This window comes from Pseudovibrio sp. FO-BEG1, assembly GCF_000236645.1.
Lineage (GTDB): Bacteria > Pseudomonadota > Alphaproteobacteria > Rhizobiales > Stappiaceae > Pseudovibrio.
In genome coordinates this window covers 1154281-1211368 of record NC_016642.1, presented here as the reverse complement: position 1 = coordinate 1211368, position 57088 = coordinate 1154281, and the positions used below count along the sequence as shown (strand labels likewise).

The 57088-nt window shown below is 50.5% G+C and carries 56 protein-coding genes; 26 read left to right on the top strand and 30 right to left on the bottom strand.

Going from position 1 to position 57088, the window contains the following annotated elements; genetic code table 11:
- The first annotated feature begins 692 nt into the window (after positions 1-692).
- The 9 genes from PSE_RS05655 to PSE_RS05615 all read left to right on the top strand — a co-directional run bounded on the left by PSE_RS05655 (position 693) and on the right by PSE_RS05615 (position 8796).
- Complete coding sequence (locus tag PSE_RS05655) at positions 693-1232, top strand: transcription termination/antitermination protein NusG (RefSeq protein WP_014283970.1); 540 nt, start codon at positions 693-695, stop codon at positions 1230-1232.
- 1 nt (position 1233) lies between these two features.
- Positions 1234-2229, top strand: coding sequence for a hypothetical protein (locus PSE_RS05650; protein WP_014283969.1), 996 nt, complete (start codon positions 1234-1236; stop codon positions 2227-2229).
- Positions 2216-3286, top strand: coding sequence for a glycosyltransferase family 1 protein (locus tag PSE_RS05645; protein WP_014283968.1), 1071 nt, complete (start codon positions 2216-2218; stop codon positions 3284-3286). The genes PSE_RS05650 and PSE_RS05645 overlap by 14 nt, the downstream gene beginning before the upstream one ends.
- Positions 3276-4172, top strand: a complete 897-nt coding sequence (locus PSE_RS05640) for a glycosyltransferase family 2 protein (protein WP_014283967.1) — start codon at positions 3276-3278, stop codon at positions 4170-4172. The genes PSE_RS05645 and PSE_RS05640 overlap by 11 nt, the downstream gene beginning before the upstream one ends.
- Positions 4172-4780 carry a hypothetical protein gene (locus PSE_RS05635; protein ID WP_014283966.1) on the top strand — a complete coding sequence of 203 codons (609 nt, stop codon included), beginning with the start codon at positions 4172-4174 and terminating at the stop codon, positions 4778-4780. The genes PSE_RS05640 and PSE_RS05635 overlap by 1 nt, the downstream gene beginning before the upstream one ends.
- Positions 4777-5982, top strand: a complete 1206-nt coding sequence (locus PSE_RS05630; protein WP_014283965.1) for a hypothetical protein — start codon at positions 4777-4779, stop codon at positions 5980-5982. The genes PSE_RS05635 and PSE_RS05630 overlap by 4 nt, the downstream gene beginning before the upstream one ends.
- A complete protein-coding gene (locus PSE_RS05625; protein ID WP_014283964.1) occupies positions 5982-6653 on the top strand; it encodes a hypothetical protein in 672 nt (223 codons plus the stop codon). The genes PSE_RS05630 and PSE_RS05625 overlap by 1 nt, the downstream gene beginning before the upstream one ends.
- A gap of 149 nt (positions 6654-6802) precedes the next feature.
- Positions 6803-8011: a hypothetical protein gene (locus PSE_RS05620; RefSeq protein ID WP_041768019.1), complete on the top strand. Its 1209-nt coding sequence runs from the start codon at positions 6803-6805 to the stop codon at positions 8009-8011.
- Positions 8008-8796, top strand: coding sequence for a glycosyltransferase family 2 protein (locus PSE_RS05615; protein WP_014283961.1), 789 nt, complete (start codon positions 8008-8010; stop codon positions 8794-8796). Before PSE_RS05620 ends, PSE_RS05615 begins: the two co-directional genes overlap by 4 nt.
- A gap of 227 nt (positions 8797-9023) precedes the next feature.
- Here the strand turns inward: PSE_RS05615 and PSE_RS05610 are convergent, their stop codons facing one another.
- Complete coding sequence (locus PSE_RS05610) at positions 9024-10013, bottom strand: AraC family transcriptional regulator (protein ID WP_158309180.1); 990 nt, start codon at positions 10011-10013, stop codon at positions 9024-9026.
- Between the two features lie 572 nt (positions 10014-10585).
- Between PSE_RS05610 and PSE_RS05605 the strand changes: the two genes are divergently transcribed.
- From PSE_RS05605 to PSE_RS05595, 3 genes are all read left to right on the top strand, one after another.
- Entirely contained in the window at positions 10586-12268 is a 1683-nt protein-coding gene (locus PSE_RS05605; RefSeq protein WP_014283959.1) for a sensor histidine kinase, read from the top strand.
- Positions 12265-12975 (top strand): two-component system response regulator BtsR, encoded by a 711-nt coding sequence (gene btsR / locus PSE_RS05600; RefSeq protein ID WP_014283958.1) that lies wholly within the window; start codon positions 12265-12267, stop codon positions 12973-12975. Before PSE_RS05605 ends, btsR begins: the two co-directional genes overlap by 4 nt.
- Positions 12976-13156: 181 nt before the next feature.
- Positions 13157-14602, top strand: coding sequence for a carbon starvation protein A (locus tag PSE_RS05595; RefSeq protein WP_014283957.1), 1446 nt, complete (start codon positions 13157-13159; stop codon positions 14600-14602).
- A 101-nt stretch (positions 14603-14703) separates the two neighbouring features.
- On the opposite strand, the gene PSE_RS05590 is transcribed toward PSE_RS05595, so the two are convergent.
- Complete coding sequence (locus tag PSE_RS05590) at positions 14704-16905, bottom strand: TonB-dependent receptor (protein WP_208998094.1); 2202 nt, start codon at positions 16903-16905, stop codon at positions 14704-14706.
- Between the two features lie 8 nt (positions 16906-16913).
- Complete coding sequence (locus tag PSE_RS05585; protein WP_014283955.1) at positions 16914-18242, bottom strand: MFS transporter; 1329 nt, start codon at positions 18240-18242, stop codon at positions 16914-16916.
- A gap of 260 nt (positions 18243-18502) precedes the next feature.
- On the opposite strand from PSE_RS05585, the gene PSE_RS05580 reads away from it, so the two are divergent.
- Both PSE_RS05580 and feoB read left to right on the top strand, forming a co-directional pair.
- Complete coding sequence (locus PSE_RS05580; protein WP_014283954.1) at positions 18503-18832, top strand: FeoA family protein; 330 nt, start codon at positions 18503-18505, stop codon at positions 18830-18832.
- Positions 18816-20639, top strand: a complete 1824-nt coding sequence (gene feoB / locus PSE_RS05575) for a ferrous iron transport protein B (RefSeq protein WP_014283953.1) — start codon at positions 18816-18818, stop codon at positions 20637-20639. Before PSE_RS05580 ends, feoB begins: the two co-directional genes overlap by 17 nt.
- A 6-nt stretch (positions 20640-20645) precedes the next feature.
- On the opposite strand, the gene PSE_RS05570 is transcribed toward feoB, so the two are convergent.
- From PSE_RS05570 to PSE_RS05545, 6 genes are all read right to left on the bottom strand, one after another.
- On the bottom strand, positions 20646-21704 hold the full coding sequence (locus PSE_RS05570) for a siderophore-interacting protein (protein ID WP_014283952.1): 1059 nt from the start codon (positions 21702-21704) through the stop codon (positions 20646-20648).
- Positions 21705-21742: 38 nt separating this feature from the next.
- Positions 21743-22534 carry an ABC transporter ATP-binding protein gene (locus PSE_RS05565; protein WP_014283951.1) on the bottom strand — a complete coding sequence of 264 codons (792 nt, stop codon included), beginning with the start codon at positions 22532-22534 and terminating at the stop codon, positions 21743-21745.
- Entirely contained in the window at positions 22534-23574 is a 1041-nt protein-coding gene (locus tag PSE_RS05560) for an iron chelate uptake ABC transporter family permease subunit (protein WP_014283950.1), read from the bottom strand. The genes PSE_RS05565 and PSE_RS05560 overlap by 1 nt, the downstream gene beginning before the upstream one ends.
- On the bottom strand, positions 23571-24620 hold the full coding sequence (locus PSE_RS05555; RefSeq protein ID WP_014283949.1) for an iron ABC transporter permease: 1050 nt from the start codon (positions 24618-24620) through the stop codon (positions 23571-23573). The genes PSE_RS05560 and PSE_RS05555 overlap by 4 nt, the downstream gene beginning before the upstream one ends.
- Positions 24620-25660, bottom strand: coding sequence for an iron-siderophore ABC transporter substrate-binding protein (locus PSE_RS05550; RefSeq protein WP_014283948.1), 1041 nt, complete (start codon positions 25658-25660; stop codon positions 24620-24622). The genes PSE_RS05555 and PSE_RS05550 overlap by 1 nt, the downstream gene beginning before the upstream one ends.
- Before the next feature lie 69 nt (positions 25661-25729).
- Positions 25730-28063, bottom strand: coding sequence for a TonB-dependent siderophore receptor (locus PSE_RS05545; RefSeq protein ID WP_014283947.1), 2334 nt, complete (start codon positions 28061-28063; stop codon positions 25730-25732).
- A gap of 299 nt (positions 28064-28362) precedes the next feature.
- On the opposite strand from PSE_RS05545, the gene PSE_RS05540 reads away from it, so the two are divergent.
- Positions 28363-29019: a TetR/AcrR family transcriptional regulator gene (locus PSE_RS05540; protein WP_014283946.1), complete on the top strand. Its 657-nt coding sequence runs from the start codon at positions 28363-28365 to the stop codon at positions 29017-29019.
- Here PSE_RS05540 and PSE_RS05535 read toward each other — a convergent pair.
- Positions 28965-29909: a LysR family transcriptional regulator gene (locus PSE_RS05535; protein WP_041768017.1), complete on the bottom strand. Its 945-nt coding sequence runs from the start codon at positions 29907-29909 to the stop codon at positions 28965-28967. The two genes, PSE_RS05540 and PSE_RS05535, sit on opposite strands and share 55 nt — an antisense overlap.
- 4 nt (positions 29910-29913) lie before the next feature.
- On the opposite strand from PSE_RS05535, the gene PSE_RS05530 reads away from it, so the two are divergent.
- From PSE_RS05530 to PSE_RS05500, 7 genes are all read left to right on the top strand, one after another.
- Positions 29914-30996 (top strand): glutathione S-transferase family protein, encoded by a 1083-nt coding sequence (locus tag PSE_RS05530; RefSeq protein WP_244421357.1) that lies wholly within the window; start codon positions 29914-29916, stop codon positions 30994-30996.
- On the top strand, positions 30996-31937 hold the full coding sequence (locus PSE_RS05525) for a DMT family transporter (protein ID WP_014283944.1): 942 nt from the start codon (positions 30996-30998) through the stop codon (positions 31935-31937). Before PSE_RS05530 ends, PSE_RS05525 begins: the two co-directional genes overlap by 1 nt.
- 39 nt (positions 31938-31976) lie before the next feature.
- Positions 31977-32354 carry a nuclear transport factor 2 family protein gene (locus PSE_RS05520; RefSeq protein ID WP_008552339.1) on the top strand — a complete coding sequence of 126 codons (378 nt, stop codon included), beginning with the start codon at positions 31977-31979 and terminating at the stop codon, positions 32352-32354.
- Positions 32355-32659: 305 nt separating this feature from the next.
- Positions 32660-32995, top strand: coding sequence for an SAF domain-containing protein (locus tag PSE_RS05515; protein WP_008552299.1), 336 nt, complete (start codon positions 32660-32662; stop codon positions 32993-32995).
- Positions 32995-34170, top strand: coding sequence for a UxaA family hydrolase (locus tag PSE_RS05510; RefSeq protein WP_014283943.1), 1176 nt, complete (start codon positions 32995-32997; stop codon positions 34168-34170). Before PSE_RS05515 ends, PSE_RS05510 begins: the two co-directional genes overlap by 1 nt.
- Positions 34171-34224: 54 nt before the next feature.
- Complete coding sequence (locus PSE_RS05505) at positions 34225-35367, top strand: mandelate racemase/muconate lactonizing enzyme family protein (RefSeq protein ID WP_014283942.1); 1143 nt, start codon at positions 34225-34227, stop codon at positions 35365-35367.
- A gap of 17 nt (positions 35368-35384) precedes the next feature.
- Positions 35385-36965, top strand: coding sequence for a BCCT family transporter (locus PSE_RS05500; protein ID WP_008552453.1), 1581 nt, complete (start codon positions 35385-35387; stop codon positions 36963-36965).
- Positions 36966-37043: 78 nt separating this feature from the next.
- On the opposite strand, the gene PSE_RS05495 is transcribed toward PSE_RS05500, so the two are convergent.
- Positions 37044-37718, bottom strand: coding sequence for a GntR family transcriptional regulator (locus PSE_RS05495; protein WP_014283940.1), 675 nt, complete (start codon positions 37716-37718; stop codon positions 37044-37046).
- Positions 37719-38004: 286 nt separating this feature from the next.
- Here PSE_RS05495 and rirA point away from each other — a divergent pair, with 286 nt between their 5' ends.
- Positions 38005-38475, top strand: coding sequence for an iron-responsive transcriptional regulator RirA (gene rirA / locus PSE_RS05490; RefSeq protein ID WP_037038081.1), 471 nt, complete (start codon positions 38005-38007; stop codon positions 38473-38475).
- 53 nt (positions 38476-38528) lie between these two features.
- On the opposite strand, the gene PSE_RS05485 is transcribed toward rirA, so the two are convergent.
- The 5 genes from PSE_RS05485 to PSE_RS05465 are packed head-to-tail and all read right to left on the bottom strand — an operon-like array spanning position 38529 to position 41825.
- Complete coding sequence (locus tag PSE_RS05485) at positions 38529-39815, bottom strand: TonB family protein (protein WP_014283939.1); 1287 nt, start codon at positions 39813-39815, stop codon at positions 38529-38531.
- Positions 39812-40198 (bottom strand): biopolymer transporter ExbD, encoded by a 387-nt coding sequence (locus tag PSE_RS05480; protein ID WP_014283938.1) that lies wholly within the window; start codon positions 40196-40198, stop codon positions 39812-39814. Before PSE_RS05480 ends, PSE_RS05485 begins: the two co-directional genes overlap by 4 nt.
- 33 nt (positions 40199-40231) lie before the next feature.
- Entirely contained in the window at positions 40232-40615 is a 384-nt protein-coding gene (locus PSE_RS05475; protein ID WP_041768014.1) for a biopolymer transporter ExbD, read from the bottom strand.
- Entirely contained in the window at positions 40605-41330 is a 726-nt protein-coding gene (locus PSE_RS05470; protein WP_208982449.1) for a MotA/TolQ/ExbB proton channel family protein, read from the bottom strand. Before PSE_RS05470 ends, PSE_RS05475 begins: the two co-directional genes overlap by 11 nt.
- Before the next feature lie 51 nt (positions 41331-41381).
- The gene (locus PSE_RS05465; RefSeq protein WP_014283936.1) at positions 41382-41825 is read right to left on the bottom strand and encodes a hypothetical protein; all 444 of its coding nucleotides are present in this window, start codon (positions 41823-41825) and stop codon (positions 41382-41384) included.
- 299 nt (positions 41826-42124) lie between these two features.
- Between PSE_RS05465 and hemP the strand changes: the two genes are divergently transcribed.
- Positions 42125-42292 (top strand): hemin uptake protein HemP, encoded by a 168-nt coding sequence (gene hemP / locus PSE_RS27765; protein WP_014283935.1) that lies wholly within the window; start codon positions 42125-42127, stop codon positions 42290-42292.
- Between the two features lie 66 nt (positions 42293-42358).
- On the opposite strand, the gene PSE_RS05460 is transcribed toward hemP, so the two are convergent.
- The 7 genes from PSE_RS05460 to kynU all read right to left on the bottom strand — a co-directional run bounded on the left by PSE_RS05460 (position 42359) and on the right by kynU (position 49462).
- Entirely contained in the window at positions 42359-43558 is a 1200-nt protein-coding gene (locus PSE_RS05460) for an ABC transporter substrate-binding protein (RefSeq protein WP_014283934.1), read from the bottom strand.
- Between the two features lie 82 nt (positions 43559-43640).
- Positions 43641-44621, bottom strand: a complete 981-nt coding sequence (locus PSE_RS05455; RefSeq protein WP_014283933.1) for a branched-chain amino acid ABC transporter permease — start codon at positions 44619-44621, stop codon at positions 43641-43643.
- Positions 44622-44635: 14 nt separating this feature from the next.
- On the bottom strand, positions 44636-45508 hold the full coding sequence (locus PSE_RS05450) for a branched-chain amino acid ABC transporter permease (RefSeq protein WP_008552312.1): 873 nt from the start codon (positions 45506-45508) through the stop codon (positions 44636-44638).
- Between the two features lie 14 nt (positions 45509-45522).
- Positions 45523-46293, bottom strand: a complete 771-nt coding sequence (locus PSE_RS05445; protein ID WP_014283932.1) for an ABC transporter ATP-binding protein — start codon at positions 46291-46293, stop codon at positions 45523-45525.
- The gene (locus tag PSE_RS05440) at positions 46293-47066 is read right to left on the bottom strand and encodes an ABC transporter ATP-binding protein (protein ID WP_014283931.1); all 774 of its coding nucleotides are present in this window, start codon (positions 47064-47066) and stop codon (positions 46293-46295) included. Before PSE_RS05440 ends, PSE_RS05445 begins: the two co-directional genes overlap by 1 nt.
- Before the next feature lie 318 nt (positions 47067-47384).
- Positions 47385-48227, bottom strand: a complete 843-nt coding sequence (gene kynA / locus PSE_RS05435) for a tryptophan 2,3-dioxygenase (protein WP_014283930.1) — start codon at positions 48225-48227, stop codon at positions 47385-47387.
- A 2-nt stretch (positions 48228-48229) separates the two neighbouring features.
- Complete coding sequence (kynU, locus tag PSE_RS05430; RefSeq protein ID WP_014283929.1) at positions 48230-49462, bottom strand: kynureninase; 1233 nt, start codon at positions 49460-49462, stop codon at positions 48230-48232.
- A 374-nt stretch (positions 49463-49836) separates the two neighbouring features.
- Between kynU and PSE_RS05425 the strand changes: the two genes are divergently transcribed.
- A complete protein-coding gene (locus PSE_RS05425; protein WP_014283928.1) occupies positions 49837-50295 on the top strand; it encodes an NUDIX hydrolase in 459 nt (152 codons plus the stop codon).
- Positions 50296-50310: 15 nt separating this feature from the next.
- On the opposite strand, the gene PSE_RS05420 is transcribed toward PSE_RS05425, so the two are convergent.
- Complete coding sequence (locus tag PSE_RS05420; protein ID WP_014283927.1) at positions 50311-51066, bottom strand: amino acid ABC transporter permease; 756 nt, start codon at positions 51064-51066, stop codon at positions 50311-50313.
- A gap of 193 nt (positions 51067-51259) precedes the next feature.
- On the opposite strand from PSE_RS05420, the gene PSE_RS05415 reads away from it, so the two are divergent.
- Entirely contained in the window at positions 51260-52093 is an 834-nt protein-coding gene (locus PSE_RS05415) for a transporter substrate-binding domain-containing protein (protein WP_208609118.1), read from the top strand.
- Between the two features lie 67 nt (positions 52094-52160).
- Here the strand turns inward: PSE_RS05415 and PSE_RS05410 are convergent, their stop codons facing one another.
- From PSE_RS05410 to PSE_RS05390, 6 genes are all read right to left on the bottom strand, one after another.
- A complete protein-coding gene (locus PSE_RS05410) occupies positions 52161-52820 on the bottom strand; it encodes a glutathione S-transferase family protein (RefSeq protein WP_008552400.1) in 660 nt (219 codons plus the stop codon).
- 221 nt (positions 52821-53041) lie between these two features.
- Positions 53042-53812, bottom strand: a complete 771-nt coding sequence (locus PSE_RS05405) for a hypothetical protein (RefSeq protein ID WP_014283925.1) — start codon at positions 53810-53812, stop codon at positions 53042-53044.
- Entirely contained in the window at positions 53812-54879 is a 1068-nt protein-coding gene (locus tag PSE_RS05400) for a Rieske 2Fe-2S domain-containing protein (protein WP_041768012.1), read from the bottom strand. Before PSE_RS05400 ends, PSE_RS05405 begins: the two co-directional genes overlap by 1 nt.
- Positions 54876-55043 (bottom strand): hypothetical protein, encoded by a 168-nt coding sequence (locus PSE_RS27290; RefSeq protein ID WP_014283923.1) that lies wholly within the window; start codon positions 55041-55043, stop codon positions 54876-54878. The genes PSE_RS05400 and PSE_RS27290 overlap by 4 nt, the downstream gene beginning before the upstream one ends.
- Positions 55043-55312 (bottom strand): hypothetical protein, encoded by a 270-nt coding sequence (locus PSE_RS05395; protein WP_014283922.1) that lies wholly within the window; start codon positions 55310-55312, stop codon positions 55043-55045. The genes PSE_RS27290 and PSE_RS05395 overlap by 1 nt, the downstream gene beginning before the upstream one ends.
- 41 nt (positions 55313-55353) lie before the next feature.
- Complete coding sequence (locus PSE_RS05390) at positions 55354-56970, bottom strand: glutamate synthase-related protein (RefSeq protein ID WP_014283921.1); 1617 nt, start codon at positions 56968-56970, stop codon at positions 55354-55356.
- Between the last annotated feature and the right edge of the window lie 118 nt (positions 56971-57088).

Genomic DNA, 57088 nt, shown 5'->3' with positions numbered 1-57088 from the left:
TCAAAGGAGCCGCCCTGATACAAATTGCTTTTTATGTACTCGCTGTTTGCTGAGAATCACTCTTTCGAAAATCAGGAATAAAACAAGAGCATGAAACAAATCGCTCTCTCTTAGCTGTGAGTTGGAACAAATTGCTAGAATAAACCCACCCAACCTGCAGTAGTCGCAAATACACCCCCGAATCACATCACCACTGACGCTCAGATCTACTAGAGCAGAGAAAAAGCACGGCTACGCCATAAATCATGATTGGCATCATTGCTTGTTTTTACTGGAATTTTAATGAGTTCAAGCTTGTATACTTGAAGGTTTGACTGAACAACTGGAACGGAAATGATAGGGTCAAACTAGTAGATTTCTACTTATTCCCTTTATTCCCACCCATATTTCAGTTTATCATTTTAGATACAGTGATTTTTCAACGATTGTCTTGGCATTTATTTTCAGATTACGTTTCTAATCGACTCACCATGCAATTGTGAAAACCCTTGCATGACAATAGTTTATCAGCAAATCACCTAATCAACGCCACACAACATTTGAGTGGTGGTGCGGTAGCCGTTGCTTTTCAGGCTCCAAAATGAAGCTTCCATCAGTTGATGGACACCTACTTATGGTTCCTTCAACTCAACTGATCGACCGACTTCAATGCACCAATTTGCCGAACATCCCTAGTCACTCTTGAGGTAGACATGATTGCTACTGTCGAAAATGATCCCAATCATTGGTTTCTTGTTCAGCTGAAACCCAACGGATTTGACATGGCGCTGCGCAATTTACTTAGGCAAGGTATCGGCTGCTTTATGCCCCTTCAACCGGGTGGAGCTTCGCAGCCTTCCAGAGGCAAAACTGCGCGTCTACGGCCTCTTTTTTCCGGTTACCTGTTCGTCAACTTTGATCCACTCAGTGGCAAATGGCAGTCGGTAAACAACACCAAAGGCGTGACGCGACTGGTCGGGTTCGGGAATGGGCTACCTTCGCCAATTCCTGCAGCACTTATCGAGGGGTTGCAGGCTCGTTGCGACAGCAAAGGCGAGCTGTTGCCGATTGATGATCTGGTCGTCGGAGAGAAGGTTCGTATCGTTGCCGGACCATTTGCAAACTATATCGTTGAAGTAGAAAAACTGCCGGACACAACACGCGTTGGTGTCTTGTTTGATATGCTTGGCAGAACGGCACGCGCCACAGTTCCTGTAAGGGACCTAATCCGTTGCGGGAGTAGAGCTGCCTGAGATGGCATCCCTTCTAGATTTTCACTGCGTTTCAGATAGCCGCTGGCAAGCCTTGTTGGCATTGCGGCAGATCTATCCAACCTACTCGCCAAAACGTAGAGCTTTGTGGTTGTTGAACGCACTTAACCAGATCAGCCTGCGGTTGCGTCCAGTAGGATTTAAGCTTCTTACAGATTTTGAGCTCAACCTGCTTCCAACCTTGAAAAAGAGCCAGACACGAGCATTTCTTCTACACAAGATGTTTCAGAATGAGCGTGTTTATATCTTTGATTTTGAACCCGAAGACCGAATGATTTCAGTTACTAAGCTGGCGCGAAGTAAGCGGTCGTCTCAAGGATTGGAGCGAGAGGCAAAACATCTAAGCGATATTGCCGAGAACACAGCCCTTTCGGTACCTGAAGTCCTCAAATTTTCCAGATGGGATGAGGGTGCCCTCCTTCAAGTAAGCGCAGCTCCAAAAGACTTTCAGATTTATGACAAGACCTTCCCTGTTCCGCAGAACGTGCTAGTGGCCATCAAAAAGCTAGAAACACTATCCGAGTTACCCGCAAAGGAGTTGTCTTTTTGGCAGCGAATGTTTGGCCGGATCACAGAACCATCCCTCAAGGCCCTGGCTGATAACGTTTCTCCTGAGCAGCGATTTGCAGTTGGAGCAGCACATGGAGATCTGGGATCTGAAAACATCTTCACACGCGGCCCTTCCAAAAATCTTGAAGATTTTCTGGTGATCGACTGGGAAGCCTATGACAGCAAAGCCCCAGAACTGACGGATCAGGTTGGATTATGGCTCGGTCAACGGCATCGCAGTTTCAAGTCAATGAAGAAGCTAAACAGAGCTGCACTAGCTCATGCATTTCTAGAGGATTTTAAAGAAAAGAGCGGTGGCATCGAGGCTGCCCTATTAGCCCTCACATACCTCGCTTACAACGGAATCGATTTGGCACAGTCCTTAATTGGAGATACCGGAGCACTGAAGCAAACACATGATCCTGCTTGATAATATCATCTTCGAACTTCAGCGTTTTGGTGGCATTTCTAAGTACTGGGCGAAAACCATCGAGCGTGTTGATGCCTCAGATCTCAACATCTCCTTTCTTGAGAGTGAGAGAGCCTCCCAAAACTTCTTCCGCTCAGGTCTGCGATTGACCCATCCGCAGCAGGCTGAAGATGGCGGACCAACAAAGCGTCGATTGACCCGTTCAAAACAACACTGCGATATCTTCCATTCAAGCTATTACCGCACCTCCCGAAACGCGCGGGCTAATGTTGTTACAATCCATGATTTCATGAATGAGAAGTATCCGACCAGCTTGCGTGATAAGGCCTTAGCCTATCTAAAGAAACAGGCCTGTCATCGCGCAGATGCTATTGTCGTCGTTTCTGAGCAGACCCGTCGGGACTTATTGGAAGCGTATCCATTTGTAGATCCAGGCTGCGCTCACGTGACCTACAATGGTGTTGATGAAGAGTTCTATCCCGAACCACTAATCACCTCTTTTGAAGTTGGCGAGAACACCTTTAATCCACGGGACTACTTTTTGTATGTAGGCACCCGAGGCTTTTGCAAAAACTTCTCGTATGTGCTGCATTTCATGAAGGAAGCCAAAGCTCAAGGGCTGATCGCACCACTCATTCTGGTTGGCGGAGGGCCGCTCTCTCCCAGTGAATGGACAGAAATTGAAGCCAGTGGTCTCTCAATCAAATCAGTTCGACAACTCACCAGCGTCTCAAATGATGTTCTGCGGCGTCTTTATAGCAACTGCCTGGCTCTACTTATCCCATCTATTTATGAGGGGTTTGGCCTCCCTGCTGCTGAAGCTGCCCGCTGCGGTGCGCTGGTTCTATCAGCACGTGGCTCAGCATTGGATGAGATAGTCGGTGAAACAGAATATGCCTTCGAGCTATCTCTGGAAGGTGAGGCATCCCGGGTATTACGGTTAGGTCTTCACAGTTCAAATGCTGAGCAGGAACGGAAACGTTTGCAAGCCCGTTCATTGATGTTCGACTGGGATACTTCAGCCACGAAGTTGATGGAGATCTACAATGACCTCTAGTTGCACCGCATCTGAAAAGCTTCCGATTTCAGTGGTCATTCTGACCAAAAACGAAGAGGACACAGTCGAAGGCGCAATCGCTTCTGCAAAGGCAGACTTTGAGGAGGTCATCGTTCTGGACAGCTACAGCACAGATCAGACTTCAGAGCGTGCAAAATCTGCAGGAGCTGTCTTTGTTCAAAACATATTCGAGGGCTACGCCAGTCAACGCAACTTTGCCCTTAAAATCATGAGGCACCGCTGCAAATGGGTGTTCTTCCTGGATGCAGATGAACGAATTTCTTCAGAGCTCATCGCTGAGCTTCGTGAGAATTTCGCTGAGAAAGCCGCTTCAGTCGGCATGTTCTATCTGAGACGCAAGGATATGTTTGGAGGGCGCTGGATTCGTCGAAGCTCTGGTTACCCAACGTGGTTTGGTCGACTATGTCATGCTGATTTCGTTCATGTAGAACGCGAGATCAACGAGGAGTACCACTGTTCTCGTCCAACCGACCGGCTTGAAGAGCATTTGCTGCATTACCCTTTTGCAAAAGGGCTTTCCCACTGGCTGGAGAGACACAACAGATACTCAAGTGCAGAGGCTTTTACCAAAGCGCCCCCAAACAACAGTAGTGCAAGTAATCCTTTGATGAGATTGATTTTCTCAAGTGATCCGGGACTTCGACGAAAAGGGCTAAAACAGGTCTACATGAGCCTCCCCTTCCGGCCTTTCTTCGGATTTCTATACCTTTACATTCTGCGAGGTGGTTTTTTGGATGGGCTCCCGGGATTACGCTTTGCGTTACTGAGAGCTTTTTATGAACTGATGATCTCAATTAAGCTCGATGAGATCCGTTCCAACACGGTTCCAACTGCTACCAAAACCGCAAAGACCGAGCTCTTATAATGGCACGCACGCGATACATCATTGTTTTAGGACCGGATGGAAGCGGTAAGACAACTGTCGCGGATCAGTTGGCTCATACCCTTGATATTGAGGGCCATTCCGTAAAGCGATTAAACTTCTCGTTTGGTATCCTCCCATCCATCTCCACGATATTGGGCCGAACCTCACGCAGCCAGAAGCCCGAAGGTACAAGAAATGCAGGTATGGTGAAGCCACTTAGTGTGAGCCGAGCCTCGTTATTGGCTTGTTGGTATGGGCTGGATCATATGCTGGGGCATGTCTATCTGAAGTTCTGCCCCAGAAATGAGATCATCATTTTTGCGCGGTCTTATCATGACTTTTTATATCAACGCGCATACATCAATCTGCCACGCATTATTCCTCTCTTATTTATAGCTTTTGGACCAAAGCCAGATTTGCTTACAACTCCTCTGCGTGATCCCAGCGTCATTCACGCACAAAAGCCTGAACTGACGGACGTAGAGATTAAGCAACAATACGCTCGCATATCCAAACGGATGCACCGCTACCGTTACTTTTCAAGTGTCGACGCAACACGCGGGATAAAGCAGACCGTTCTAAGCTTGAGGGCATTGCTAAAGCTATGAATGCCTCTCGTGTTGTTTTGTCACTTACCGAGCAGATCTTTGCTTCTGGCTTCAATTTTCTCCTTTTTCTGTGTGTTGCTCGTTTGTTGAGCGGCGAGGAATTGGGCATCTTCACAGCGATATTCTCCCTCAACCAGAGCTTCTCATTCTTTCTTTTTGGCCTGGTCTTGTTTCCGTTATCCTCAGCTTCTGGAGCTGATACACCCAAGCAAATCGGGATTGCCCTAGTGTTGCTGGTAATCTTGCTTTTAGGATTTGCACTGCTGGCGCCTCTAACTACTTACGCCTTTGATAGTTTGAAAGATCAAGCCAGTCTGCAGCTTTGGGTTTTGTCTGTCAGTTTCTTTGCTGGACAATGTTGCTATGAGGTAGGTCGTTGGCTTTGCATTAGATTGCACAGTGTTCTAGCTGCTTTGCCAGTGACCCTTTTTCGGTTTACATCCTTCTTTACTGCGCTCTATCTACTCTCATATTGGCAACTGAATGCAGGACATGTGATTGTTCTGCAAACATGTATCAGCCTGATTGCAGTTGGATTCTATGTTTGGCTGCTGCGAGGTTTTCGGGACAAAATTGTTTGGGTTCTACCTGATCGAGCAACCTTCAAGCATTTAGCAACCTTCGGAAACTCAGTCGTTTCATTTGTCGCCAACTTCATCGTTGTCTCTCTAGTCGATAGAGGTTTGGGCGGGGGAGGACTTGCTGCTTTTCAAGCCATCCGTTCTGCGACTAATCCAATTGGTTTGGTCAGCCAGGTGCTCGACAATCATTTTTCTGCAGAGTTTTCTCGATCCGGACAGAGAATGAGCTTTCATAGGCACATTCTTCTCGTTGCAGTCTCAGGGGCAATTTTGCTGTTCCTGCTTTCGTTTATTTTTGCGAGAGAAATCACCGAGCTTCTCTTTGCCGGACGTTTTTCTGAGTATTGGATTTTAGTGCCTCTGCTGCTTCTTGCTTCTCTCTGTCACGCGTTAACGAGACCAGTTTTCGTTAGTTGGAGAGTGAGCAACAGCACGAAGTCATTAAACACCTACAGCTTTCTGATTTTGATCGTTGTAATGCCAGTCTTACTCATCACCGGCCTAACAGGGCATAGCTATGTAATGATTGGTGTGTTTGCGCTTTTACCGATGAATGCACTGCTCATCGAGTTTCTTCGGTACCCTGCGGAGAACAGGAGATTAACCCAATCAAAGCCTTGATGTCAGACGCCGAGATACTCGCACCTGCGCTCCTCGCAAAGATTCTTGGTTCCCTTCGCAAGACAGTCGTTTTTGTTGTGCTTCGTAACTATGAGAACTTACCGTCAAGTTGGGGGAACGACATCGATATTCTTGTTGCTCCGGAAGATCTGACACGAGCTCATGCGGTTGTCGTTGAAGAGATGAAAGCGAGTGTATCGTCAGGCATCAAGATAGAGATCATGCAGCGGTTTAACTTTCGGGCAACGCGCGTTGCTTGTCATGATCGTGAGCTTCACATCGATCTCTATTCAGCAATGAGCAAAGCGTGGCTAACATATGCGAGCACAACGGTTATCTTAAGAGAACGCAAAAAAAATCATGGTCTCTTCGATACGCCTGATCCTTTACACGAACAGCTATTGATCGCAGCAAAAGAGCTTTTCTCCTATGGGCAAATACGTTCTCGATATCACTCAGGATTAACTGGTCATGACTTCAACGAAGCCAATTGTGTTGCTCAGGAACTGTTTGGTGATCGGATTACGAAGGATGGGCGCGAGTTAATAGCACGTGCACTCGTGGATCCCTCTGTGGAGGGGCGCCCTCAGCCAAGCGCAAACAGTTGGTTTCAACCTATACAAGCCTTGCAATGGGTCAGACAGCGGCACCAAGGCTGGGTACCAGCTTAACTCAACTGCCTTGAACCTGGCACTATTTTGCTGGTGAATTCAATCACTGGAGTGATCTGTTCCAGAACAATTGTATTGAACTTTAAGTCCACATTCTCAAAGAGATCGCATCAGTAATCATGCAAATAAGACGCCCTAAGGCCATAAGCTTGGCCGTTCTTGTAGTGGTGTTCCTTCCGATCATCAGCATCTCATTAAACAGTCCGCTGATCACTGGAGAGTTGCAAAGCCTAATCTCATCATCGCGCCATCTTTTGATCTGGCTTGCAGCAATCAGCGTGTTGTTTAATGCATCATGTCTCAGAGACACCAGCATATCCAAAATTGTTGGTGTGCTTCTGTTTACCTCGGTGATCTCAGTCGGAATATGGCTCACAAAGTATGTCAGTGGGGCAGACGTAAGATTGTATGGGCTTTACGCCAGCGTGGAGCCTGTTGCTTTTATTCTATCAGCTGCGGTTCTCGCTGAGCGACTGAAGAAAGACAGGCTGATTGCTCTCGGTATCGCTTCCTTGTCTCTCTCTTTGATAGCTTTCTTCCTCTTCCACGTTGCCAATGATCTACCACTACAAACAAACATTTATGGCAGAACGCGTTGGACTTTCGGTTTTTTACATCCGGGCAAACTGGCTCAGGCCCTGTTCTTAGTTATCGTTTTTATTGCACTCTACCCAAGGCAGCTGGCGGCCAGAAGCACAAGGATGGTTTTCTTTGTGATGACGGTGAGCTCCATCATTGGCATTTTACTCACCAACACACGACTCTTTTCACTGGCTTTGCTTATCTTTGCGACATTCAGATTTGCAGAACGAGTCAAAAAAGATCAGGCGATCTATTTGCTTCTCTCCGTCTTTTTTATCTTTGCTTTTATCGGGGCACTCATTGCATCCGTATCTTCTGAGGAACTCCTCAGCTTTCTGACCAGCGGACGTTTCTCCTGGTGGATGCTTGCCGTGCAAACCAATCTCAGTGAAACGCCCATTCGCGATTTCCTTTTTGGAGTTTGGGGCGAGCCGATTGGCAATCTGGAAGTTGTCTATCAAAGATCCGCTGAGGCACGCGGGGCGTTCAGGGTTGATAATGCATTCCTAGAAACGTTTATTCTACAAGGCGGCATTGTTCTCACTCTCCTGATTTACGCCTTCTTTCAGCTTTATGGCCTGCGAAAAACATATGACCTGTTCAACATCGGTCTCTGGACAATCTTGCTGATTTTTCTTCTCTCAGAATCCGGGCTTTTCTCCATCGGTAACTTCTATGCATTCCTCTGCGTTGCACTCATTTTACATCGGATCCAGCATTTCACTCCCACACATAAACTTGCGACAAGCCCAAGATTACAGGTGGTCACACAATGAAGATTTCTATCATCACTGCCGTACTCAACCGTCATGAAACGATTGCTGACGCCATCCTGTCTACGCAAGCTCAAACATGGAGTGATCGGGAGCATGTTATTCAAGATGGAGGTTCAACGGATGGCACACTTAGTATTGTCCGCAGTCTTGCAGACGATCACACATGCTTGCGAAGTGAGAGTGACAAAGGAATATATGATGCCATAAATCGCGGCATTTCCCGCAGCTCTAGCGATGTTGTTGGCTTGATGCACTCTGATGATGTGTTCGCACACAATCGTGTCCTAGAGAAAGTAGCTGATGCGATGTCTGATCTCGAAATCGACGGCGTTTATGGAGACCTGGAGTATGTATCTGCCTCTAACCCACATCAGGTTATCCGATATTGGAAGTCTGGCCACTATGACCAAGCACGGTTGAAATATGGATGGATGCCCCCTCACCCCACCGTTTACTTGAGACGCTCGGTGTTTGAACGCTGGGGTCTCTATGACACGCGATTTCGCATTTCCGCAGATTATGATGCAATGCTGCGCTACCTGGTTCAGGGGGGGATTATACTGGCTTACATCCCTGAGGTTCTAGTCAAAATGAGAGTGGGTGGAGAATCCAACCGTTCGCTGGGACGGATCCTACTCAAAAGCCGCGAAGATATGATTGCTATTCAACGCAACTCTGTTGGAGGCGTCGGGACATTACTTTCCAAGAATTTCTCCAAAGTTGGGCAACTCATGCATAGAAAACGGACAACGTTCCCTCTCCCTCATGAAGAGATATGCGCCTAGATATCGGGCTCAGTTAGTACTCTGATGCATGCTTGTGCTTGCTCGGTGCATGGCAGATTTTTCGTAGATCTCAGCATGATGCAAGAGGCTGGAACAAATGGCTTAGCCTAAGCTGTGAGTTGAAACAAATGGCAAGGTTATCACTCAAATTATGACGGGAAGCTTCTTTAAGAAGTATCGAATCGACAAAAGAAAAAATGGAGTTTCTCGGCTCCAGGACGCAAAAATCAGAAGAAAAATGAGGCGTTAAGCCATTGCGCAAAGATACTCTCGCTATATTGCAAATGATGACCTTTAAGCGCAGATAATCCTCCCATCACCTCGCTGGGAATAGTACCAAAATGCTCTTTGAAAAAGCGGGTAAAGCTGGTGGCATGCGCATAACCACATTCTTCAGCCAGCTCCTGAACTGAGAGTGTTTCCTGGCTGGATGTCCTTATAAGCCGGATTGCATGTCTCATACGCTGTTCACGCACACAATCATTGAAACCGCCCATAGGCTCCAGCAAGCGATAAAGAGAAGTGCGAGACATTTTCAGCTGCTGCGCTAACTCTGTGCTGGAAAAGTCTACCTCGTGAAAACGCTGCCGGATCACATCCAGAGCTTTGAGTTGCCGCGCCGTGTAAAGATCTTTCTGACTAACTTCTCTTGCAGGATTCTGAAAACGGTTCAGCACATTAGCCGTCAAACCAACAAGACAGTTGATCATCAGATCAGCATCCTGCTTAGACATCTGCTCTGCCTGATCCCTAAACAACCGCAGCATGTTCACAACGGCTGCAGCAGTTGGATCAGACGTATCGACGCTGAGAAACGGATACGTGCGGTTCTCTATCAGATACGGAACCAGCAACTGTCGTGGCAAAGCGAGAGTGATTTGTCGGTACTCACCATGCTCGACCGAAAATGAATCAGCCATGTCCTGAATGATCAGTGTATCTGGCTTCAGCTTAAAGTTTTGCTGAGCAGATGTCGTCGTACACCCTGATGTATGCTCGTAAACCTGCACGAACAATACATCCAAACCATCTAATGCAACACGCTGTCGGGACCTGCTAAATGTATGTGCAGTGGCGCTAATCGTAGCAATAAAGACTGGGCCAAAGCGCGTTCCTTTAACGTGGGCACGGAATCTTTCCGCCAAAGCCCCTAAAGAAGGAAGAGCCACATCTCCAGAACCTCCCTGAACACTCTCCTGCCAGTTCTCCCAGTTCATGGACGGAATAACTTTGTGCTCAACCTGTTTTTGCAGAGTCATAAGATACCCATTCACACTTCAAGAGATCTCCCAGCACACGGCGGAGAGCTCAAGATCAATTCTTAGAAAAGCAAGCAACAAGCACACAATTTGAGCGTGTATAGATATGCAAACTCTCTACGACTTGTCGATCATGTATGTATCAGGACTGAATTTTCATGGGCGAGACTGTACTGAGCAGTACTCAGCCTTAGGAAACGAGAGGTTGATTTATTTTTCAGGTTGGTTGCTTTCTGCTCCACCTTGCAAAAGCTTGATTGGACCAACCGTGAGCTTCAAGGGCAAGTAGCAACCACCTCAGATTAGAGTGCTTATCTGCGATAGCATTGCGTTGGTAGCAACTCCCCTCCTCCTCGCGACATTTGCGCGCGTTTGGGTGGGGTTGGTGGGGTGTATGTAAAATACCTCAAATATATCAAAATTTTAGAAAACTCGTGCGTTTAGGGGCTGGGTTTGGTAGATGGATTGAAATCTTAGGGCTTCGCGGTACACTTCGGGGCGCATCCAACAAACAATAATAAAGCCCGCAAATGGCACTTATTCTTCATCTGCTGCAGCAAATGTGTGTGTATTTGGTGATCGTTTACATGGTCAGCAAAACGCCGCTTTTTAAGATCTTCACTGAAGACGCTCCTCGCCTGCCGCACAAGATTCTTATCTATCTTGTGTTCTCCGGTTTTTGCGTGATTGCAACAACGTTTGGTGAGCAGGTTGATGGTGCCATTGCCAACACGCGCGCCATGGGCGCTGTTTTGGGAGGCCTGTTGGGTGGGCCAGTTACGGGCTTTCTGATTGGTCTCACAGGTGGTTTGCATCGCTATGGATTTGGCGGATTTACGGATCTTGCCTGTGCCATCTCCACAACCTCAGAAGGTTTACTGGCCGGCATGACAGCCTTTTATCTACGCACGCATAACAAGCGCGCTTTGTTGTTCCGTCCGATGTTTGTGTTCGGTCTCACCTTTGTGGCTGAAGTCGTACAAATGCTGATCATCCTGATTGTGGCACGCCCGTTTGATCAGGCTCTGGCGCTTGTAGAGCAGATTGCTCCGCCTATGTTGCTCGTGAACTCTCTTGGCGCGGCCTTCTTCATGAGCATTGTGCGTGATCAGAAGACCATGTTCGACAAGCTGTCCTCAGCGTTTTCAAGCCAGGCACTGAAGATTGCGGAGCGCTGTGTTGGCGTACTGGCAAAGGGACTTAATGAAGTTTCTGGCAGCAAAGTTGCGCAGATCGTCAAGGACGAGACTAATGTGGGTGCAGTGGCCATTACAGACCGGACCAAACTGCTCGCCTTTATCGGGATTGGATCTGACCATCACAAACCGGGAACGGAGATATCCTCCCGTCTTACACTGGATGCTATTGAACAGAACAAGGTGATGTATGCGGATGGGGTTGAAGAGCCTTATGGTTGTTCCCTCTCACCAACCTGTAAGTTGGGCTCATGCCTTGTTATCCCGCTGCACAGCGATACGGAAGTGATTGGAACAATCAAGCTCTATGAGCAAAAGAACAAATTGTTCCTCAACATCAACCGCACACTGGGCGAAGGGATCGCCAAGTTGCTATCCAACCAGATCCTTTATGGTGAGCTGGAGGAGAAGCAGAGCCTTTTGACCCGTGCAGAGCTGAAGCTTTTGCAGGCACAGGTGAACCCGCACTTCCTATTCAACACGCTCAACACGATTGCGATCATCACTAAACGGGACGCAGAGAAAGCACGCGAGCTGCTGTTGCAACTCTCCAAGTTTCTGCGCATCAACCTGAAGCGTACCTCGGGCCTTGTCACTTTGGGCGAAGAGCTGGATCATGTGGATGCTTATCTGGCGATTGAGAAAGCGCGCTTTCCTGACAAGCTAGCAGTTGAGGTGGACGTTCCCACCGAACTGCTATCCCTCAAAATCCCGGCATTCACTCTTCAGCCTCTTATGGAAAACGCTATTAAGCATGGCATTTCTCAGAGTGTCGAAGGTGGCAGTGTTCGCATAAGCGGTGCTTTGGTTGATGGGCAAGTAGAACTGCAGGTGGAAGACGACGCCGGGCTTTACATCCCCCCAAAAAACCGTGAAGGGCTGGGCGTGACATTGGTCGACAAACGCCTGAAGAAGCAATGGGGTGAGAAGTTTGGCCTGCATATTGAATGGGAAGAAGAGGCATTTACCCGGGTTTCCATCCATCTTCCCGCACCTGTTCTGGAGGCGGCCCAATGATTAGCTGTCTGATTGTTGATGATGAACCATATGCCCGCGAAGAGCTGAAAGATTTGCTTTCCAGAGCGGATGACATTGAGGTTACGGGCGAATGCAGCAATGCCATTGATGCGCTCGGTTTCATCAACAAACACAGGCCGCAACTGGTGTTTCTGGACATCCAGATGCCACGGATCTCCGGCATGGAAATGATTGGCATGCTGGACCCGGAAACGATGCCGCGTATCGTCTTCTCCACGGCCTATGATGAGTATGCAATCAAAGCCTTTGAGCATCATGCTTTTGATTATCTGCTGAAACCCATCGAAGAAGAACGGCTGGCCAAAACACTCAGTCGTGTGCGTTCTGATCTACGCCCGCAGCTGATGGAAGAGATTATCCCGCAGGAGCTGCAGCACCTACCCTGCTATCTGGGTAACAAGCTCAAAGTTGTTCCGGTTCATGCTGTTGAGTATGTCTTCAGCGACTTGTCCGGCATCCATGTGGCGACTGCTGAGTGTTATGTGCATACCCATCTGACTTTGAAAGTGTTGGAGCAGCGTACCTCTTTGGCTCGTTGTCACCGCCAGTACCTTGTCTCACCGGATGCAATCTCAGAAATTGTACTACAAGAGACCGGAGCTGAAGTGGTGACGCACAGCGGAACCAAGATCCCCGTTTCACGCCGATACCTTAAGAGCCTGAAGCAACATTTCGGATATTCATAAGTGCGTATATACACTTAGCTTAAGCTTCAGTTCAATTTTGTGTGAAGCTTTTGCATTCCGGTTAACCGCTTATTTGTCTTAAATGCCGCTCACCCGGCCCCTGCAGCCGCTTAGCTGAAACCTCAGCACCTGGCCCTTGAAACCAGTCTAATCGCCCCCAGAGATTTGTGGAGGAAGAAAGATGTCCTGGTTTCTCTTGAGTATTGGCCTGCTGTTTGGCGGCTATTTTATCTATGGCATGTTTGTCGAGAAGGTTTTCGGGATTAAGCCATCTCGCCAGACACCTGCCCACGCACATACTGACGGTGTCGATTATGTGCCTATGTCCACCAAGAAAGTCTATCTGGTTCAACTGCTGAACATTGCAGGTGTTGGCCCGATCTTTGGCCCGATCCTTGGTGCACTTTATGGTCCGGCTGCAATGCTCTGGATCGTTTGCGGCTGTATCTTTGCAGGTGCCGTACACGATTACTTCTCCGGCATGCTGTCTGTGCGCAACAAAGGGCAGTCCGTCCCGAACCTTGCCGGCAAGTATCTCGGCAACGGTGCAAAGCACTTCATGAACATTTTCGCGATTGTTCTGTTGCTGCTTGTTGGCGTTGTGTTCGTCTCCGCTCCTGCTGGCCTGCTGGGCCGCCTGACTGGTCTTGATGTCACCATCTTCCTGGTTTGCATCTTCGCTTACTATCTGGTGGCAACCATCGTTCCAGTCGACAAGATCATTGGTCGCTTCTATCCGTTCTTCGGCGCACTGCTGCTGTTCATGTCCATCGGCCTAACTGTTGCCCTGATGGTTTCCAGCGAGCATTCCATGCTGCCGGGCGTTGAAGCTGGTGACTTCTTCCAGAACCTGAACCCGAATGACATGCCTCTGTGGCCAGCTCTGTTCATCACCATTGCCTGTGGTGCAATCTCTGGCTTCCACGCCACTCAGTCTCCACTGATGGCGCGTTGCATGGAGAACGAGCAAAACGGTCGCTTTGTGTTCTACGGTGCCATGATTGGTGAAGGTGTCATTGCGATCATCTGGTGTGCGATTGCGCTTTCCTTCTTCGGCGGTGTTGAAGGCCTTGCTGAAGGCATGGGCGGCAACCCTGCAAACCTCGTGTATGAGGCTTCTAACGGACTTCTGGGTGCGTTTGGTGGTTTCCTTGCCGTACTTGGTGTGATTGTCCTGCCGATCACTTCCGGTGATACCGCCTTCCGTTCAGCCCGTCTGATCCTTGCAGAACTGTTCAACATGCCTCAGACAAAGCTGCCTAAGCGCCTGATGCTGGCTCTGCCATTGTTCGTTGGCGGCGCTATTCTCACTCAGGTCGATTTCGGTGTGATCTGGCGTTACTTCGGCGTTGCCAACCAGGCGACCGCTGCTCTGATGCTGTGGACTGCAGCTGCTTACCTGCTGCGTCACAACAAGCTGCACTGGATCTGCACCATTCCGGCAACCTTCATGACCACCGTAGTTGTGACGTTCATCCTGAACTCCAGTAAGCTTGGTTTCGGGCTGCCTATGACTGTCTCCACCATCGGCGGCATCATCACCGCCCTGCTGGTTGCCTCTGCAGTCTGGATGAAGGTGAAAGGTAAAGTCGTCGACCACGAAGACATGCTTGAGCCTGGCGAGTAACTCCCCTCCTCTCGCCCAAGCCACAAAACAGCGCAAAGATCCCAGTCTTTGCGCTGTTTTTGTTGTGCTTTCTAGATAAATCCTGCTCTATGTTGCTTCAACTAGAACGTCTTCGTGTACTGCAAGAAGAAGCGGCGGCCTTCGGCTTGGACTTCGCGGTCGCGTAGCGCTGTGGCAGTGGTGTTTTGTTGTTTGGTGTCGAAGATGTTTGTGGCACCAAAGCGGAAGTCACCGTAGTCGGAGTTGTAACTAGCACTCGCATTCATTGTGAAGGTTGGCTTGAGTTTTTTCAGATCTCCTTTAGCACCTTCTTTGCCACTGCGACCTGAACCAAACACAGCTTCACCTTGAAGGCTAAAGCCATTACCGAAGTTGTAGTCTGAGAATACTGTTGCTTTGAACGGCGAGCCGATGCGATTGTTCGGCAGATCCTCATCAAGATCGCCATCTTTGTTCTCATCCCAAACACCTTCTTTATAGGCAAGCACAGCTCCTGCACCCCAGGCTTCATTCAGTTGCCCACGGATGTTAAGCTCTGCCCCCCAAATGCGCTCCTCAGCCTGAGAAACAGTCTGAGTCGCATCATCAAAGTTCACCCCCTTGTCTGAAGTAGAGTAGAAAGCAGATGCAGAGAGGGATAGTGCTTTCGTGTTGTAACGTGCACCTAGCTCGAAGTTGTTCACGATCACTGCTTCAGGAGCCACATCAGAAACATCTACAACACCATCAGCAAATGGATTTAGCGGCATAGCGCGTCTTGTAAATGAGCCGACATCCGGGACTGAGAAGCCCTGAGAGAAACCTGCAAATACATCAAGCTTATCACTTAGGTGTGCAACGCCGCCCAAATTAAACACTGTCGCGCTGTAGTCTTTATCTGCAGCAGTAAACGTGTGCTCACCAATTGTCGCTGTTAGTGGATCACCTGGATTGGAGTAAATTGGGTTCGGAACCAAAGCAGTTGGGCGAACAAAGCTGTCTATGCTTAGGAAGAAACGCTCATGACGAACTCCGCCGCGCACTTCAAACATTTCTCCGATCGGTGCTTTGACCTGAGCGAATTGTGCAAAGCCATGCTGCTTCATTGGTGAGATGATATCACGCCCATCGGGAATAGTTTGGCTGATATCATTGTAGCTGTAGTCGCTCCCCCAAGTCAGCGCCAAACCCTCATAGATAGAGTTGAGCTCTGCATCGAAGGTAGTTCTCACACCCGCTTGCTTCGCAAACAGCACGGTTTGAGACTCATTTACATCTGGCAAATAAGCGACTGGATTTGCAGCACTTAAGGGTACAAATGCTGCTCGCTTTTCGGCATCGTTGTAATACAGCTCAATCTTTGCATCAAAGAGCCCACCAACTTCATAGAAATTGAATGTCGCGTTGATGTTCTTACTGTCTTCAAGCGGTGGAAGACCCAGATACGGTTTACTTGGATCGATAGAGACAGGATCCGTTGTGTAGTCTGTCTGGTACTTGATCTCCTGTTCCATCTTAACGAGATTTGCGTAGATAGTGACATCAAATGCGTCACCCTCGTATCCCAGCTGACCGGAAAGGTTGTACTGCTCAATACCTGAGCCTCCGCCCTGTCCAGTAATCGGATCCTCAGAGATCTGAGTTCCGGAACCGTCAAACATGTCACCGGTATTTTTAAACTGACCACTGACATGAGCATGAGTATTCTCTTGCCGGAAGCCAGCATTAACGCTTGTCAGGACATTCAGACTGTCTTTCACATCTCGTTCAGATGCAGAAATTGTAGTGCTAACTTCGCCTGACCAACCTTCTTCTTCAGCGGTCTTCGTGATGATGTTAATGACACCACCGGTGGCCCCGTCACCATAGACAGCGCTTGCCCCGTTGATGACTTCAATCCGTTCGATGCTGTTTGGATCAATCAGGCTGAGTGCACGGCTCAGTTTGCGCAACGCAGTTGTGCGCGGGGCCCCATTTACGAGAATCTGAACAGAGCGACCACGAAAGTTCTGGCCACCGCCAGAAAGAGTTTCGTTATCAAGCGAAAAGCCTGGAACGAGGCGTGCCAATGCAGATGTGATATCGCCAGATGCATCGACAGCACCTTTGATTTCATCCTGACCAATCACCTGCACAGTACCTGGAATAGAAGAAATGGACTCCTCGGTGCGGCTGGCGGTTACGACGACGGTGAGGTCGGTATCGTCTTCAATGACATCTTGTGCGGTTGCGGTGGATGCTGTTTGAAACATTGCGAAAGGCGCGACGGTGCATAGCAGCACCCGCGCGAGGGAACCTTTGTTCCCCATTGCGACGCTTTTCATTTTGCCCCCTAAGTATTTACAGTAGATGTGGTTGAGAGTTCAGCACCTTCGGCAGTTTGTTGCCCCTTGCCGATGGATGCCCTTTTGAAGAAGTGCATGCTGGCCAAGATGCCTGCGACGGAGCAGACGGTGGCGAGCGAGAAGAGAATGCCGTAGCCGGAATGCTGAGCGATCATGCCCGCGGCAACACTGCCCAACATGTAAACAAGCAGGTTTGCGCAGCTTAGGATGGTGAAGTCGGTTCCAGCCTGTTTGAGTGAGCTGACCCGCATGAAGGCGCTGTAGAGACCGACGATTTCCATGTAACGGATGAAGGTGTTGGCGGCAGACAGGCCAACCAGAACGGCAACACCGCGATAATCCAGCAATGCAGCTGTTGCGTAGCCGAGGAAACACAAGGTTCGCAGGCCACCGATGAGCCATAGGAACTGCATCAGTCCTGCACGTTTGATCAACACCACCGCGATGGCTGAACCACCCAGGCCGACACAAGCTGCAGCTCCACCGCTGACCATGCCGATTTGAGAGAGTGTGAAACCGAAATCGACGAGGAACGCTTGCTCGACGCCTTTCACCAGACCTTCTGGCAGGCGGAACAGCAAGGCGAAGAACAGCAACATCAAGGTACTGTGGCGTTTTCCGAACTTGATGATGGATGGCCGTGACTTGCCCTCGCCTTCCGCCGTTTTGTCTTTGCGTGGGTTTTCTCTGAAAAAGAGCAGCGGCAGCAAAGTCAGGAAGGAGAGAGCGGCGGCTGTCTTGAGTGCTGCGCTCCAACCCCACAGATCATGCAGGAATAGGGAGAGAGAGCCGCCTATCAGGACGCCAGCAGCAACACTGCCGCCTTGAACTGCATTGCCCAGTGGCTGGTCCTTTGGTGCCAGATGCTCCACTGCAAAGCCGTCTGTCGCGATGTCCTGTGTAGAGGAAGACAGCGCCAGAACCATCAGCAGCGGGAACAGGATGTGTAAATGCTCTGCAACGTTGAGCGTGGAGAGATAGGTGATGATGCCAACGGAGACGAGCTGCATCGGGATAATCCAGCTGCGGCGCTTTCCCAAAGCTGCAATGTAGTATCTGTCAACCACCGGTGCCCAGAGGAACTTGATGACCCAAGGCAGCATCAAAAGTGCCATAGAACCAATGCTGACCAGACTGATGCCCTGAGCTCTGAAGATGGCAGGCATGGCAGCAGCAACCAAATAAACCGGAATGGCCTGCGCCACATAAAGCCCTGCAAGAACAACAATAACTGAACGTGCGGTCCGCTCGCCATGCTCAAGTTGGGAAGATGTACGCCCCTGCCCTGCAATAAGGGTGTTGCTGTCGTTAGCCATTTTCTACCTAGCGCTCAACGGCCTGGCTCGAACGAGTCGCTCTGGCTAACCAATTAGATATTTTTAACTAGTATATTACACTCATATTATCAATCTGCACATGCAACTTAATCGCAGGTAGATCCTAGGGTTTAAACAGATATCAGGCTTGCCTTTAGGGCATATCCCTAGGTTAGGCAGTCAGTGAGAACATTGCTTCAAGTTGGATCTGGTCATGCAAGAAACCCATAACCACATTTCCGGGATCGGCTTGTGTATTTATGAGTTTAAACCTCAACTTCATTTCAACACCTCACAAGCAGATCATGAGCAACGCATCCCAAACACGCAGTCTCGATCAACTTCTCAAGGGTGAACGAGCTGTTGTGTGCGCAATCGAGAGTGAAAAGACAGCTGATGGCCGCGCACTGGTGGTTCGCCTGAATGCTCTCGGCATCAATATCGGCAAAGAGGTGAGTGTTATTCGACTGGCCTGGTTGGGTGGCCCCATGTTGCTGCGGGTCAATCAGGCAACACAGGTGGCCATCCGCCGTTCTGAAGCGCGGTGCGTTGTTGTGGAGGAGATCAAAGGCGATGAATCCCCGGCCTGAGACAGGAGCCCAAAGCACGCCTCGGATTGCGCTTATCGGACAGCCCAACACGGGCAAATCCATGCTGTTCAACCGCATCACCAATGCGCGAGCATCAGTTGGTAACTGGCCGGGCATCACCGTGAACGTGATGCGCGCACGTGTTCCTTTGGACGGTCGAAAAGTGGAATATGTTGATCTTCCTGGGATTTATAATCTGGAGGGTGGGTCTGAAGATGAAGCGGTCGTGAACCGCTTCCTCACCAAGTTCCCCGTCGATCTGGTGATCATCGTCATCAATGCCGCGCAGATTGAGCGTCAAATCCTGATGCCGTTGCAGGTTAAAGCTTTGGGCCTGCCTGCTGTTGTCATGCTCAACATGTGCGATGAGGCACACAAGCTTGGCATCACGTTTGACCTGGAGAAACTTCAGGACTCTCTCAAAATGCCAGTGGCCCTTATCAGCGCCAAGTATGGCACCGGCTTTGAAGGTGCTATGAAGCAGGTGTCAGAAAGTCTTAGCTCCGAGTTTGCGAGCAAGCCGGTTCTGGCAGACTATGACTCTCTTTTCAAAACACTGATGACCGAGGAAACGCTTGATGATGCACTGAAAGGGTGTGTCACTCTTCCCAAAATATGGCCGAAGACATTGACGGAGAAGCTGGACCAGCTGTTCCTGCACCCCTTGCTGGGCTTACCCATGTTCTTCCTCAGCATGCTGGTCATATTCTCGGTTATCTGGGAGATCGGCTTGCCCTCGCAAGACCTTGTGAGCAGCGGTGCGGATTGGGTACAGGCAACGTTGCTGGAACCGGGGCTGGCATGGGCACCTGCCTGGCTGAACAGCTTCCTGATCAACGGTATATGGCTTGGTCTGTCTACAGTCGCCTCTTTTGTGCCCTTGCTCGTGCTGTTCTTTTTCTGCATGGCAGCCGTGGAAGACAGCGGTTATCTGGCCCGGGCAGCTTTTTTGATGGATGCCTTGATGCGGCGTGTCGGATTGGATGGCAGGGCGTTCGTTATGCAGATGATGGGGTTCGGCTGCAATGTTCCTGCGTTGATGGGAACACGCGTGATGCGGACGCGCTCACTACGGTTGCTGGCTATGCTCGTTATCCCGTTTTCACTGTGCTCAGCACGGCTCGCTGTGTTCGTTTTCATCATCAGCGCCACCTTCCCCAGCTCCAAGGGGGCACTCGTTCTCTTTTCCTTTTATGTGATTAGTTTTCTCGCTGCCTTCTCAACTGCAGCGATCTTCAGCTTTTCGCGCCAGTTCAAAAGCAAGGAACCGTTTTTGCTGGAAATACCCCCCTACCGAATTCCAACGGTAAAGCAGGTGCTGTTACGCGGCTGGGGTGAGGTGCGCGAGTTTATCAGAAGAGCGTCGCGCTTCATCATCATCGGCTGCATTCTTGTGTGGCTGCTGACGAACCTTCCTGTTGGTGCGGAAGGGCTGAACACCTACGGAGGTCAGCTTGGGGTTCTGCTTCAGCCGATTATGGAGCCCATTGGCGTCAACCCTTATCTCACCCTGGCTCTGATCTTCGGATTCATCGCCAAGGAGATCGTGATCGGGTCACTTTCCACCATCTACGCTCTTTCTACCAGCGGTGTTTCTCAAGCGATTACAATGAGCGTCACACCGCTGGAAGCCTACAGCTTTTGCCTGTTCTGCCTGCTTTACACGCCTTGCCTGACAACCATCGCTACAGTTCATGCAGAAGGGAAAAGCTGGCGCTTCACAAGCTTTTCCCTGATCCTGTCACTCACCTACGCTTGGGCGGTGTCTTTCATCTTCTATCAAGGTGCAAAACTGCTAGGGTTTTAGGAGGGGTTACTCCTCTTCCCAGAACCCCGCGATGTAGCAGTTATCCGCCTTGAAGCCGACTTCATTGCGGAAGTATTTGCGGGCTATCTTGGCCGTTTTCTTTTCAGCTGCAAACCAACAGAATGCCTCTTGTACATTCGGAATTTCGATCTGCTTTGCAGCTTCAAACAAACCATCATGCCCAACTGCATCGCGATAAACCCACTCAAGGCACATGCCGTCTGGCAGCGGGATGGGTGTTTCCATTCCCTTTTGGGAAACGCTAACCACCACGGCACCTTCTGTGCCTTCCGGAGAGCTTTCCAAAATTCGGGAGATCGCCGGGATAGCCGTTTCGTCCCCTGCCAGCAGTAGATAGTTTGCTTCCGGAATCCAGCCACCACCTGGGCCAAGCAAACCCACTGTGTCTCCCTCAATAACTCGGGCTGCCCAATCTGCAGTTGGACCACCTTCATGGAGGAAGACATCAAAGTCGATGCTCTGTGCTGCTTTGTTGAACTGGCGCACCGTATAAACCGGACGCATCAGCTCATAGTCACCTTCAGGCCAGACTGTGCGGCCTTTGTCATCCCAATATGGCCAGTGTGCCTCAAAGCTTGGGTTCTTGGGAAACAGCAGACGGAAGTGCAAACCACCTTCAAAAAAGCGCTCAATGCCCTTTGCTGAGACAGTCACCCGGATGAAGTTGGAGCTGAACGCAGCTGTGCGAACAACACGAACTTCCAAAAAGTTTGGCGGGTGTACACCAGCGGTGAAATCTCCACTCCAAACCATCTGAGGCGGAATATTGATGTCGATGTGCCCGATCAGATGTTCAATGCTTTCCTTCACCAGATGCAGTGCATCCTGAGATGGAGCGGAGATCATCAGCTTTGCCTGCGCCTCCACCTTTACAAACTCAACCATCCCAAGTGGAGAGTTCACGCGGTAATGCTTGCCGGTGATTTCCTCCAGCGTCAGATTGTGAAGCTTGGCTTCCGCGCCAAAAAGCTCAATAGCTTTATCAAACTCGATGCCGGGAATGAGGCTTTCAATTTTATGGAGTTCTGCTGCATTGGTTGTCATCAAAGTGCTCGTCTAAATTATTGAAATTGTTGTTGGCATCAAACTGGAACAACCAGCGGCGTACCCTTCACCGGATCTGGCATCACATAACAATCCAGTCCGAAGGTAGATTTCATGATGTCTTTGGTGATGGTCTTGCTCGCACTACCTTGCGCTTCAATCCGGCCATCCTTCATGACCACCAGATTGTGCGCGTAGCGTGCGGCAAGGTTGATGTCGTGCAGGACAGCGACAATTGTCATTTGCTGCTCTTCATTGCACTGCTTGAGAAGCTCCAGTAGTTCGATCTGATGAGCAAGATCCAGAAAGGTGGTCGGCTCATCCAGCAGCAGCAAATCAGTTTCCTGCGCCAGCGCCATTGCAATCCAGACACGCTGACGCTGCCCTCCCGAAAGAGAGCTGAAAAGCTTGTCGCGCAGCTCTGTAACTTTGGTCATCTCCATGGCATTCTGGATTGCCACTTCATCCTGACGGGACCATTGCCGCCAGACAGACTGGTGAGGCGTACGACCACGGCTGACCAGATCTCCCACCGTGATCCCTTCTGGCGCAACAGGCATCTGAGGCAGGATGCCAAGACGCTTGGCAACACCACGTGTGGGCTGTTTATGGATAGATTTTCCATCCAACAACACAGTGCCTGCCGTTGGCTTTTCCAACCGTGCCAGCGAGCGAAGCAACGTAGACTTTCCGCAGGCATTGGGGCCAATCACAACAGAGATCTTTCCCTTTGGGATTGCCAGATTGAAGTCTTTCAGGACAACGTGAGAGCCAAACGAAAGCCCGAGATCTTTGGCTTCCAACGGCGTATTTTCTTGAGTTTGAAGCATTAGATAAGATTCCGTTTCGCCTGCCGTGCAAGCAACCAAATGAGATAAGGAGCACCAATCAACGCGGTAAACACACCGGTTGGCATCTGGAACGAGGCAACCAGTGTCCGGGCGGCTGTGTCTGATAGCAGCGTGACCAGAATGCCAATACCCGCTGCCAGGATGAGTGCTGAAGACGGTGTTTTGGACAGTTGCCGTGCAATTGGTCCAGAAACGAACGCTACAAATGGAATTGGCCCAGCAACGGCCACTGCGGTGGCCGTCATCACCACGGCAACGGCGACCAACAGCAAGCGAAGGCTGTTCACCTTCAAACCGAGGCCAGTTGCCAGATCTTCATCAAAAGCGAGCCTGTCCAATGAGTATTGCAGCACAATGCCCAGAGCACCCAGCACCACAAACGCAATCGCAACCGGAGCGATATCCTCCCGCTGGATTTGCCCAAGACTGCCAACAAGCCACTTGGCCATATCGGATGCGCGCTGAATATCCAGTTGCGACATGAGGAAGTCTGCACAAGCCAGCAATGTAAAGCCGATGCCAATGCCCACCATGATCAGGCGAAAGAGGTCAAGCCCACGTTGCCAGGACAAGGCCACAACCAGCACTGCTGTCAGCACACCTCCGACAACGGCTCCCCAGAACACATAGGCAGCAGAGCCAAACAGGAAGATTGTCAGAAGTGCACCAAAGGCGGCGCCAGCGTTGAACCCAAGCACATCCGGTGAGGCCAGAGGGTTGCGCATCAACGCCTGAAAAATCGCACCGGACATGCCCATAAGGCCGCCAACAAAAACGCCCACAAGAATACGCGGCATGCGCACATCCAACAGAATGAGCTGATCAACGCTGTTCTCACCACTGAACATAAGCGGCAAGATCCGATCCGCAGCGATTGGATAAACACCGAGCCAATGGGCCGCGAACATTGCGATCAATGTGAATGCCAGCAATACACAGCCAACAGCAGCGCTACGTTTGCGCATAAGAAGTGCTCCACCCGGTAGCGGAACGATGAGATGATGGCCAAGCAACTTCATGGAGACATCATCCTTGTTTTTCTGAGGAGGTAGACAAAGAACGGACCACCCACCAATGCCACGGTGACACCGATTTGCAGCTCACGGCCTTCAAGAATAACGCGGCCAAGAATATCGCCGGCAAGCACAAACAAGGCTCCCAGCAAGGCGGAAAACAGCAGCAGCCAGGCACTGTCTGCTCCACTGAACCGGCGAGCTACATGAGGCACGACGAGCCCCACAAACGCGACGGGCCCAGCCAGAGCAACAGAACCACCTGACAGACAGACTACCGCAAACAGGCTGAGGCCTTTGACAAGACCCATTTTGGTTCCAAGTGACTTCGCCAGATCTTCACCAAGAGAGAGGGCATTCAGCCAACGTCCGAGGATGAGGCAAGCCACAAAGCCAGCAGCAAAGAACGGCCAGAGCTGCAGCAGCACTTCGGGCTTCACGCCCTGCAGCGAGCCAACCACCCAGAAGCGGTAGGTTTCCAATGTTTGCTGACTTACCAGCAAAACACCACGGACAAGTGCAAGAAGAAACGAGCTGACAGCAGCCCCTGCCAAAGCCATACGCAAGGGGCTGGCACCGCCCTGCCCCAAATTGGCAAGAGCATATACGGCAAGGCTCACCACGAAGGCACCAGCCATAGCAGGCCATATGAACAGGCCTGCAGCCGAAATGCCTGCACCCCAAATGGATAGCACCACGGCCATGGATGCCCCGGCATTCACGCCAAATAATCCCGGATCCGCCAGCGGGTTGCGTGTCACGATCTGCATAATCGCGCCGGCCATGGCCAAAGACGCTCCAATCAGCAACGCGCCAATCAAGCGCGGCACCCGCATTTCCATGATCACAATGTGGTCTGGGTTGCTTAGGTTCGTCGCCCACAAAGCATCGGTGATTGCAGATAGTGGAACAGACCGCACACCAGCACCGAGCGAAATCACCGAGAGAACGACTAAAAGGACCACAAGCGCAAGTGACCAGCCACCACGAGATTTGCCCGAAACACTGAGATTGTCTGCAGCACCCACACGCTGCGCAACATCAACAAACATCACTGCCCCTCCATCTGCTGTGCTTGCGTGATGCCAGCCTCAACAGAGGTGGTCACTGATGTCGCCGGATCTCCATCGATAGCTGCTGCAATCAGCGGTTCCAGCTGGTCCAGAGCAAAGTTCAAGCTGAGTGGAGAGGAATGAGAAAGTGCTGCAGCAATCATCGGTGTCGCAACGACCTCGCGTCCTTCGTTATAAGCCCGCATGGTCGGGCGCAGACGTAGCGTATTGATCTGCGATGCGCCTGAGCCAAAATCGAGCCAGATCAGAACATCTGTATCGATAGGGTCCAGATCTTCCGGTGAAACACGCACATAAAACAGATCACTGCGGACAAGCGCTTCCACCTTTTCAGATACGATAAAGCCAAGATCACTCAGAAACCGGCCACGAAGGTCTGAAGATGGATAAGCGCCGATATCACCCGGCCAAACCACCACAGCAGATTTATCCAACCAGTCCGGATGGTTCTGTTTGATAGCAGCAAAGCGGGCTTCCAGATCCCGCACTACTTGCTCCCCTTTTTCAGCACGCCCAACAGCTTTCGCAATCGTACGCGTCATCTGCTGCCAGGGCGTGCCGTAATCACCGTAACGTTCTTCAGGCACAAGAATCGGTGCTATCTGTGAGAGGATCTTGTATTGAGCACGCGTCATACCTGACCATAGCCCCAGGATCAGATCAGGCTTCAATGCTGCGATCTGCTCCACATTGATCTCTCCCCACATGACCGTTGGCTTGGCATCCCCCAAAGCAGGCTGGGCCCACGGCCAAACTCCATTGGGATAGTCGCCATACCAACGCCGCAACGCCACAGGCTTCACGCCCAAAGCCAACAAAAAGTCATGCCCGATAAAACTGACAGATACGATCCGCTTGGGCTGCGACGTCACTGTCGTTTTCCCGTACTGGTGCTCGAACACAACGGGAAAGTCAGCGGCCTCTGACTGCTGAGCACTCACGAAAAGCATCGCCAGACACAGCGCGCTGCCTAACAAAACCCGTTCAAACTGTTTGATGCATGCGTGGATAGAATGCATGTCTCTCTCACAAAACCAGCCACGGGCCGCAAAGCCCGTGGCATCAACTCATTTTCTGATTAGGAAAGTCTAGAAAGTACTCGTCAGCTGAAGTCGCAGTTCTCGGCCCCGACCATAAGTACAGTTCATGGAATCCATAGTTGGAATGGCAAGCCCCAGCGATGGATCCGCCAATGAGGCTGTTCCGCAGTGACTGATGTAAGATTTGTCAGCGAGGTTGCGCCCGGTGAAGGAGAGCTTCAGATTGTTGTATTCATAGCTCACACCCGCATCGAACAGAGTTACGGCATCCAGTTGCACTGTGTTCTTAGCATCCGCATAGCGGTCTCCCAGATAACGAGCACCAGCTGCAATGCTGAGGCCATCCAACCAGTTGCCCTGATCAGCAAAATCGTATTTCAGCCAGAGAGAACCGGAATGTTCTGGTGTACGCTCCAGCTGTTTACCTGCCAGTTTGCCGGTCAGATCCTTCGTGATTTCTGTATCCAGGTAAGTGTAGCTGGCGAGCGCAGATAAGCCACTGAACAGCTCAATTGCGCCTTCTAACTCGATGCCCTGAGACCTGACTTCACCCACCTGCGCCCGGTTTGCTGAGTTATCCGGATCAGAAACCACCAGATTGTCTTTAGTGATGTGAAAACCAGTGACGCTGAAGAACCCATTGAAGGATTCTGGTGCATACTTCAGCCCAACTTCAAACTGCTCTGCAGTGGTTGGGTCGAAGACTTTTCCGTCTGTGGTTACCCCTGCCGGTGGAACATCAAAAGATGTGCCATAGCTGACAAACGGGATCAGTCCTAAATCACTGACGTAAGAAGCACCAATACGGCCTGTAAGAGCGGTGTTGTATGTGCTCTCCTTTGCAGCTATCGCGCCGGGAGAAGCCAGCTTTGCTTTGGTTTCAGTTGACAGCCAGTCATGACGCAAGCTCAGATCCAAACGGAACTTATCAAAGATCTTTGAGTTCGCGGCTGCATAAACACCAGCCTGTGAAACCTTCTGATCCTGATAACCGGTTTGTGGTGCCAGCAGTCCATCAACATAAGCATAAAATGGAATATCTTTGGTAGGATCACCGGTAGTTCCACCAGCCTTGAGAATGAGGCCGAGATTATGGCTGATATCACCAGTCTTCAGATTTTTCTCACCAGCATAACCACCACCCAAATCAGCTTCTGACTGACCTTTATAAAGATCTACACCAGCTACAAACTGAGTTGTAACGGCGCCAAACTCCTTATCCCATTTGAGCGCTGTATCAACGGAGCCCTGCCAGGCGGTTTCATCCACTTCATGGGCAATAAGAACCGCGGTATCAACACCCGGAACAGCGGTTGGACTTAGGGTTAAACTGTCAAAATCAAGCGCGCCGCCGTTGTAAGCGCTATCATAATTAATTTTGTTGTATGCTAGACGGGCACGGTGATAGAGCTCAATACCACCACCAAAATCATGGTCCAGCTCGTAGCCAATGTAGTGCTGATCGCGGTTCAAACCTTTACGGTCAGGATCACCCGCAAAGGTGCTGTAATCAAAATCACCGTCCTGCTTGTTACTCTTCAAAGTGCCCATACTTGGCAAAATCTGCCAGCTGGCACCTTGAATGTCTTTTTGATACTGCGCCAACAATGTTAGCTTGGTGTTGTCACCGATTTTGGCCGTTAGCGACGGTGCGAAGTAAAGACGATCATCTTGAACCTCATCTACCTGCGAGTCAGAGAGTCGCCCGACGCCAACCAAACGATAGCTGATGGGTGAGTCCTCTGACAAAGAGCCAGTCACATCTGCGGCAATCTGCTTTCGGTTATGGTTGCCGTAGGAGGCTTGTATTTTGGCCTCAAAATCCTCCAGTGGGCGCTTGGTAACAGTATTGACCAGACCACCGGGTTGGTTGGCACCGATCAGATCAGAAGAAGGGCCGCGCAACACTTCAACGCGCTCAACACCAAACGGCTCAATGTTCCACCCACCCCACGCAAAGATGCGCAGCGGCAAACCATCTCTGTAGTTCACACCGCCGACACCGCTTTCAAAACCACGGACTGTGTAGTTATCGTAGCGAAGGTCAAAACCGTAAATTGCAGGCATGACACCCGCACTATAAGAAATCGCATCTACAATAGACTCTGCGCCCTGATCTTCCATCTGCTGGGAGGATACAACTGAAACAGAACGTGGCGTTTCTTCAATAGGCAAGCCAATGCGGCCTGCGCTTGCTGTTTCTGTCGGAACATAGCCGAGCGTTGGCGCTAATGCGTCTTCGGCAACTGTCGAGCCGTAGACAACAACTTCATCCAGATCCTGATTGGAAGAACTGGCCTCTTGCGCAGCTGCAATTCCGGTAAGCAGCAGCAGACTGATTGAGGAGCCAGACAGAAGCGCAGACTTGTAGTGGATGCCCATGTTTCAAACACCTATTCCACTGATAACCGCCCCAATGGTGTCTGGCTTCTGGCTTGACGCTTAAATTGGTTGGAGCTTAATCATTTGATTTTTCAAAATTTTCAGCGATTGCAATAACTTCAGATTCTCAAATCAAAAAGTTGAGCAATAACTCGATTTTGACTCCAATAGATAATATGACTTTATAAGTCAAGATATTCAGTGAGTATATTTGCTAATTCTTTTCCAAGGGGCTTGCCTCTGGAAATCTTGTTGGGCAGAACACGGTAAAGCGAGATTTACAAAGGACAGCCATTTCCATGCCATCCCTGAACGAGCAATCCCTCGCTTTGCGAAAGAAGGCTAAGCAACAGCGCTCACGTGAAAAGATTGAACTGATCCTGCAAACCACTTTGGACATGCTGAGCGAAGGTCAGGTCGATAAGATCAACACCAACGAAATAGCACGTCGTGCCGATATCAGTGTTGGCTCGCTTTATAACTTCTTTCCCAACAAGCAATCGATCTTCTACGAGCTGTTCCGCCGCTGGCTGGAGAATGCTCTGAACGGATTAGATGAGTTGGATGCGCGCTATGATGGCAGCGAGCCAATCCGCGATTACATAGATGACATGTTTGAGCAGATGGCAATCAGCTATGACGCCAACTCAGCAGGTCATTGGCAACTGCGCCGCTCCATGAACTCCTCAAAGGAGCTGTCCGAGCTGGAAGAAGCCCACGTCAACCAGATCCTCTCCCGCTTCATCCGCATTCAGGAAAAGTTCGGTCGCTCTTTGCCAGAAAACCCGCAGCGCCTCGCCTACCTGCAAAACCTCATCAGCGTCTCTTGCCTCAACATCATCGCCCTCACCACCGATCCAAAAGAACGCCAAACCGTCATGCATTGGTGCAAAAACCTGCTTTATCTGGTGTTTGATCTGGAGAGACTGGAGGAGAACAGCCCCTCATCCCAATAAGGCAGATCACTGCCGATTTGTTCGGAGACGAAGTCTATGAAGACGCGGGTTTTGGTGGGGAGGTATTTGCGGTTGGGGTAGACGGCGTACATGGTTTGGGTGGGGAGAGTGTAGTTGGGCAGGACTTGGGTCAGGGCGCCAGATCTTAGGTACTCTCCTGCTGCGAAGGTTGTCAGGCGACCAATACCGCATCCACCGAGAACTGCGGTTGTGAGAGCGTCTCCGTTGTTGACCTGGTAATTGCCTGAAGTTTCTACTCTTATTTGGCCTTCAGGGCCTTCCAATGTCCATTCATGCTGGTCGCTGAAATAAGCGTAGTGCAGGCAGTTGTGGGCCTGTAGGTCTTGCGGCGTTGCTGGTGTTCCATGTTCCTCAAGATACTGAGGAGATGCGGCTAACACATTGAAGCATGGGGCGATTTTTCGGGCGATGAGGGATGAATCCTTTAAGCGCCCTCCCCTGATGGCGAGATCGAAGCCGCCGTCGACCAGATCAACTGTTCGGTCATCCATAATCATATCTATGCTGATTTCTGGATTTAATTTCAGAAACTTAGGTATCAATGGCGCGATGTGGAGTCGGCCAAAGGTCATGGGGACATTGATTTTAAGCCGCCCCTTTGGCTTGCCCTGCATTTGAGCGACAGCACTCTCAGCCTCTTTCGCGGCTTCCAGAGCATCGACAGCACGGGCGTAGTAGAGTTCTCCCGCTTCCGTCAGGCTGATGTTGCGGGTTGAACGGTTTAAAAGACGTGCGCCAAGATGCTCTTCTAAAAGAGTAATTCTCTTACTGACAGCAGATTTTGAGACACCCAGCTCGCGTGCGGCGGCTGCAAAGCCTTGATGTTCCACGACCATCACGAAGACAGGTAAAGCGCTTATCTGATCCATTCGTTTGAGCCTCAGCGTTCTCTTTTTCTCACCAAATAGTTTCTCTTATAGCAGATTATCACAAATCAGGAAACGAACTAGGTTCTCTAAAGAAGCAGAGGACACAGTTATGACTATGATGCTCATTGATGGGCAGTTGCGGGAGAAACCCAAGAGCAGTGATGGACAACACCATCAGCTCAGCAGCGATATCCGCAATTGGATTGAAGCTGAAAGCACAGCGCCATTTCCCGCAGAGGCAACCCGCTATCATCTTTACACCTCTCACGCGTGCCCGTGGTGTCATCGTGTGATGGTAATGCGCGCGCTGATGGGACTAGAAAATGTTATATCTGTCAGTGAGATGCATCCGTTCCGAGGTGATAAAGGCTGGCGGATTGAGCCGGCTTTGCTTGATGAAACCGCCGGAGTTCCAAAGGATACATTTCTTTATGAAGCCTATTTACGGGCTAACCCAAACTACACTGGTCCCATCAGCGTTCCGCTTCTGATTGACAAAAAAACGGGCCAGATTGTCAGCAATAACTCTGCTGACATCATGCGGATGTTGAACAGATCCTTTGGTGCTTTTGCAGGCTCATCTGCTGACTTTTATCCTGCCGAGCTGGCAGGCCAAATTGATCAGCTTGCCGATTACATCCAAGCGCATGTGAATTCAGGAGTTTACAAGGCGGGCTTTGCCTCTACTCAAGCAGCTTATGACGAAGCCGTTCGTGATCTGTTTGATGCGCTTGATGTTCTTGATCAGCGTTTGGAACGACAGAGATACTTGCTCGGCGACAGTTTGACCGAGGTCGACTGGAAACTGTTTGTCACGCTCATTCGCTTTGATGCGGTGTATGTCACTCATTTCAAAACTGACCTGAAGCGCCTTTCAGATTTCACCAATCTAAGTCCCTACCTGCGAGAGCTTTACCAGATCCCGGGCATTGCAGGGACGGTGAACTTCCAACGCATGCGAGAGCACTACTTCCGTAGCCATCTTCATTTGAATCCCAACGGCATTGTTTCGATAGGCCCGCAACTCGACCTAAGCAAGCCTCATGGTCGTGAACATGTCGGTGTCTATCAGAAAGGAGCGGCCTGATGAGTGGAAGCGCGATTTCTTCAAAGATTGAAAAGCATAAAAATCCAACTGGTTACATCATCCTGATCGGTGCATTGGTAGGCGTGAACTATGCCAGCGCGAAGCTTGTCACCCAGGCTGGCGTAACTGCGTTGAGCGCAACATTGGCGCAACTTCTGTTGGCAGGCTTGTTTCTATATCTTCTTCTCAGACTGAAGCGAGAGCAGCTGTCGTTTAGGGGCGATCACATTAAGTACTACATCCTAAATGGCTTCCTCGGGATCACAGTGCCAACGCTGATAGCTTATTGGGTGTTGAAGTACATTCCTGCCTGGTTGCTGACTGTTCTGGTTACTTTGTCACCTTTGATCACTGCCGGTCTGACATCTCTGGTAGAGCGAAAACTGATCGCCCCCCAACGTCTGTTAGGCATCACTATTGGGCTTGCTGGTATTAGCCTCGTGACTTTTAGCAGCATACAGGAAGGACAGTTCGATCCGATATGGATCCTGTTTGGCGCTGCAATGCCTTTGTCCCTGGCGATTGCAAACATCTATCGCAACAGGGCCTATCCGCGAGATACCACATCTATTGGTGTTGCCAGTGGCACCATGTTCTCCCAAGTGCTGTTGCTGTTGCCACCTTTGCTTTTGATTGATGATCCTGCCGCGGCTGCCGGACCTATGGCCGCTGTTTGGTGGATTGTGTTTGGCATCGGTTTACTCACTGCTGGCAGCTATGCGCTGACTTTCTTCATTCAAGATAGGACAGACAGTGTCGGCTTCAGCCAGGTCGGTTACTTCGCAACCATATCCGGCGTTCTTGTTGCTGCTCTGGTGTTCGCAGAGCCAATCAGCCCAGTCATCTTCGTCGCCATTGCGGTTCTGTTTGTCGGACTTGCCTTAACAAATGGGCATCTTCAACTGCCATCGCTCCGCAGATCAAACTCCCAAAACAACTGATAACTCCCGCTTCCCTGAGATATAAGGAAAGGACGCCCCATGACTATTGTTAGCGAAACTCCCCTGAACGCTCGAGACTTTGCAGAGCAACTCTATAAAGCTGTCGACTCATTGAATGCAGACGCTGTTGGAACGTTTCTATCACCAGATGTGCGCTTCCAGCTTGGCAACTTCGATGAGATTGTTGGGTATGCAGCCGTCGTTGATGCGAATGCAGCGTTCTTCAAGTCGATCTCGGCGATGTCTCATACACTTAAAGACAGCTGGGCTTTTGAAGATACAGTCATATGCACCGGTGAGGTGCATTACATCCGGCACGACAAAAGCACGCTTCAAATCCCCTTCTCAGCAGTTTTGAAGCTGAAAGATGCTCTGATCTTTGACTATCAAGTCTATGTGGATGTCTCTCCTTTATAGGAGAATCTACACACTCCCCTTTGAGTTTCATTAGCAAGCACGATGCAAGGTTTGCCTTATTGCATCGTGCTTTTTGCTTTGAGGCACTCGTGGTTTTGCGTAACTGCGGGTGTTTTCTTTTACCTAGCAAAACCAAAACGACTTCAAAATCGAAGATAACAGAGAAATCTTGTGGGCTTTAACCTATTGAATCTAATAGGAATCACTCTACCTGCGACAAGATTGTCAGACAATATTGATTTTTCTCAAGACTTAAAGTGCATTTTATGCAATAGTCGATTGTAGGACAATCGACGGAGTACATTATGATAAAGGCACTACGCCTTAATGCTGCAGACAATGTTGCAACCCTGCTGGAAGATGCCGGCAAGGGCGAGACAGTTCTGGTGATCTCCGAACAGAACGAAAGCCTGGGAGAGCTGGAACTTCTGCAAGCTATTCCCTTTGGCAACAAAGTCGCGCTGCGCCCCATGAAACCAGAGGATCATCTGATTAAAGGTGGCGTCGCAGTCGGCAAGGCGATCAAGCCAGTCCCACAAGGACAACTTGCTCACGTTCAAAATATTCGAAGCTTAAATCTGGATATTCCAGAGGTGATGATCAACGAAATCATCACCCAGATGGGAATTGAGGTAGACTGATGCAGACGTTCAGAGGCTATCAGCGAGCAGATGGGTCTGTCGGCATCCGCAACCTCATCATGATTATCGCAGCAGATGAATGCGCTGAGGGCATCGCCCGCGCAATCTCCGAGAAGACGCCTGGCAGTGTCGTCGTTACCAACTACAATACCTGCATGTATGGTGGCAACGAAGAGATGATTGGCACCATGATCAACGCAGCAACCAACCCAAACATCGCCGGGGCGCTGGTGATTAACATGGGTTGCGGCAGCATCGCTCCTGATCTGGTGGCTGGGCCAATCCGCGCTACCGGGCGTCCAGTGGAGACCCTGACTTGCATTAAAGAGAGCGGCACCGTTTCAACCATTCGCGAAGGGTTGAAGCGCATTGCTGCGATTGTCGATCACGCAAATGCAACTGAGATGGTGGACGCTCCGATCAGCAAGCTGTTCGTCGGCATCAAGTGCGGTGGCTCAGACACAAGTTCTGGCATTGCATCTAACCCAAGTGTTGGTCTTGCTGCAGACAAGCTGATTGACATGGGTGCTTCTGCTGTTGCCGGTGAACTTCTGGAGCTGCTGGGCTGTGAGCACATTCTCAAAGAGCGTGCAGTGACACCAGAGGTGTTTGAGAAGATTGAGCAACTGATCAGTGATGAAGAGAAGCGCTGGCATGTGGAAGGCACTCAGGTTGAAACCATGAGTGTTGGCAATAGCATCGGCGGTTTGACAACCATCGAAGAAAAATCCCTCGGCGCTCTTGCAAAAACTGGTTCCAAGCCAATTCAGGACATCTTGCGCATCAATGCCAAGAAGCTGGAAAAGCCTGAGGTGCCAGGCATGTACCTGTCTGAAACTACAATGCTTTGTGGTGGTTCAGCGATGCACTTTGCAGCACTTGGCTGTCAGGTGATCCTTTGGACCACAGGTGGGGCTGGCTTTAACAATCCAATCGTTCCTGTCATCCGCGTGAGTGGTAACAGTCAGCTGATCAATGAAGACATCGACATTGATGCAACCGGCATCATGCGCGGTGAAGACAGCCTTGAGAATGTCTCAGAAGAAATCCTGAAAACACTTGCTGGCGTGATCAACGGCGAAAAGACAGCCATTGAAGACTTTGGCTACGCCTACTGCTCGCTCATTCAGAAAGATCAGCGCGTCGAGCGGCTGCTTTCAATCCCCGCAGAATAATCAAAACAACGCGCAGGCCTTTGCCAAAAGAGCCAGCGCATCAGGGAGAACAAAATGAAGATCACTGATGTTGAGGTCATCCATCTTCGTATTCCATTGCTCGCACAAAACTGCGAGTGGGGCGAAGATGCACTGATCGTACGCATCCACACAGACACTGGTCTTGTGGGGCTTGGGGAGTCAGACAGCTCGCCTTCCGTGATTGCAGCACTCATTGAAGCACCGCAGTCCAACTTGTACTGCACTGGTCTCAAGTCCCTGCTGATTGGCGAAAATCCGCTGGAAATCAGCCGTTTGTGGAACAAGATGTACTGGTCCAGCAACTATGTTGGCCGTCGCGGGGCTGGCATTCATGCCATGAGCGCTATCGATATTGCACTGTGGGACATCGCCGCCAAGCATTATGGTGTGCCACTGCATATTCTGCTGGGAGCGAAGTATCGTGACCGTATTCCGGCTTACGGCACTTTCATCCCGGCAGATAACCCAGAAGACAACCGCAAGATCGCGCAGGGTCTGGTGGCTAAGGGCTTCAAGAGCCTGAAGTTTGGCGGTGGTGTTCTGGGCGATGATCCAGATGTCGATTACGAAATCGTTCGTGTTGTTCGTGAAGCCATTGGTCCGGACATCGAGTTGCAGATTGACCTTGCCACCAAGTGGCGGACAGCTTCTCACGCTTTGCAGATGTGCAAGCGTCTGGAACCATTCAATCTGCATTGGATCGAAGAACCCGTCATGGCGGATGACGAGCGTGGTTACGTTAAGCTCGGACGTCAGGCTTCTCAAAAAATCGCTGGCGGCGAAGCTTTGACCACATGTCGTGAGTTCCACGACATGCTGGAGCGCTGTGAGCCGGACATCATCCAACCAGACATCACGCGCTGCGGTGGCATCACCGAGATGCGCAAGATTTATGACATGGCGCAGATGCGCGGTGTCCAACTCATTCCTCATGGGTTCAGCACAGACATTTTGCTCGCCGCTTCTGTGCATTTCCTTGCCTCCTGTGAGCATGGAAACCTGATGGAATACTCCCAGAGCAATAGCCCGCTGGTGGCGGGTAACGGGCTGGCCAAAGAGCCAGTGGTCTTCGCTGAGGGGCAGCTTGTTGTTCCTGATCGCCCAGGCCTTGGGATCGAGCTGAACGAAGACCTAATCAAAAAATATCAAGTGAACGCCCAACCGGCCTACGCTTGAAGATGGAGGAAAAACAAATGTCTAACACTGGGAAAAGATTAGACACCTTTCTACTTTCGATAAGTTTGAGCTTTGTCGTTGCTATTGTTGCAGGCCTAACCGTCTTCCCTGACAAGGGCAATGAAATTGCCAACTATCTATTCAGCACATTCAACACAATCTTTGGCACACCAGTGCTGGTGCTTGTGTTTGGATCTGTCATCTTTCTTGCTGCGCTTGGCCTGAGCAAGTACGGCAACATCCGTTTGGGCGAAGGAAAACCAGAATACAGCACGTTCGCCTGGGTCTCCATGATGATCTGTGCGGGTTTGGGTTCCGCAACCGTCTACTGGGCATTCACAGAATGGGCATACTACTTCAACGCCCCTCCTCTGGGTGTTCAGACTGGTACAACAGCAGCTTATGAGCTGGGTACTGCATACAACCTGTTCCACTGGGGCTTCAGCGCCTGGGCAGCGTATTGCATCGTATCCCTGCCAGTGGCTTATCACTTCCACGTTCGTAAGAACCCTGGCCTCAGCCTTTCCGCTGTTTGTACTGCTATCCGTGGCAACAAGCCGATCACTCCGCTTTGGCGTGCAATCAGCCGCGTGATTGACGTGATCTTCATCTTCACCATCTTCGGTGCACTTTCCATCACCCTTGGTGTGTCCGTGCCGATGGTTTCTGAGATCCTGTCTTCTCTGATCGGTATTGAGCCAACCTTCAACGTGAACCTGGTTCTGATCCTGATTATCTCTGCGTTCTTCTCTCTGAGCTCATACGTGGGTATTCAGAAGGGCATGGCGCGTATCAGCTCCATGAACACTTACCTGGCAATCGGCTTCTGTATTGCTGTGTTCCTGATCGGCCCAACCATGTTCATCGCGAAGTCTACCGTGAATGGTCTTGGCATCATGCTGCAGGACTTCGTGCGTATGAGCCTTTACACCGACCCGGTTGAAAACGGTGGTTTCCCAGAAGGTTGGACCATCTTCTACTGGCTCTACTGGATCACCTACACTCCATTCGTGTCTATCTTTGTGACCAAGATCTCCAAGGGACGTAGCATCCGTGGCGTCATCACGAACATGCTGCTGAGCGGTAGTGCAGGTTGCTTCTTCTTCTTTGGTATCCTTGGCGGTCTGTCTCAGTCTGCAAACGTGAACGGTCTAGTTGATGTTGCTGGTCTCGTGGCTTCCGGCGAAGGCAACCAGGCAATCGTTCAGGTTATGAACTCCCTGCCATTCAGCGCGATCTTCATCGTTCTGTTCGCATTGGTTTCCGTTCTCTTCCTGGCAACCACTCTGGACTCTGCTGCATTCACCATGGCTGCAACTTCCACAAAGGGTCTGAAAGAAAACGAAGAGCCATCTCCAATGCTGCGCCTGTTCTGGTGTGTGATGCTGGCTGCTGTTCCACTTGCGATGATGTTCATTGATGCCCCACTGAACACCATCAAAACATGTGCCATCGTAACCTCTATCCCACTGATGTTTATCATCGGCTATATGGTTTACGGATTTATCAAGTGGATGCGTGAGGACTTCGCTTTAACAAGTGGCGAAGATATTCTCCGGCAGTCCCGCCAAACAGCAGATGCTGTTCCAGCGGAATAAGCTTCCTCCTCAGGCAAAGCAAAAGGGCGACCTCCGGGCCGCCCTTTTTTATTGCTTCAAACATTCCAACAAACGCGTTCAGTCTTCCTCCATTTGCTTGGTATGTTCATGTTTCAGCTTGTGACCCATTTCCGTGAAGGTGCTAATGTTCTCAATTGCGAGCTTGCGGGCCCTCTCCGGCTCACCTGCACAGATTGCTTCTACCAAACCGATGTGAGTGTTCGCGCTGTCTTCGATATCAAAATCGAAGTGCGTGATGCGGATGTAAATTGAGAGCTGGTTGATCACGCTCTTATACATGTGCGCGAGCCGCGCGCTTTCACTGAGTTCAATGATCAGCTTGTGAAGCTCGAAATCGTAGAATGTGACTTCGGTGATGGACACGCCATCCTGCTGACAGATCTCCTTAAAGACATCCAGCTCTTTACGCAGTCGAACAGCTTTTTCAGGCGTGATCGTTTCCGCTGCCATTTGCGCTGCCTGGCTCTCCAGAGCGACGCGGAGATGGTAGATTTCCCAGATATCATGATCGGTGAGCGTTGTGACGCTCCAACCTGCGTATGGTTTCTGTGAGACAAGGCCTTCACTTGCGAGAGTGTTCAACGCCATGCGAACAGTCGTGCGTGAAAGCTCCAGATCCTTGGCAAGCGTACTTTCCGTAAGCTTATCACCTGAGACATAATGACCTGCCAAAATCTGCTGCCTCAGAAAATCTGCGGCCTGCTCCTCAAGGCTTTGTTTTGAAATCTTCATTGGAACTCAATCACGTCCGTCGTGTTCACTCTCTGCATTGAGCTGTATCACCATTAGCTTGCTGAATAAATGACGAGTTTGGCACTCCAGATATTTGCTTTGTGATTATTGAAGGGCCTGTACGATTTAGGTATATTTTGCGCGTGCATTTGCAAAAAGGCAGCGTCGGGTTTCTTTTCTGCTCCGGCAAAGTTTTTAATGACTCTAAACTAGGAATGGTTTATTCTTGAGTTAGAGATGCATATTTTGATTGACGACAGACGCCGGAAGACGCATAGCTAATACTATGAGACTCACTCAACAAACCAACTATGCTGTACGTGCCCTGATGTATTGTGCGGCAAATCCTGACAAGCCAAGCAAGGTTGCGGAGATCGCAGCTTCGTTTTCCATGTCGGAAACCCACCTTTTTAAAATCATGAAGGTGCTCGTTGATGCTGACCTGATGAAAACCATCCGGGGACGCAACGGTGGTATCGTGTTGCCACGTCCTGCTGAACAGATCAGCGTTGGACAGGTGGTGCGTGCAACTGAAGAGTCATTCCTTCTTGCTGAGTGCTTTGACAGTGGCCGTCAGGACTGCCCGCTCGTCAACCACTGTGGCTTCAACTCTGTTCTACATGAAGCGCTGGAAGCATTCCTTGGTGTGCTCGACAAGTGTACGATTGCGGACCTTGCAGATAACCGCGCGAGCATTCGCCATCTGCTGCAGATTGAAGACCCGCTTCTGCCAAAAAATATGGCCGCAGCTGAATAAGCGCGACCCCATAGACGAGATGATCAGGCAGCGATAACTCGCTGCCTTTTTTGTTATTGCGCTCTGAACACAATTGGAGCTGTTCTGGATACCGTCCCGTTTCTCATCGAAGATGGAAATGATGGGAAGGGAGCTGCTGCTTTCACAGCTTTTAAAGCAGCCTGATCAAAACGCTTATTTCCGCTTGAACGAGTTAATTTGATCCCTGTTACAGCACCATCACGATGAACAACAAAACTCACACGCACGACACCTGACTTTTTCCGGTTTTTCTCACGACGTGGATACCTTCGGTCAGCTGCACGTTGGATCTTCTTCTGAACCTTGCCCCAGTAGTTGCTTGTCGCCGCATTACCAGCACTATCACCGGAGCCGGCAATGTTGTTACCCTTCTTTGCAGAGTTGGAACCTTTGCGGGCAACTTTGGAACCGCGAACTGAGTTGACATCTGCATTGCCAGCTTTCTTGGCAGGCTCTTTCTTTGCCTTTGTTGGAGCTTTTTTCGCAGCTTTCTTGGGTTTAGCTTTCTGCACCTGCTTTGGGCGTGGCGGTGCCGCGCGTGGAACCAGAACTGTTACCGCTGCAACCTCGGTTTCGACAGGCTTTGCCTCTAGCTCTTTCTTGTCTTCAACTGGTTCTGCAGGTTTCTTTTCAACTGGCTTTAGCTCTTCAGGCTCTTCCTGCTTAGCTTCTTCCAACTTCTCTGGCTCGGACGGTTTTACCTCATCCGACTGAACGACTTTTTCAAGCTCCTCCAGCTTTACAGGTTCAACTTCCTTTACCTGTTCTACTGGCTTGGGCTGTTCAAGAGGTTGGATTTTGGCAACTTCGAGAGGCCTTACTTCCTGAACTTCAGCAGGCCGGATTTGTTCTGGCTGAATCTGACGCTCAAGAGGTTCCAGCTCTTCCTTGGGTTTGATTGGCTCAACATCAGCCTTAATCGTAACGCCTTCTGTAACTGGCACGACTACAGGCTTTACAGCTTGAGGAACAATCGGCTCCACGGGTTGGACTGGCGTGATCTCTGCTTTAGCAACCTCAATTGGCTCTACAGGCTCAACTTCTTTGACTTGCTCAACGGGTGTTTCAGTTTCAATCTCACGCGGTTCGATCTCATCCGGTTGATCTGGCTCGATCGGTTCAACGACCTCCTTCGTACCAGCAATCAGATCCTCAATTGAACCAACAACCGAAAGTGACGTCGATTTTGTAGAGGCAACCTGAACTTCAGGAGCTCGAGAATAAAACCATGCAAAGCCAGCTGCGTGAACGCTCACTGAAACCAGCAGGGCTGTGGTTAAAGCAGAACCACCAATTTTTCTCCGTATCCCTCGCTTCATTGTGATGCCCTTACTGTGACAAGTGTGACATCAGAAAAACCTTGCTTCTTAAGTGCTGCGAGAGTTCTTGCCAGTGTTTGGCCAGAGAGTGCTTTATCGGCGACAACCATCAGAGGTTCTTCACTGCCTTCAAGCGGGATCAGATCCTCAACCTGAATTGGCTGCTCATTTTGGGTCATCGTTCCATCAGGTGCGATGATCAGCGCTCCGGCGATGAGCTCACGACTGGATTGCTCCTGCGTTTCTGCAGGGCTTACATTTTTTGCATCGTCCCTATCGATAGAACCTGCAAAGAGGAAGAAAATGAGCATCAGAAACACGATATTGATCAAAGGGATCGTGTTCTCCAATGTCCTCTTTTGTGGTTTTGTCTTCAGACGCATTCTTTAAACTTCTTGTTTCGCAATATTCTGAACTCAATTGCCGACAATCGTAGCGGACCAGCCAGCTGTCTTGAGCATTTCGAGCGCACTCACAACATCCTGCACAGTAGAGTCTTTGGCTGGAATAATCGCAACGGGGCGGTTCTTTTCAATGCCAGCTTCTTCAAGTGTTGCGATCAACACTTCGATCTTGACCCGGTCGCCATTCACCGACAGCTGTCCTTCTGCGAAAACCTGCAGAAGGATAGGAGTCTGCTCCATTTGACCAACCCCTTCGGCACCTGATGTCACGTCCAGCTTCTGATAAATCGAGAATGTGGATGCGAGCATAAAGAACATCAGGAGCAGGAAGATCACATCAATCAGTGACGTGAGACCTGGAGCACGGCTGCGTTTCGGGGCCTCACTAAGGCGCATCGTGAACCACCTCGAAACGTGGCTCTTTACCTACGCGCTCTACTTCTTCTGTCTGTGTCGCAATTGATGTCACAGCCCCAGTGAAGAGCTCAGTGACGATTTTCTCCATAGCCCCCTGCTCTCGTTCAATGCGGCCTTCGAAAAGAGACAGCATCACAGAGGCTGGGATCGCAACGGCAAGGCCAACAGCAGTCGTCAGAAGCGCGACCCAGATGCCACCAGCCAGAGTGGATGGATCAACCTGAGAACCTGCATCTGCCATTGCCTGGAATGCACCGATCATACCCAGCACAGTACCAAACAGGCCGAGTAGCGGTGCTATCTGGGCGATCATGTCCAATGCGCGCAGGTAGCTGCGAAGATCTCCCAAATGGGTAAAGCAGACGCGCTCTACATCTTCGCGCACCTTTTCTTCTGGCACCTGCGGCTTCATAAGACCGCGCATCGCGTGGGCCAGTACGTCTGAAACCGGAGAACGATCAGTCACCACAATCTTGTAGGCCTGATCCCGTTTGCCAACACGCCAGAAAGCGACGGCCTGTTCTGCCTTGCGGTGGCGACCAACACCAGCTACCCAGAACTGCCAGAGCTTTGCGAAAACAATTGTCAGAGCAAGCACACTGATAACCAGCAGCAATCCAACGACGACGCCACCTTTTGCGAGCAGATCCATAAACGGACTTACTGCTGCGGTCAGGCCCAGGTTTTCAATCATGGCATTCATTCTGGAATTCTCGTAGTTTTTCTAGTTCGGTTCTGCAGCGGTTCAGAGTGTTAGTTCTATCGCAGCGCGGGAAGATACATTCAATGAGTCTAAGCATCTAGCTGGAGAGACATTTTCCGTTCCCTCACACTGGCTGACGTCATTGATAAGCAGCGAGGAGATGTCTGCACAACTGCTGGATGGAAGATCGTACTGCTGAACGCGCGTTTTTCCGGAAGGAAGGCGCCCCGTCTTCATGCTGAGGAAATCAGAGATTCCGCCAGTACTATCAAAGACTACCAGATCCAGAGCCAGTTGCTTGATCTCATCCTGCAGGTGATTGCGTACAAGAAGGCTTACACGGCATCCGCTTTGTGTGGTCTCCGCTTTGTTCAACTGCAGAGCGATCACCGGATTGCTTGTCGTGTTTGCTGCCTCAACCGCAGTTATCTGCGTTATCCACAAGGGAGCAAGAGCGAGAGAAAACAGCTTAACCAACTTATTCATAGGACCCCAACCTAAAAATTCAAACCTAGTTGCAAATGCAAATCAGTCGCAGATATCAAGGATATCGTGGGCTGGCTGGCTGTTGAGGGAGAGAGAAACAGCTGGCTTGCGCATCGATATTAAACCTGCCCCAGGACGGAATGCTGAAGGACGCGATCTCCAGGATTTAACGAGCAGGCATTGCACTTGTAATAAAACATGAATAAGAAAGTCAAGAATTAAACGCGATAGAGCCCCCCTAGCTCTTGAGGGTATCGCGACTGTCCACTCTAGCCAAAATTGGGGAAAGGCTGAGGCGAATGACTGACATGGAAAAAACTCAGGAAAGCTCTCAAAATCAGCCACATGAGCGCACTGTAGATAGCAAGGCACTCTTTGGAGATGAGCGTGAGATCACAATCTCCCACCGCGAGGATCTCTACCGATTGTCGATCACAAAACTTGGCAAATTGATTCTCACTAAGTGAGCGATTAGCCATGAAAAAAGCCGGCCTGAAATGAGGCCGGCTCTTTCCTTTAGACTGTGCTGAAGCTTAGTTCAGAGCCTGCTGCAGAGCGAAGGCGTCGCCTTCGACCTTGAACAGGCCGTAGGAGCCAGGAACGTCGCCAGCATTGTCGAAGTTCAGGTCGCCAGATGCGCCTTTGTAGTCGATGTCTTTGCCAGCTGCGATCAGCTCAACTGCTTTCTTCCATTCGCCTGGGAGAACTGCTTCGCCCTGACCATTGGACACTGCAGACATTGCTTCGGAAACCTTAGCAGCGTCACCACCAGCTTTCTCCAGAGCCAGCGCCATCAGGAATGCAGCATCGTATGAGTTGGATACGAAGATTGCATCTGGGTTGCCACCAACGGACTTGTAAGCTTCGTTGAAGATTTCAAGGCTGTTGGACTTCTCGCCGACTGGAGAAGACGCGATGAAGGTTGTCAGGTTTTCAGCACCCAGTTCGCGAATGATTGCGTCGGACTTCATGCCGTCGCCGCCAACAAAGTTGGTGAAGAAGCCGTTTTCCAGCGCCTGACGCAGAATGGTCAGGCCGGTGCCATCACCGTAGTCGAAGATAACGAGTGTATCAGCACCACCGCGGGAAAGCTCAGCAAGGTTGGAACGGTAAGACGCCTTACCTTCTTCGTGAGCAGCGTAGCCAGCGATTTCGCCGCCGTTTGCTTCAAACTCAACTTTGAATGCGTTTGCCAGACCGCTGCCGTAGTCGTTGTTCAGGTATGCAACAGCAACTTTCTTGGTGCCGAGGTTCAGCAGAGTACGTGCGAGAGAACGCCCCTGGAAGTCATCTGACGGTACAGTACGGAACACCTGACCTTTGTCTTCCAGACCTGTGATTTCAGGGGAAGTACCGGATGGTGTGATCAGAGTGATGCCAGCTGGAACGGTTACGGAGTTTGCAACTGCCAGAACAGAACCGGAGCAATGTGGACCGATCAGGCCAGCTACCTGCTCGATGTTTACGAGTTTGGTTGCTGCATCAACACCGTTTTGTGGGTTACATGCACTATCACCAACAACAGCTTCCAGCTTCTGGCCACCCAGAATACCGCCCTGCTCGTTTACCTGCTGAATAGCCAGTTTCGCAGAGTCCAGCATTGGTGGAGCCATTGCTGCGATCGGGCCAGAAATACCTCCCAGAAGACCGACTTTCACATCAGCCTGAACAGCGTTGGATGCAAGTGCAGTAGCGCTGAACAAGCCTGCTGCCAATGCGATTTTCTTAAGCATCAGTTCACCTCCAAAGAGCCCTGTTTTAAACGGTTTCCGGATTGGTCAGGGCGTTAAAATTGATTTTCTATGAGTGCTGGCGTTACTTCGCTGCACTTTCTTGTTTTTGAAAGGTTTTGACTTCTGGTCTGTCTGCGGTTCCCTGAGGTTCCGGTAGGATACCTTCCGGTCTGAACCGAAGGACCAACTGCAGAAGTAAGCCAATAATGAATACGCGCATGTACTTTGCCTTAATGGCGTATTCGGTTGGCAGCTGGTCCGTTACAAACTCAGAGGCAGACCAGATGATCCAGACAACGGCAACACCAAGAAGCGCACCGCGGTTGTTTCCTGAGCCACCGAGGATCAACATAATCCAGATCAGGAATGTGGCGATCATCGGATCGATGGCTTCTGGGGTTATAGAACGGTTAAAGTGAGCGAAGAGCGCGCCACCAAGGCCCATCACGGCAGCACCGAAGATGAATGCTTCCAGACGGCGGGCTTTGATATCCTTACCCATCGCAGTAGCGGCATCTTCATTGTCGCGAATACCGCGCATCATGCGGCCCCAAGGGGCTGAGATCTGGCGTTCGATCGCCCAGTACACAACTACAACAATTGCCAGAACCAGCGCGAGATAGGCTAGCTGTGAGTACAGATAGGACAGATCACCGAATGGACGTGGGATCTTGTTAACGCCGCGCGCACCGCCAGTCATCCAACCTTCGGACTTGACGACGAGACGGATGATCTCAGCCACACCAATGGTCGCGATTGCCAGATAGTCGGAGCGGAAGCGCAAACACACCTTGCCAATTGGCCAAGCGATCGCACCAGCAGCGATCATCGCCCCGATCCAACCGATTACAACAGGTAGCTGGAAGCCACCCAGGTGCACGGAGGATTCTGGCGCTGTCAGCAGTGCTGATGTGTAGGCTCCAACCGCGAAGAAACCAGCGATACCGGCGTTGAAGAGACCTGAAAAGCCCCACTGAATGTTAAGACCAAGGGCGAGAAGGGAGTAAATGCCGATAAAGATCGCCATGAACACCGCATAATTAAGCAGACCGATGAGTTCCATGGTTCTTCTCCCTCCTACAGAACTTTACCCTTGAGCAGACCGGTTGGCCGCACAAGAAGGATGAGCAGGAGGATCGCAAATGCCATGGCGGCCTTGTACTCTCCCGGGATAAACAGAACGGATGTTTCTTCGGCGATACCCACGATGAGGCCGCCAATAACAGCGCCTTCCACGCGGCCCACGCCGCCAAGAATTGCAGCTGCAAACATTGGCAGGAGCATTGTCCAGCCCATGAGAGGTTTCAGCTCTGTGTTAATGCCGAGGAAGAACCCGGAAGCAGCACACAGGATGCCAACAATACCCCAAGTCAACATCGTGATTTTACGGTTGTCGACGCCGGAAAGCAGGGCGAGATCTGGGTTGTCGGACATGGCGCGCATGGCCTTGCCCCACTTAGTCTTCTGCAGGAATGCCCAAAGCACACCAACAATTACGAACATTGCGATGATGGTGTAGATCTCACGATCTCGAATGCGAATGCCCCAGTAATCTTCCGGCCGAACGATGCCGCGAGTGTAGGTTTCAGTATCAACACCCCAGATCACCTGAACAACAGCGCGCAGCATCAATGCGATGCCGAGTGAAGACATCACGACGATGATCTTCGGGCGCTCAGAGAGATAATCATAAAACACTTTATCGATACCGATGGCCATGATGGCACAAACGATCATCGCAACCGGTAGAGCAACCCAAGGGCTCACACCAAAAATGGTCACCACACCCAAAGCTGCGAAAGCGCCAAGGGTTGCGAGGTCACCATGCGCAAGGTGCGCAAATCTCAAGATGCCGAAAACAAGCGTGATGCCGACCGCACCCAGAGCGTAGATAGAGCCCAGCACGATCCCCGGCATGAGGTAAAAATTGACGAATTCCATGAATGGCATTGGATTTTCCCTTATTACCCACCGAGGAACATTTCAGCGACTTCACGATCTGCGAGCAGCTCCTGACCGGTGCCCTCGTGCCGATTGCTACCAGCGGCGAGAACGTAGCCTTTGTCAGCAAATGCAAGCGCCTGCTTGGCATGCTGCTCTACAAGCAAGATCGAAAGACCTGCATCACGCAGGTTGCGGGTGATCTCAAAAATCTGCTCCATGTACTTTGGAGAAAGGCCAGCGGTTGGCTCATCCAAAAGAAGCAAAGACGGATCGAGCATCAGTGCGCGGCCCATCGCAACCATCTGGCGCTGACCGCCGGACAGGTTGCCAGCCAATGCGTTGCGACGCTCTTTGAGATCCGGGAACAGGGTGTAGACCCTTTCCAAGCTTTCAGAAATGTCACCTTTCCGTAGGAAGGCACCCATTTCGAGGTTTTCGTGAATGGTCATCTCACGAAAGATGTTGTTCACCTGAGGAACGTAGCAGACACCGTGTTGAACTATGCGGTTTGGCTTCCAGCCTGCAATGTCGGTTCCATTGACAACGATAGAACCTCCACGAACTTTCAGCAGACCGAAGATCGCTTTCATCGCGGTCGACTTGCCAGCGCCGTTCGGGCCAACAATCACCACGATTTCCTGCTCGGTCACCTGCATATCAACACCCTGCAGGATGTCTGCATCACCGTAACCACCACGAACGCCTGTCATGGTGAGGATTGGCTTGCCGGAGTACTTTTGTTGCACAGTGTTCTTGGACATTGGTTGCTCTGCAATTGCTTGAGAAGTCATTAGAGCGCAGCCTCCCCAACCGTTTCTCCCAGGTAGGCTTCCAGCACACGCGCATCTGAACGAACGGTCTGGAAATCACCTTCGATGAGAACAGAGCCTTCGGCCATACAGATGACCGGATCGCAAAGCTTCTCGATCATCTCCATATCGTGCTCAATCAGAATGAAGGTGTAACCGCGTTCTTTGTTCAGGATTAGGATTTTGTCTTCCAAACGGCGCAGCAAAGTACGGTTGACGCCTGCAGCTGGCTCATCCAGCAGAACAAGCTTTGCGTCAGTCATCATGGTGCGGCCAAGTTCAAGAAGCTTCTTCTGTCCCCCCGACAGATTACCAGCTCGCTCATTTGCAACGTGGGACAGCTCCAGAAACTCAAGGGTCTCCAAAGCCTTCTGGCGCACTTCTTCTTCTTGCTTTTTTACGCTGCCATAGCTGAGCCAGTTCTGGAGCAGGCTTTCCCCCTTCTGTGAAGGTGGGACCAGCATGAGATTTTCCAATGCTGACAGACGATGAAACTCGTGCGGAATCTGGAAGGTGCGTACCAAGCCTTTATGAAACAGCTGATCAGAGCTGAGGCTGGTTACATCTTCTCCCAAAAAACGAATTTTTCCAGCAGTTGGCTGAAAGGCACCGGCAATGAGATTGAACATTGTGGTTTTGCCAGCTCCATTCGGGCCAACTAAACCTGTGATTGTGCCTTTTTGAACCGAAAACGAACAATTATTTACGGCTCTAAAACCGCCGAATTGCTTCGACAGCTGTTCGATTTCCAGCATTATTATCCCCCCAGACTGCAAAGGACTGGCGTTTTATTGTTGTCAAGCTCCTACCTAATGCCCTTAGTAGCATATTATTTCAAGGCAGAAGTCCGCGCCTTTTGCAGCCATAACACTCGATTATTGTGGTTCTGTCTGGACAAGTTGAGTGAAATTTTCCAGATTCCATTCCCTTACAACCTTCCCATAAGTTGCAAGAAAACAGCTTCGACTGCGCATATATTGCCTGAAACATATAGATAATTCCACTTATATGCGCAGTTTCAATGGTTTTTAGAACAAAATAATTTCACAAAATAGGTAATTTTCGCAGCAATCTTACAGATCACTGCGCACCTGCCAAAGTTCTGGAAACAACACAGTATCCAACATTTTTTTCAGGTATGGCGCTCCAGAGGTGCCTCCAGTACCCATTTTGCTTCCAATAATGCGCTCTACGGTTGTGAGATGATTGAATCGCCATCGCCGAAAAAAGTCTTCAAAGTCGATTAGCTTCTCTGCGAGATCGTAGAAATGCCAATTATCGCGCGGATTGCGATATATTATTTCCCAAGCCTTCTGAACAGACGCATCAGTTGTATAAGGTTTCGTTACGTCTCTTTTGAGCACTTCATCCGAGATTTCGAAGCCAGCACGTGCCAGTGCACGTACCATCTGATCATAGATACCAGGAGCCTCATAAATCTGATGGAGCCACTTTGAAACTTCAGGCATATGTTCATGCGGTTTCATCAGCGCCGGGTTCTTGTTTCCAACCACAAACTCGATCGCCCGATACTGATAGCTCTGGAAGCCAGATGATTTGCCAAGGCTGTCGCGGAAGGTGGTGTAGTCGCTCGGCGTCATGGTGCGCAGGATATCCCAGGCACCATTCAGTTGAGAGAAGATCTTGTTTACGCGAGCCATAAGCTTAGAGACCTGGGCAAACTCATCCTGAGCGAGGCTGTTACAAGCCTCTGACATTTCCCGAATAGCCAGTTTCATCCAGAGTTCAGCTGTCTGATGCTGAATGATGAACAGCAGCTCATCATGTGCATCTGTCAAAGGTGCTTGCGCTCCTAGAACATCTGACAGACGCAGGTAATCACCGTAGGACATGTTTTCTTTGAAAGAGAGTTCAGCCCCGTGATGCTCCATTTCGCGATTAATGCTCTCAACCATGCTTATGTAACCTTGCTTTTCCGGTGGTACTCCGGCTTGTCCCAGAGATCACCTGCAATAATTTCTTCCAGAATTTCAGCTGCTTTAAAGACATCTGCGAATGAGAGGTACAGCGGTGCAAACCCGAAGCGAATGATGTTTGGTGCGCGGAAGTCTCCGATCACGCCACGATCAATAAGTGCTTGCATTACTGCATAACCTTGCTCGTGTCGGAAAGAGACCTGCGAACCGCGCTTCATCGGATCAGTCGGCGAGGCCAGCTCCAAGTTAGGACAACGGCGTTTGACCTCTGAGATAAACAGCTCACTCAGCTCAATGGATTTGGCCTGCAATGCCTCCAGATTGGTATGATCAAACACATCCAGTGAGGCATTCAATGCGGTCATCGCAAGCACTTGAGGTGTACCGACCCGCATCTGATCTGTTTTTGCAGAGGGCGTGTAGCCCAGATCAAAGGCGAAGGGGGCGTTATGGCCCATCCAGCCTGTTAGCGGATTGCCAGAAGTGGCCTGATGTTTCGGCGCGACATACACAAATGCTGGCGCACCGGGTCCGCCATTCAAGTATTTGTAGGAACACCCAACAGCGAAGTCGACGTTGGCTTCCTTGAGATGAACGGGAAATGCACCTGCAGAGTGGCACAGGTCCCACATCGCCAGCGCACCAACTGCATGCGCTTTTTCGGTGAGCGCTGTCATGTCGTGCTTGCGGCCAGTTCTGTAGTCAACTTCCGTCAGCATCATAACTGCAACGGTTTCATCCAGAGCAGTATCGACTTCTTCCGGTGCGACCAGACGAAGCTCGATATCGCCGCCAGTCAGCTCTTTGAGACCCTGCGCCATATAAAGGTCTGTTGGGAAGTTACCTGTATCTGAGAGAATGACTTTTCTGCCCGGACGCAGCTTCATTGCTGTCGCGAGGACTTTGAAGACATTCAGAGATGTGCTGTCAGCACAAATCAGAGTGCCTTCTTCGGCGCCAACCAGTTTTGCAATCCGGTTGCCTACTCTGCTTGGCAGATCAATCCAGTTATGACAGTTCCAGCCTTTGATGAGGCTCTTGCCCCATTGCTCTTCAACCGCATTAGTGAGAACTGAAGACACATTTTTGGGTAGAGCGCCCAGAGAATTACCATCCAGATAGATAACCCCATCCGGAATTGAGAATAACTGCTGCAAATGAGCAAGTGGATCAGCCGAGTCTCTTTGCTCAATGCTTACTGCATCCAGTTCCACTGTCAGGCCCCCTATTATCTTTTTGTGATCGCGCTCGGATTGGCATCAAATAGAAACCGAGCATCGATTCCATTTTTTAATATTTCAAGTTTAAAGTATTTTTAGCAACAGTCTCACCATGAAGTCTAGGTAAAAAGTATTATCTGGAAAGATCGGAACAAATATTCTAAATATGCAAAAAAGGAAATAAATCTGGCTCGGCTGAGCCGATTTACAGCGATATCTTGCAATAGCGCTGAATTTTAATAAGCAGTACAATTGATCAACAGGGGCAGATCCAACTTCTTAGCGTAACAAAGGAAAGATCCGCTCACGGCCAAAGACCTGTGTCAAACAAGAATGGAAAAGGCCGGATCACTGTAAGGAAGATACCCATGAAGAGCGCCCTAAGAAAGACAGAGGCGCAAACCTGGCCTGAACTAAAACGCCAGTTTGCTGCGCTGCCTTTCAAAAAGAATAAAAAAGGTAAACTGCAAATTCTTCTGATTACTTCCCGCGAGACCAAGCGCTGGGTTCTCCCTAAAGGCTGGCCTATGAAGGATTTAAGTGGTGGGGAAGCTGCTGAGCAGGAAGCCTTTGAAGAAGCAGGTATTCGGGGTGAGCTTACCGAACAAGCTGCAGGTATCTATCATTATCCTAAGCTGCGCGTAACCAAAGAACCTATTCCATGCCGCGTAAAGGTGTTTCCATTGGAAGTCACGGAAATGCTTGACGATTGGCCTGAGAAGGATGAACGCACACGGAAATGGTTCTCCGTGCGCGATGCTGTTCATGCTGTTGATGAGCCAGAACTGAAGGCATTGCTGGCAAACTGGTCTCCGGACGAAGACTGATTTTCGGTCTGTCTATCAGGCCCGCTCAGCTTTAAAGCGTCGCTCCAGCCAACGTACTCCCTGAGATACAATCAGGATCAGCACCAAATACTCCAGCACTAGGACTGTGTAGATCTCCAGAGGTCTGTACTCTGTGACTACGAGTTCGTTTGCGCGTCTTGTCAGATCTTGAAGGCCAATAACGGACACGAGACTGGACATCTTCAGCATATACACCAGCTGATTGCCCAGTGGAGGCAGCATACGACGGATGGCTTGGGGAAGGATGATGAAGCGTAGGCGCTGGAAGTAACTGAGGCCGAGCGAGTGACCGGCTTCGATCTGCCCTTTATCTACGGACTGAATGCCTGCTCTGAAAATCTCCGCCTGAAATGCACTGTCCGACAAAGCGAGCGCTAGCACGCCTGCCCAGAAGACATTGATCGAGATATTCGCCACAACTGGCAGGCCATAATAGACCCAGAAGATCAGCACAAGGCTTGGCACTGAGCGTACCACTTCAACGTAGGTTCTGTTGAAGGCAAGGCCAAACTTGTTATCAGAGAGCCCCGGCAGCGCGACAAAGAGACCAACGAGCATAGAAATGGCGATTGCTGTAAGTGAAACACTGATTGTTTCTTGCAGTCCTGCAATCATGAAACCGAGATTGACTCTGCCCGTCACCGTTTCCGGTGAGACCACATACCAGCCCCATTGATCTCCAGAACAGCCCGCCAAAACAACTGCCAATGCGGCGAGCACTGCTGCATTTCGGAATTTCAAGGTATCCACCTTCCAATGTATAAAGAGCTGCTGCCAGAAGCCAAAGATGCAAGCAGCTCATGTATCTGCCTCAACACAGATAAATTGCCGGACACAAAACCTAGAGTGTCGTGCGCTCTTATACAAATCTTATAGGGACTTACCGCACACAATTAGTTGAAGTCATTTTTCTTACTAAAACGGCATTGTAGTTGGCGCTAAAATGACTAGTTTTGCAGTGGGCCAGATTCCAACTGCGTTTCAAGGAACTCTCATGAAGATGCTACGCTCATTTCTTACTTTACTTTTTGCCGTAGGCACGTTGTTCTCCGGCTCCGCATTTGCGCAATCTGCGCTCAATGAAATTCTCGACTCTGGTGAGCTGAAGGTTGGAACAACCGGCGACTGGAACCCAATGTCTGTCCGTGATCCTGCCAGCAATGGGTACAAGGGTTATGACATCGACATCATGAATGAGCTGGCCACTGATCTTGGCGTGAAGCTCACCTTTGTTCCAACTGATTGGAAAACACTGGTAAATGGCATCGTAGCTGGCAAGTACAACCTGACCGGTTCTGCCTCCATCTCTCCGAGCCGCATGAAAGTGGCTGGTTATTCTGAGAGCTACATATCCGTCGAGATTCTGCCATTTACGACCAGCAACAAAGTTGAACAGTTCAACAGCTGGGACAGCATCAACCAGAAAGACGTGACTGTCGCGACTACTCTTGGCACCACCTTTGAAAAGCTGAGCAAAGAATGGTTCCCGAATGCGACCATCAAGGTTGTTGAGGCCCCTGCACGCGGATATCAGGAAGTGCTCTCTGGCCGCGCTGATGTGTTCATCACTTCCAACATTGAAGGTGCAACGCTGAAAGCCAAGTTCAAGCAGATCACAAATGTGCCGGTTGCTGAGAGCAGAAACCCAACACCGATCGCAATGCTGATGCCACAGGATGATCAAGTCTGGATCAACTACATCAACAACTGGATCAAGATTAAGAAGATGAATGGCTTCCTTGATGCGACAGCCCAGAAATGGGGACTGGCGCAGTAAGAAGCTGCACATACAAGCAAAAAAGGCGCTGCATTTGCAGCGCCTTTTCTTTTGGTTTCAGCATTCCCTATGCATCTACCTGAATGAACTTCGCCACCCAGTCTTGCATGGCTTTGCGATTGATATCAATGGAGGTCGCCGCATGAGACAGAGACTGCATCGCCTGCCACCAACGCTGGCACTTGGGCTTCAACTTCAGCTCACCACCAAACAGAGATGCCAGCTGCTGTGCCTGGGAAAAAGTAGTTGCAAAAGCGCATTCGGCCAAAGTGACATGATGGCCAACGGCGTATGGCGCTGCCTCGATCATATCTTCCAGACGCTCGAACGCGGCGCTCATGTCTTCAATCAGTTGCTTGTAGATCTCATCGCCCGGCGACTTTCCAGCCTTGATCGGTGCGTAGAAGGCTCGGACGGAAGGCTCAATACGAGTGTCGTGTAACCCCATGAGAGCACGCACCTGCGCGCGTTCAACAGGGTGTTCAGGTAGCAAGGCTGGAGAAGGTGCAGTTTCTTCCAGATATTCAAGGATCGCATTTGAATCTGACAGCGCTGCGCTTTCATCCTTCAGGCCCGGAATGGAGCCTGCCGGAACAATCTTTTTATATGCTGTTGATCCATACCCATCAGGCGGCGGCACTTCGGCGTAATCCAGTTCCTTCATGTCCAGCGCAATGCGAACTTTCGCGCAGAAGACGGATTCTGGATAGGCAAAAAACTGTATCATTGGATCACCAGATTGTGCTTAGCAACGGTGCTGCTTCACGCACATGCTTGGGAACACGCGGCAGACAAGAGCACCTCGAGAGGAGGACGCAATACAATTTGTGTTGCACTGCAAACTTGGTGTTTTTAGCAGTCTATCAATTGTTGCGCCACTTCAACCTTTGGGTACGCTGTATTTTGGGCGGCACTCTGCATTGCCGCCATTAGCCTTTTTCAAACGGATCAGAGCTGCTTGGCGCTATCCAAGTTCACCTTGAAGATCATGAGATCATCGCGGCGCTCAACTTCGCCTTCCAGAGAGATCAGCAGAGCAACCCAGTCTTCAACCTCAGAACTCAAAGGCTCACCGTTTTCATCTGCCAGAAGGAAAAACTCGCTGCCCAGCAGAGGTGTGGTGGTGACAAAGACCGGAGGAATGCCGCCAATGATACAGAGGTTAGCGCAGGCTTTGTGAGCTAAGCCAACACCCGGACGCATTGCACCGTTGTAGCACTTGCCATCACAGATCTCGCCTGTGAGCCGCCATTTGCCCAAGTGCTCAGCAGGTGCTGGAGTGAAGTTGGGCACCGGATTTTCAGCTGCGCGCAAGGAGACTTTGCCGCCAACCTGAAGCATATCCAGATCTCCACGTTTGAGCAGAATGCCGCCAGCATCGACAGGCTGACCATCCAGCGGGCCCGCAAGCTGCTGCATCCCCCGTTTGCCAACGCCTGAAATCAGCATGGCATGCGGTTTATCGCGGCCGTTCTCACCGGCTGGAAGGCGCAGAAGCGGGTAGGGTTTGGCATCTACATAGCCCGTGAAGGTTTGATAGCCAGCCCCCCAAGCAAAGCGGGCATCACCGGGATCGGGCACTGAAGAGCCAATGCCCAGCGCGACACCTGCAGCAGCGCCGACCAATACAGCTGAAATCAGGAACAGGAAGCCCTGAAGGCTCTTGGGCGGTTTTTTCGCCCAACCGATAAAGAAGGGATCAGGTTTCTTCTTGGCCATTAGCTTCCCTCCGCAACCATCGGGGATACGACAGGCTCGACATAAGTACCCGGAGGCAATGCCTCAATGTTCAACCAGAGGCGTCCATTTTCCAGCTTAAGCCGATAAGTGGAGATCTGCTCCGTGAATGGAGGCGGCGATTTCCCATCTTCCAAACGATACTGATAGCCATGCCATGGGCATGTCACACAGCCATACACGATCTTACCTTCTCCAAGAGGTCCATTCTGGTGGGCACAGACGTTGGAGATTGCTGAGAGCTTCTTGCCGTTTCTGAAAATGGCCACACGCTCATCATCTGTGATTGAGATAATCCGTGCCCGTTTGTCCGGCACATCCTTTGGATCACCGGCATCCATCCATTTACCCGTGTCATCGACGTCATTTTGCTGCGTGTCTATAAGATGCTCTTTGCGAGCCGCGAGCAGATGAAGCGTGACGACCAAGGCAACAGATGCACCGACTGCAGTGGTCATGAATGGACCAGCAGCGCTTTGAAGTGCACCAAGAGCAACGTGAGCCACGATCAACGCATATGCCAGATAGATGCCCATATGGAGGAACTTCCATAGGGTTGGCTTTAGAAAGTGGAGCCAGAAATCATGACTGGTAACGGCGAGGATTGTCAGGATCAGAAGAGCAAATACGCCGAGTATTTCAAAAGGAAATCCGAGGAAACGGTCAAAGCTTGTGTTGACCATGAAGACTGAAACATAGCGGTTGATTGGTGAGAATGCATTGTACCAACCAAGGATATTGTCGACATGGAAGTAGGCCAGAACACAGGTGATCACACCCAGATGTCTGCGGTTATAGAGCAACGGTAGGAATCGCTTATCCAGGCGAGCCATTGGGCCGATGCATAGGATGAACGTAAGTAGGAAAAAGACACAGGTTCCGAAAGCCTGCGCTTTGTAGATGTCCCAATCAATCGGTCTCGTCACCGTTTGGAACATGGGCGCCACGTAAATGTAGATTCCCAGATAAGCCCCAACGGTTGCCAGTACGACAGCATCGTAGACAAACTTCGTTCGGTTCCAGATCACTGGCACATATTTAACACTCACTGGTTTGCCTCCAGAACCGATTTAGCAGCATCATCAAGGGGAACGGGTGGTTCTTCGTGCGTTCCGGTGGGGCGCATCAAAAGCGCGAGCCCAAGAATGATTGGAATAAGAAAGGCCAGGACAAACCATATGGCGCGGTGGGCTTTGCGATAGGCACGTTGCATTACTTTTTGCCCTCCTGCTCTTTGTGCAGTTCGGCTTCTTCCTTATCCAGCAGGATCTTCTCACCTGAACGTTCCAGCGCGACCCAGCGAACAATCACGATTGGCCAAAGCAGAATAAGACCTGGAATGATTTGCAGACGGAACAGAAAGGCTCCACGCGCCGCAAGCTCGATACGTCCTAGCCCGATGGTTATGAAAGCGAGGGCCACGATCAGACCAATCACGCAGTAAATTTGTGCAATCAGAATAATACTTTCAGCAACAACCATATCTGCAACCTACTGATCTTGTTCTGCGATTAACATCTCTCTCACTCATTCGGACCATGCCCTGCCCAACTGATGCCAGCGAGTTCTGACATTTCTTTCTTCCAGCTGGTGATGTCGTTGACTGAGAAATCCGAGATGTGTGCGTGTCCGCATGCACGGGCAAGGACTTTCATCAGCTCCACTGAGGCTGAGAAGAACTTCTCCAGGCGCTTAGCGGATTTTTCGACTTCTAGACGGGCGACGAGATGGTCTTTCTGGGTCGCGATGCCAACCGGGCAGTTGTTGGTATGGCATGCGCGCATGGCAATACAGCCAATGGCTTGCATTGGGGCATTTGCCAAAGCCACTGCGTCTGCTCCCAAAGCCATTGCTTTTACAAAATCTTCGGGCTTACGCAGGCCGCCTGTGATGACGAGTGTTACATCCCGCTGACCACTTCGGTCCAAATGTCGACGTGCTCTCGCGAGAGCCGGGATAGTTGGAACCGAGATGTTATCACGGAACACCAATGGAGACGCGCCCGTACCGCCACCTCGGCCATCGAGGATGATGTAGTCCACGCCCACCTCTAGCGCGGCATCGATGTCTTTTTCGATATGCTGCGCAGAGAGCTTGAACCCGATTGGGATACCGCCCGTTCTGTCGCGAACCTCATCGGCAAAATTGCGGAAGTCCGAGGGCTTCATCCATTCAGGAAAGCGAGCTGGAGAGATCGCACCTTCTCCAGGGTTCAGTCCCCTCACCGCAGCGATTTTTTCGGTTACCTTTGCAGCTGGCAGGTGTCCGCCTGTTCCGGTTTTGGCAGCCTGTCCGCCTTTGAAGTGGAAAGCCTGTACTCTTTCGAGCTGCTCCCATGAGAAGCCGAAGCGCGCCGAAGCTAGCTCATAGAAATAACGAGAGTTTTCAGCCTGTTCTTCCGGCAACATTCCGCCTTCACCGGAGCATATGCCAGTGCCGACACTCTCAGCACCGCGCGCGAGGGCAATTTTTGCTGGTTCAGAAAGCGCACCAAAGCTCATATCCGAAACGAAGAGTGGAATTTGCAGGCGCAGCGGCTTTTGCGCTTTGGGGCCGATAACCACATCTGTGCCAACAGGTTCCTCATCCAGACGCGGAGGTCTGTGCAGCTGAGCTGTCAGGATCTGGATGTCTTCCCATTGAGGCAGCTCAGTGGTTGGCACTCCCATGGCTTCGATTGCACCATGGTGGCCCGTCTGTTTCAATCCGGCGCGTGCGTAGTTCTGGATCAGCTTGTTGTGAGGTTCTTCTTCGGTGCCATGAAAGTCGGCATACTCACCAAGATACGATTTACGGAAGTACGGCTGAGGGTTGTCTTTTGCCCAGGCTTTGACTTCGTCTTCATCGACGTAGACAGCACCATCTTCCACGAAATGGGTGAACTTTTGCAGGCACTCTTTGTTGTCGTAGGCACTGACACCGGAGTTCAATCGGTAATCCCAGTTATGAAGACCACAGATCAGATTTCGTCCTCTGACATACCCATCTGAGAGCAAAGCGCCACGGTGCAAACAGCGGCCATACAGGACGGAGATATCCTCATCAAACCTAACAATGACGAGGTCAACCTCACCAACAAGTGCATGAGTAGGCTTACGATCTTCCAGTTCATTTAATGCAGCAACTTGCACCTTACGCATTCAGCGGCATCCTTACGCTTTTACAGCCTTGCAGCTGTTTGAGTGCATTTCAAAAAGTCAGATCACCAAGCTATTCTACGTACTTATCCTTAACTGTTCTATTTAGCACAGTTGCAAA

Excerpts from the sequence above, each read along its gene's own strand:
- PSE_RS05645 (WP_014283968.1), top strand. The coding sequence starts at position 2,216 with ATGATCCTGCTTGATAATATCATCTTCGAACTTCAGCGTTTTGGTGGC.
- PSE_RS05425 (WP_014283928.1), top strand. The coding sequence starts at position 49,837 with ATGAAGAGCGCCCTAAGAAAGACAGAGGCGCAAACCTGGCCTGAACTA.
- kynA (WP_014283930.1), bottom strand. The coding sequence starts at position 48,227 with ATGGTTGAGAGCATTAATCGCGAAATGGAGCATCACGGGGCTGAACTC.
- PSE_RS05415 (WP_208609118.1), top strand. The coding sequence starts at position 51,260 with ATGACTAGTTTTGCAGTGGGCCAGATTCCAACTGCGTTTCAAGGAACT.
- feoB (WP_014283953.1), top strand. The coding sequence starts at position 18,816 with ATGAATCCCCGGCCTGAGACAGGAGCCCAAAGCACGCCTCGGATTGCG.
- PSE_RS05525 (WP_014283944.1), top strand. The coding sequence starts at position 30,996 with ATGAGTGGAAGCGCGATTTCTTCAAAGATTGAAAAGCATAAAAATCCA.
- PSE_RS05585 (WP_014283955.1), bottom strand. The coding sequence starts at position 18,242 with ATGGCTAACGACAGCAACACCCTTATTGCAGGGCAGGGGCGTACATCT.
- PSE_RS05510 (WP_014283943.1), top strand. The coding sequence starts at position 32,995 with ATGCAGACGTTCAGAGGCTATCAGCGAGCAGATGGGTCTGTCGGCATC.
- PSE_RS05540 (WP_014283946.1), top strand. The coding sequence starts at position 28,363 with ATGCCATCCCTGAACGAGCAATCCCTCGCTTTGCGAAAGAAGGCTAAG.
- PSE_RS05560 (WP_014283950.1), bottom strand. The coding sequence starts at position 23,574 with ATGAAGTTGCTTGGCCATCATCTCATCGTTCCGCTACCGGGTGGAGCA.
- PSE_RS05630 (WP_014283965.1), top strand. The coding sequence starts at position 4,777 with ATGAATGCCTCTCGTGTTGTTTTGTCACTTACCGAGCAGATCTTTGCT.
- PSE_RS05555 (WP_014283949.1), bottom strand. The coding sequence starts at position 24,620 with ATGTTTGTTGATGTTGCGCAGCGTGTGGGTGCTGCAGACAATCTCAGT.
- PSE_RS05595 (WP_014283957.1), top strand. The coding sequence starts at position 13,157 with ATGTCCTGGTTTCTCTTGAGTATTGGCCTGCTGTTTGGCGGCTATTTT.
- PSE_RS05485 (WP_014283939.1), bottom strand. The coding sequence starts at position 39,815 with ATGAAGCGAGGGATACGGAGAAAAATTGGTGGTTCTGCTTTAACCACA.
- PSE_RS05520 (WP_008552339.1), top strand. The coding sequence starts at position 31,977 with ATGACTATTGTTAGCGAAACTCCCCTGAACGCTCGAGACTTTGCAGAG.
- PSE_RS05550 (WP_014283948.1), bottom strand. The coding sequence starts at position 25,660 with ATGCATTCTATCCACGCATGCATCAAACAGTTTGAACGGGTTTTGTTA.
- PSE_RS05460 (WP_014283934.1), bottom strand. The coding sequence starts at position 43,558 with ATGCTTAAGAAAATCGCATTGGCAGCAGGCTTGTTCAGCGCTACTGCA.
- PSE_RS05535 (WP_041768017.1), bottom strand. The coding sequence starts at position 29,909 with ATGGATCAGATAAGCGCTTTACCTGTCTTCGTGATGGTCGTGGAACAT.
- PSE_RS05565 (WP_014283951.1), bottom strand. The coding sequence starts at position 22,534 with ATGCTTCAAACTCAAGAAAATACGCCGTTGGAAGCCAAAGATCTCGGG.
- btsR (WP_014283958.1), top strand. The coding sequence starts at position 12,265 with ATGATTAGCTGTCTGATTGTTGATGATGAACCATATGCCCGCGAAGAG.
- PSE_RS05450 (WP_008552312.1), bottom strand. The coding sequence starts at position 45,508 with ATGCCATTCATGGAATTCGTCAATTTTTACCTCATGCCGGGGATCGTG.
- PSE_RS05640 (WP_014283967.1), top strand. The coding sequence starts at position 3,276 with ATGACCTCTAGTTGCACCGCATCTGAAAAGCTTCCGATTTCAGTGGTC.
- PSE_RS05625 (WP_014283964.1), top strand. The coding sequence starts at position 5,982 with ATGTCAGACGCCGAGATACTCGCACCTGCGCTCCTCGCAAAGATTCTT.
- PSE_RS05545 (WP_014283947.1), bottom strand. The coding sequence starts at position 28,063 with ATGGGCATCCACTACAAGTCTGCGCTTCTGTCTGGCTCCTCAATCAGT.
- PSE_RS05500 (WP_008552453.1), top strand. The coding sequence starts at position 35,385 with ATGTCTAACACTGGGAAAAGATTAGACACCTTTCTACTTTCGATAAGT.
- PSE_RS05615 (WP_014283961.1), top strand. The coding sequence starts at position 8,008 with ATGAAGATTTCTATCATCACTGCCGTACTCAACCGTCATGAAACGATT.
- PSE_RS05590 (WP_208998094.1), bottom strand. The coding sequence starts at position 16,905 with ATGAAAAGCGTCGCAATGGGGAACAAAGGTTCCCTCGCGCGGGTGCTG.
- PSE_RS05580 (WP_014283954.1), top strand. The coding sequence starts at position 18,503 with ATGAGTTTAAACCTCAACTTCATTTCAACACCTCACAAGCAGATCATG.
- PSE_RS05570 (WP_014283952.1), bottom strand. The coding sequence starts at position 21,704 with ATGACAACCAATGCAGCAGAACTCCATAAAATTGAAAGCCTCATTCCC.
- PSE_RS05390 (WP_014283921.1), bottom strand. The coding sequence starts at position 56,970 with ATGCGTAAGGTGCAAGTTGCTGCATTAAATGAACTGGAAGATCGTAAG.
- PSE_RS05465 (WP_014283936.1), bottom strand. The coding sequence starts at position 41,825 with ATGAATAAGTTGGTTAAGCTGTTTTCTCTCGCTCTTGCTCCCTTGTGG.
- PSE_RS05655 (WP_014283970.1), top strand. The coding sequence starts at position 693 with ATGATTGCTACTGTCGAAAATGATCCCAATCATTGGTTTCTTGTTCAG.
- PSE_RS05470 (WP_208982449.1), bottom strand. The coding sequence starts at position 41,330 with ATGATTGAAAACCTGGGCCTGACCGCAGCAGTAAGTCCGTTTATGGAT.
- PSE_RS05505 (WP_014283942.1), top strand. The coding sequence starts at position 34,225 with ATGAAGATCACTGATGTTGAGGTCATCCATCTTCGTATTCCATTGCTC.
- PSE_RS05445 (WP_014283932.1), bottom strand. The coding sequence starts at position 46,293 with ATGACTTCTCAAGCAATTGCAGAGCAACCAATGTCCAAGAACACTGTG.
- PSE_RS05515 (WP_008552299.1), top strand. The coding sequence starts at position 32,660 with ATGATAAAGGCACTACGCCTTAATGCTGCAGACAATGTTGCAACCCTG.
- PSE_RS05395 (WP_014283922.1), bottom strand. The coding sequence starts at position 55,312 with ATGGTTGTTGCTGAAAGTATTATTCTGATTGCACAAATTTACTGCGTG.
- PSE_RS05455 (WP_014283933.1), bottom strand. The coding sequence starts at position 44,621 with ATGGAACTCATCGGTCTGCTTAATTATGCGGTGTTCATGGCGATCTTT.
- PSE_RS05480 (WP_014283938.1), bottom strand. The coding sequence starts at position 40,198 with ATGCGTCTGAAGACAAAACCACAAAAGAGGACATTGGAGAACACGATC.
- PSE_RS05605 (WP_014283959.1), top strand. The coding sequence starts at position 10,586 with ATGGCACTTATTCTTCATCTGCTGCAGCAAATGTGTGTGTATTTGGTG.
- PSE_RS05410 (WP_008552400.1), bottom strand. The coding sequence starts at position 52,820 with ATGATACAGTTTTTTGCCTATCCAGAATCCGTCTTCTGCGCGAAAGTT.
- PSE_RS27290 (WP_014283923.1), bottom strand. The coding sequence starts at position 55,043 with ATGCAACGTGCCTATCGCAAAGCCCACCGCGCCATATGGTTTGTCCTG.
- PSE_RS05610 (WP_158309180.1), bottom strand. The coding sequence starts at position 10,013 with ATGAACTGGGAGAACTGGCAGGAGAGTGTTCAGGGAGGTTCTGGAGAT.
- PSE_RS05495 (WP_014283940.1), bottom strand. The coding sequence starts at position 37,718 with ATGAAGATTTCAAAACAAAGCCTTGAGGAGCAGGCCGCAGATTTTCTG.
- rirA (WP_037038081.1), top strand. The coding sequence starts at position 38,005 with ATGAGACTCACTCAACAAACCAACTATGCTGTACGTGCCCTGATGTAT.
- hemP (WP_014283935.1), top strand. The coding sequence starts at position 42,125 with ATGACTGACATGGAAAAAACTCAGGAAAGCTCTCAAAATCAGCCACAT.
- PSE_RS05405 (WP_014283925.1), bottom strand. The coding sequence starts at position 53,812 with ATGGCCAAGAAGAAACCTGATCCCTTCTTTATCGGTTGGGCGAAAAAA.
- PSE_RS05635 (WP_014283966.1), top strand. The coding sequence starts at position 4,172 with ATGGCACGCACGCGATACATCATTGTTTTAGGACCGGATGGAAGCGGT.
- PSE_RS05475 (WP_041768014.1), bottom strand. The coding sequence starts at position 40,615 with ATGCGCCTTAGTGAGGCCCCGAAACGCAGCCGTGCTCCAGGTCTCACG.
- PSE_RS05650 (WP_014283969.1), top strand. The coding sequence starts at position 1,234 with ATGGCATCCCTTCTAGATTTTCACTGCGTTTCAGATAGCCGCTGGCAA.
- PSE_RS05440 (WP_014283931.1), bottom strand. The coding sequence starts at position 47,066 with ATGCTGGAAATCGAACAGCTGTCGAAGCAATTCGGCGGTTTTAGAGCC.